The 47602-nt window shown below is 59.9% G+C and carries 41 protein-coding genes and 1 pseudogene; 7 read left to right on the top strand and 35 right to left on the bottom strand.

The window, feature by feature from the left end; all coding sequences use genetic code 11:
• Positions 1–134: 134 nt before the first annotated feature.
• Positions 135–572, top strand: a pseudogene (locus tag GPA25_RS18150) (ATP-binding protein); the annotation flags it as partial.
• 450 nt (positions 573–1022) lie between these two features.
• Here GPA25_RS18150 and guaA read toward each other — a convergent pair.
• Positions 1023–2588: a glutamine-hydrolyzing GMP synthase gene (guaA, locus tag GPA25_RS18145; protein ID WP_169261819.1), complete on the bottom strand. Its 1566-nt coding sequence runs from the start codon at positions 2586–2588 to the stop codon at positions 1023–1025.
• Positions 2589–2657: 69 nt separating this feature from the next.
• Positions 2658–4118: an IMP dehydrogenase gene (guaB, locus tag GPA25_RS18140; RefSeq protein WP_169261818.1), complete on the bottom strand. Its 1461-nt coding sequence runs from the start codon at positions 4116–4118 to the stop codon at positions 2658–2660.
• An 83-nt stretch (positions 4119–4201) separates the two neighbouring features.
• On the opposite strand from guaB, the gene GPA25_RS18135 reads away from it, so the two are divergent.
• On the top strand, positions 4202–4750 hold the full coding sequence (locus tag GPA25_RS18135; RefSeq protein ID WP_169261817.1) for a DUF4124 domain-containing protein: 549 nt from the start codon (positions 4202–4204) through the stop codon (positions 4748–4750).
• 113 nt (positions 4751–4863) lie between these two features.
• Here GPA25_RS18135 and GPA25_RS18130 read toward each other — a convergent pair whose 3' ends face one another.
• Together GPA25_RS18130 and GPA25_RS18125 are read right to left on the bottom strand one after the other, a co-directional pair.
• Positions 4864–5184, bottom strand: coding sequence for an RnfH family protein (locus tag GPA25_RS18130; RefSeq protein ID WP_169261823.1), 321 nt, complete (start codon positions 5182–5184; stop codon positions 4864–4866).
• Positions 5185–5189: 5 nt separating this feature from the next.
• The gene (locus GPA25_RS18125) at positions 5190–5627 is read right to left on the bottom strand and encodes a type II toxin-antitoxin system RatA family toxin (protein WP_169261822.1); all 438 of its coding nucleotides are present in this window, start codon (positions 5625–5627) and stop codon (positions 5190–5192) included.
• Positions 5628–5736: 109 nt separating this feature from the next.
• Here GPA25_RS18125 and smpB point away from each other — a divergent pair, with 109 nt between their 5' ends.
• Positions 5737–6183 carry an SsrA-binding protein SmpB gene (gene smpB, locus GPA25_RS18120; protein WP_169261816.1) on the top strand — a complete coding sequence of 149 codons (447 nt, stop codon included), beginning with the start codon at positions 5737–5739 and terminating at the stop codon, positions 6181–6183.
• A gap of 23 nt (positions 6184–6206) precedes the next feature.
• On the opposite strand, the gene GPA25_RS18115 is transcribed toward smpB, so the two are convergent.
• The 4 genes from GPA25_RS18115 to GPA25_RS18100 all read right to left on the bottom strand — a co-directional run bounded on the left by GPA25_RS18115 (position 6207) and on the right by GPA25_RS18100 (position 12469).
• A complete protein-coding gene (locus tag GPA25_RS18115) occupies positions 6207–7766 on the bottom strand; it encodes a protein adenylyltransferase SelO (protein WP_169261815.1) in 1560 nt (519 codons plus the stop codon).
• A gap of 102 nt (positions 7767–7868) precedes the next feature.
• Positions 7869–9317, bottom strand: a complete 1449-nt coding sequence (locus GPA25_RS18110) for an ABC transporter permease (RefSeq protein ID WP_169261814.1) — start codon at positions 9315–9317, stop codon at positions 7869–7871.
• A gap of 3 nt (positions 9318–9320) precedes the next feature.
• A complete protein-coding gene (locus tag GPA25_RS18105; protein WP_169261813.1) occupies positions 9321–10298 on the bottom strand; it encodes an ABC transporter permease in 978 nt (325 codons plus the stop codon).
• Entirely contained in the window at positions 10298–12469 is a 2172-nt protein-coding gene (locus GPA25_RS18100) for an ABC transporter substrate-binding protein (protein ID WP_169261812.1), read from the bottom strand. Before GPA25_RS18100 ends, GPA25_RS18105 begins: the two co-directional genes overlap by 1 nt.
• 171 nt (positions 12470–12640) lie before the next feature.
• On the opposite strand from GPA25_RS18100, the gene GPA25_RS18095 reads away from it, so the two are divergent.
• Together GPA25_RS18095 and GPA25_RS18090 are read left to right on the top strand one after the other, a co-directional pair.
• Positions 12641–13432 carry an enoyl-ACP reductase FabI gene (locus tag GPA25_RS18095; protein ID WP_169261811.1) on the top strand — a complete coding sequence of 264 codons (792 nt, stop codon included), beginning with the start codon at positions 12641–12643 and terminating at the stop codon, positions 13430–13432.
• 274 nt (positions 13433–13706) lie between these two features.
• A complete protein-coding gene (locus GPA25_RS18090; protein ID WP_169261810.1) occupies positions 13707–15410 on the top strand; it encodes an IS1634 family transposase in 1704 nt (567 codons plus the stop codon).
• 86 nt (positions 15411–15496) lie between these two features.
• Here the strand turns inward: GPA25_RS18090 and GPA25_RS18085 are convergent, their stop codons facing one another.
• The 17 genes from GPA25_RS18085 to epsL all read right to left on the bottom strand — a co-directional run bounded on the left by GPA25_RS18085 (position 15497) and on the right by epsL (position 33545).
• On the bottom strand, positions 15497–17395 hold the full coding sequence (locus GPA25_RS18085) for a SurA N-terminal domain-containing protein (protein WP_169261809.1): 1899 nt from the start codon (positions 17393–17395) through the stop codon (positions 15497–15499).
• Positions 17396–17524: 129 nt separating this feature from the next.
• Positions 17525–18847: a UDP-glucose dehydrogenase family protein gene (locus tag GPA25_RS18080; protein WP_169261808.1), complete on the bottom strand. Its 1323-nt coding sequence runs from the start codon at positions 18845–18847 to the stop codon at positions 17525–17527.
• 9 nt (positions 18848–18856) lie between these two features.
• Entirely contained in the window at positions 18857–19336 is a 480-nt protein-coding gene (locus GPA25_RS18075) for a glycosyltransferase (RefSeq protein ID WP_169261807.1), read from the bottom strand.
• Positions 19333–19776, bottom strand: coding sequence for a glycosyltransferase family protein (locus tag GPA25_RS18070; protein WP_169261806.1), 444 nt, complete (start codon positions 19774–19776; stop codon positions 19333–19335). Before GPA25_RS18070 ends, GPA25_RS18075 begins: the two co-directional genes overlap by 4 nt.
• 77 nt (positions 19777–19853) lie before the next feature.
• Positions 19854–20705 (bottom strand): polysaccharide lyase, encoded by an 852-nt coding sequence (locus GPA25_RS18065; RefSeq protein WP_169261805.1) that lies wholly within the window; start codon positions 20703–20705, stop codon positions 19854–19856.
• Positions 20702–21853 carry a glycosyltransferase gene (locus GPA25_RS18060; RefSeq protein WP_169261804.1) on the bottom strand — a complete coding sequence of 384 codons (1152 nt, stop codon included), beginning with the start codon at positions 21851–21853 and terminating at the stop codon, positions 20702–20704. The genes GPA25_RS18065 and GPA25_RS18060 overlap by 4 nt, the downstream gene beginning before the upstream one ends.
• Positions 21850–23238, bottom strand: coding sequence for an O-antigen ligase family protein (locus tag GPA25_RS18055; protein ID WP_169261803.1), 1389 nt, complete (start codon positions 23236–23238; stop codon positions 21850–21852). The genes GPA25_RS18060 and GPA25_RS18055 overlap by 4 nt, the downstream gene beginning before the upstream one ends.
• A gap of 41 nt (positions 23239–23279) precedes the next feature.
• Complete coding sequence (locus tag GPA25_RS18050; RefSeq protein ID WP_169261802.1) at positions 23280–24587, bottom strand: lipopolysaccharide biosynthesis protein; 1308 nt, start codon at positions 24585–24587, stop codon at positions 23280–23282.
• A complete protein-coding gene (epsI, locus tag GPA25_RS18045) occupies positions 24584–25315 on the bottom strand; it encodes an exosortase-associated protein EpsI, B-type (RefSeq protein ID WP_169261801.1) in 732 nt (243 codons plus the stop codon). Before epsI ends, GPA25_RS18050 begins: the two co-directional genes overlap by 4 nt.
• Positions 25316–25322: 7 nt before the next feature.
• Positions 25323–26246, bottom strand: a complete 924-nt coding sequence (xrtB, locus tag GPA25_RS18040) for an exosortase B (RefSeq protein WP_169261800.1) — start codon at positions 26244–26246, stop codon at positions 25323–25325.
• Between the two features lie 18 nt (positions 26247–26264).
• On the bottom strand, positions 26265–27137 hold the full coding sequence (gene epsG, locus GPA25_RS18035) for a chain length determinant protein tyrosine kinase EpsG (protein ID WP_169261799.1): 873 nt from the start codon (positions 27135–27137) through the stop codon (positions 26265–26267).
• A gap of 12 nt (positions 27138–27149) precedes the next feature.
• Positions 27150–28493: a chain length determinant protein EpsF gene (gene epsF / locus GPA25_RS18030; RefSeq protein ID WP_169261798.1), complete on the bottom strand. Its 1344-nt coding sequence runs from the start codon at positions 28491–28493 to the stop codon at positions 27150–27152.
• 19 nt (positions 28494–28512) lie between these two features.
• Positions 28513–29352 carry a polysaccharide export protein EpsE gene (epsE, locus tag GPA25_RS18025; protein ID WP_169261797.1) on the bottom strand — a complete coding sequence of 280 codons (840 nt, stop codon included), beginning with the start codon at positions 29350–29352 and terminating at the stop codon, positions 28513–28515.
• A 65-nt stretch (positions 29353–29417) separates the two neighbouring features.
• Positions 29418–30626 (bottom strand): EpsD family peptidyl-prolyl cis-trans isomerase, encoded by a 1209-nt coding sequence (locus tag GPA25_RS18020; RefSeq protein WP_169261796.1) that lies wholly within the window; start codon positions 30624–30626, stop codon positions 29418–29420.
• 70 nt (positions 30627–30696) lie between these two features.
• A complete protein-coding gene (locus GPA25_RS18015) occupies positions 30697–31416 on the bottom strand; it encodes a PEP-CTERM sorting domain-containing protein (protein WP_169261795.1) in 720 nt (239 codons plus the stop codon).
• Between the two features lie 61 nt (positions 31417–31477).
• On the bottom strand, positions 31478–32122 hold the full coding sequence (locus tag GPA25_RS18010) for a PEP-CTERM sorting domain-containing protein (RefSeq protein WP_169261794.1): 645 nt from the start codon (positions 32120–32122) through the stop codon (positions 31478–31480).
• Between the two features lie 244 nt (positions 32123–32366).
• Positions 32367–33545, bottom strand: coding sequence for an XrtB/PEP-CTERM-associated polysaccharide biosynthesis outer membrane protein EpsL (gene epsL, locus GPA25_RS18005; protein ID WP_169261793.1), 1179 nt, complete (start codon positions 33543–33545; stop codon positions 32367–32369).
• A gap of 160 nt (positions 33546–33705) precedes the next feature.
• Here epsL and GPA25_RS18000 point away from each other — a divergent pair, with 160 nt between their 5' ends.
• Entirely contained in the window at positions 33706–35100 is a 1395-nt protein-coding gene (locus GPA25_RS18000) for an undecaprenyl-phosphate glucose phosphotransferase (RefSeq protein WP_169261792.1), read from the top strand.
• Between the two features lie 86 nt (positions 35101–35186).
• On the opposite strand, the gene clpB is transcribed toward GPA25_RS18000, so the two are convergent.
• Positions 35187–37766, bottom strand: a complete 2580-nt coding sequence (gene clpB / locus GPA25_RS17995) for an ATP-dependent chaperone ClpB (protein WP_169261791.1) — start codon at positions 37764–37766, stop codon at positions 35187–35189.
• Positions 37767–38064: 298 nt separating this feature from the next.
• Between clpB and GPA25_RS17990 the strand changes: the two genes are divergently transcribed.
• Positions 38065–38574, top strand: a complete 510-nt coding sequence (locus GPA25_RS17990; protein ID WP_169261790.1) for a phasin family protein — start codon at positions 38065–38067, stop codon at positions 38572–38574.
• A 121-nt stretch (positions 38575–38695) separates the two neighbouring features.
• Here the strand turns inward: GPA25_RS17990 and moaE are convergent, their stop codons facing one another.
• The 9 genes from moaE to GPA25_RS17945 all read right to left on the bottom strand — a co-directional run.
• Positions 38696–39151: a molybdopterin synthase catalytic subunit MoaE gene (moaE, locus tag GPA25_RS17985; RefSeq protein WP_169261789.1), complete on the bottom strand. Its 456-nt coding sequence runs from the start codon at positions 39149–39151 to the stop codon at positions 38696–38698.
• A gap of 3 nt (positions 39152–39154) precedes the next feature.
• Positions 39155–39409 carry a molybdopterin converting factor subunit 1 gene (gene moaD, locus GPA25_RS17980; RefSeq protein WP_169261788.1) on the bottom strand — a complete coding sequence of 85 codons (255 nt, stop codon included), beginning with the start codon at positions 39407–39409 and terminating at the stop codon, positions 39155–39157.
• Positions 39410–39413: 4 nt separating this feature from the next.
• A complete protein-coding gene (locus tag GPA25_RS17975) occupies positions 39414–40619 on the bottom strand; it encodes a molybdopterin molybdotransferase MoeA (protein ID WP_169261787.1) in 1206 nt (401 codons plus the stop codon).
• Positions 40594–41109, bottom strand: a complete 516-nt coding sequence (gene mobB, locus GPA25_RS17970; RefSeq protein WP_169261786.1) for a molybdopterin-guanine dinucleotide biosynthesis protein B — start codon at positions 41107–41109, stop codon at positions 40594–40596. Before mobB ends, GPA25_RS17975 begins: the two co-directional genes overlap by 26 nt.
• A gap of 46 nt (positions 41110–41155) precedes the next feature.
• Positions 41156–42496, bottom strand: coding sequence for a hypothetical protein (locus GPA25_RS17965; RefSeq protein ID WP_169261785.1), 1341 nt, complete (start codon positions 42494–42496; stop codon positions 41156–41158).
• Positions 42497–42531: 35 nt separating this feature from the next.
• The gene (yoaA, locus tag GPA25_RS17960) at positions 42532–44487 is read right to left on the bottom strand and encodes a DNA repair helicase YoaA (protein WP_169261821.1); all 1956 of its coding nucleotides are present in this window, start codon (positions 44485–44487) and stop codon (positions 42532–42534) included.
• A 60-nt stretch (positions 44488–44547) separates the two neighbouring features.
• On the bottom strand, positions 44548–45660 hold the full coding sequence (gene zapE / locus GPA25_RS17955; protein WP_169261820.1) for a cell division protein ZapE: 1113 nt from the start codon (positions 45658–45660) through the stop codon (positions 44548–44550).
• Between the two features lie 85 nt (positions 45661–45745).
• A complete protein-coding gene (gene lpdA, locus GPA25_RS17950; RefSeq protein WP_169261784.1) occupies positions 45746–47176 on the bottom strand; it encodes a dihydrolipoyl dehydrogenase in 1431 nt (476 codons plus the stop codon).
• Between the two features lie 79 nt (positions 47177–47255).
• The coding region (locus GPA25_RS17945; RefSeq protein ID WP_211163200.1) for a 2-oxo acid dehydrogenase subunit E2 at positions 47256–47602 on the bottom strand (347 nt) is incomplete at its 5' end.

The raw sequence follows: 47602 nt of genomic DNA, 5'->3' as shown, positions 1-47602 counted from the left end.
AAATCAGCGTCGCCGAGGCCAAACGGATCGTTCGTGACCAATTCACAGTTCCAGAGGAAATCCGACGAGCCCGACGCCGCCACGTTGAAATCGCGCCTTCTCCTGCTTGACAGTCGGTACGAGATCACCTCGCCCAGGCGCTCGGTCATTGCGCGGTGCGCCAGGGCGTCGATGTGCTGTTCTCGACGCAGGCCCAGCTCTCGGCCAGCCTGACGTCGGCGCGCGCCATCGGCGCCTTCGAGCGCAAGCTCGCTACGCTCGCCCGCGTGCCGCTCCTGATCATCGACGATTTCGGCCTGAAACCGATGCGACCACCCGCCGACGAGGACTTCCACGATCTGATCGCCGAGCGCTATGAGCAGGCGGCGACGATCGTCACCAGCAATCTCGACTTTACCGAGTGGGACCAGGCGTTTCCTGCCAACCGCCTGCTCGCCGCCGCCACCCTCGATCGCCTCCGCCACAACGCCTATTGCCTCACCCTCGACGGCGAGTCCTATCGCTCGCCAAAACAGGCGCCAACAACTAAAAAACCTGCCCTTGCCAAACAGGTAAAATCACCGACTTCTTGACCCCGAAATAGCCCGTTTCTACCTCTTCAAACTGGCTCCATTACGCCGGTCAGGCGTGGCTCCATTACGGCGATCACTGACAGACGAGGGATTCGAAGCCGGAGACCGCAGCGGATCATCATGATTCGTCGTTGATCAACGGTCTGGCTTACCGTCAGATCGCCTCTGCTGGCAATCTCCGAAAACCCTAGGCGGGCCTGGGATTGCGCCGCCGTTTACCGTAAAATATGTCATCTGGGTGCTGACGGCAAACGAGCAATTCCCTGACAACTCGCGGCGTATACCGTCAAAAATACCGTCAGTTCGAGGCGGTTCGCCTCGACGATTGGCAGGGTCCAGAAAGCAAAAAACCCCAGCGTTTGCCGGGGTTTCTGCTCGTTGATAATTCGTTCAGAATCATCAAGCACTATTACCTATCTGATTGATAGTTATAATGTTTTTTCGTACCAGTCACTCCCACTCGATCGTCGCCGGCGGCTTGCCCGAGATGTCGTACACCACGCGGTTGATACCCCGAACTTCATTGATGATGCGGTTCGACACCTTCCCCAGCAGGCTGTGCGGCAGTTCCGCCCAGTGCGCGGTCATGAAATCCTGAGTCTGCACGGCACGCAGCGCGACCACGTACTCATACGTGCGGCCGTCGCCCATCACACCCACACTCTTCACCGGCAGGAACACGGCGAAGGCCTGGCTGGTCTTGTCATACCAGTCAGCAGCGCGCAATTCGTCGATGAAGATTGCATCGGCGCGGCGCAGCAGGTCGGCGAACTCCTTCTTCACTTCGCCGAGGATACGCACGCCCAGGCCCGGTCCCGGGAAGGGATGGCGGTACACCATGTCATGCGGCAGGCCCAGCGCGATACCGAGTTCGCGCACTTCATCCTTGAACAACTCGCGTAGCGGCTCGAGCAGCTTGAGTTTGAGCGTCTCGGGTAGGCCGCCCACGTTGTGGTGGCTCTTGATCGTGTGCGCCTTGCCGGTCTTCGAGCCGGCAGACTCGATCACGTCCGGGTAGATCGTGCCTTGGGCCAGCCACTTGGCGTTAGGGAGCTTCTGCGCTTCGGCCTGGAACACCTCGACGAACTCACGGCCGATGATCTTGCGCTTCGCTTCCGGATCGGAGACGCCTTTCAGGTGGCCCATGAACTGCTCAGTGGCATCGACGTGGATGACCTTGACGCCCAGGTTGCGCGCGAAGGTCTCCATCACCTGCTCGGCCTCGTTCAGACGCAGCAAGCCATTGTCGACGAACACGCAGGTCAGCTGGTCGCCGATGGCGCGGTGCAGGAGAGCCGCAACCACCGATGAGTCGACCCCGCCGGACAGGCCGAGGATCACTTCTTCCTTGCCCACCTGCGCGCGCACTTTCTCGATCGCCTCGGTCACGTAATCCGGCATGTTCCAGTCGTGCTGGCAACCGCAGATCTCGTGCACGAAGCGCGCGATCATTTCCTTGCCCTTCAGCGTGTGCGTGACTTCCGGGTGAAACTGCACGGCGTAGAACCTGCGGGTCTCGTCCGCTATCGCCGCGATCGGGCAGGATTCGTTGCTCGCGATCACCTTGAAGCCCGGCGGAAGCTCGGTGACCTTGTCACCGTGGCTCATCCACACATCGAGCAAGCCATGGCCTTCGTCGTTGGTCCGGTCCTGAATGCCGCGGAACAGCTCCGAATGGCCCCGGGCACGAATCTCGGCGTAACCAAACTCGCGCTTGCCGGAGCTCGCCACCTTGCCGCCCAGTTGCTGCGCCATCGTCTGCATGCCGTAGCAGATGCCAAGCACCGGCACCCCAAGCTCGAAAACGACCTGCGGTGCATGCCAGCCGACCGCTTCATAGACGGAATTCGGACCGCCGGACAGGATCACACCGGCCGGCGCAAATTCGCGAACGAATTCTGCGGACACATCGAACGGGTGAATCTCGCAATACACCTGCTGCTCGCGCACGCGGCGCGCGATCAGCTGGGTGACCTGGGAGCCGAAATCGAGGATGAGAATTTTCTGGTGAGCCATGGCGACGGTCTCGGGTACGGAAAAAGGAAAGGCGGCCCATTGGGGCCGCCTTCTGTTATCAGGATCGGATCAATCCACGTGGTAGTTGGGCGCTTCCTTGGTGATCTGCACGTCGTGCACATGCGACTCGCGAACGCCCGCCGAGGTGATCTCGACGAACTGGGCGGACTTGTGCATTTCGTCGATGGTCGCGCAGCCAAGATAACCCATCGATGCGCGCAGGCCACCCACCAGCTGGTGAATCACTGCGGTAACTGGTCCCTTGTAAGGCACACGACCTTCGATTCCTTCGGGCACCAACTTGTCGGCGTTGCCGTCGGATTCCTGGAAGTAGCGATCCGCCGCGCCCTGCTGCATCGCGCCGAGCGACCCCATGCCGCGATACGACTTGTACGAGCGTCCCTGATACAGGACGGTTTCGCCAGGCGCTTCTTCCGTGCCGGCGAACAATCCGCCAAGCATGACCACATTCGCCCCGGCCGCGATCGCCTTGGAGATGTCGCCCGAGTACCGGATGCCGCCGTCAGCGATCAGCGGCACACCGGAACCGGCCAGCGCCGTCGCAACGTTGTCGATGGCGGTGACCTGCGGCACCCCCACCCCGGCGACGATCCGCGTCGTGCAGATCGAACCCGGACCGATTCCGACCTTCACGGCATCCGCGCCGGCATCAACCAGCGCCTTCGCCGCGGAAGCCGTGGCGATGTTGCCGCCGATGACCTCAACGTGCGGGAAGTTCCTCTTGACCCAATTGACCCGGTCCAGCACACCTTGCGAATGACCGTGTGCCGTGTCGACGACAACCACATCGACACCGGCCTCGACCAGCGCTTCGGCGCGCTCTTCGGTACCGGCGCCGACACCGATTGCAGCACCGACGCGCAGGCGACCCAGATCATCCTTGGCCGCCAGCGGGTGTTCCGTGGACTTCATCATGTCCTTGACGGTGATGAGTCCGCGCAACTCTGCCGCGTCGTTCAGCACCAGCACACGCTCCAGACGATGCTTGTGCATCAGCCTGCGCGCCTCTTCAAGGCTCTCACCTTCCCTGACAGTGACCAGACGCTCGAACGGCGTCATGATCGCAGACACCGGCTGGTCGAGATTCGTCTCGAAACGCACGTCGCGGTTGGTGACAATACCCACCACGCGCTTACCCTCGACGACCGGCAGACCGGAGAACTTGTGCAGTCGCGTCAGTGCGACCACGTCACGCACGCTCATTGTCGGCGCGATGGTGATCGGGTCCTTGAGTACGCCCGACTCGAACCGCTTCACCTTCGCCACCATCGCCGCCTGCTGCTTCACCGCCAGATTCTTGTGCAGAATGCCGATGCCGCCTTCCTGCGCCAGCGCAATTGCCAGGCGGGATTCGGTCACCGTATCCATTGCGGCTGAAACCAGGGGGATGTTGATGCGGATGTTGCGTGTCAGCTGTGCCCGCAGGCTGACATCGCGGGGGAGAACCGTTGAGTGGGCGGGGATGAGAAGGACGTCATCAAACGTCAGCGCCTTCTGAATCACTCGCATGGCTTCTATCCTTTCGGCCAAATCCGTATTATACAGATGGTGCCCGCACATGGTAAGCGGCGCTTTCCAATGGAGTCCGACCGATGCGCCGCGCAAGCCTGCTCGCACTGAGCCTGATTATTACCCTGCCCGCTGCAGCGGAAGTTTACCAATGGCGTGATGCGCAAGGTCGCATCAACTACTCGGACACTCCACCAGCGGCAGAAAACGCAAAGAAACTTCGCGGCGCGGCCCGCCCCGTCACGCCAGCCGCGCCCGAAGAAGACGCAAGCCAGGCAGGCACGACCGACGCCAACGGCATCACACCCGATGCGGCGAAGGCTGACGCTGCAAAAACCGACGGTACGAAAGCCGACCCGTCAAAACCCAAGACCATCGCGGAAAAGGAAGTCGAATTTCGCCAGCGCCGTGCTGCGACCGCCGAGGCCGAGGCGAAGGCCGAGAAGGAACGTCAACAGGCCGACGAACGTGCCCGCAGTTGCGAACAGGCGCGCGGCCAACTCGTCGCACTGCAGTCGGGCCAGCGGCTCTCGCGCTACAACAGCAAAGGGGAGCGTGAGCTAGTGGATGATGCCGGGCGTCGTGCCGAGATCGAACGCACGCAGAAATACATCGACGCAACCTGCAAGTAGGACAAGTGCAGCCCGCCACACGGAACGGATCGCCCCATCGCACCGCGCTCCGCGGACACCGGGACGCATCAACGAACTGAACGAAACCGCACCCGCGAAGGTGCGTTAGCCATTCACTCCTCTGCCGGCCCGCCGCCCTTCTTCATGACCTTGCCTTCCTCCGCGCGCTTCTTGCGCACCGCCTTCGGGTCGGCGATCAAGGGACGATAGATCTCGACCCGGTCGCGGTCGCGCAGGACCGTATCGAGCCGCGTGAGCTTGGCAAACACACCCACCTTGTTGCCCCCTTCAAAGTCGATATCCGGATACTTGGCGGGAATGCCCGATGCGTCGATCGCATCGCGTACCGTTGCCCCCTCGGCGACACGTACCTTCACCAGCTCTTGGCGACCTGGGAGCGCGTAGGACACTTCCACGTTGATGAATTCGGCCATAGTCGTCATCCCTTCCGATACACCTGCTGCGCGCGCTTGACGAACGAATCGACGAAGGTGCTGGCAATGTGATTGAACACAGGCCCGAGCGCCTTTTCAAGCAGCTTGCTAGAAAACTGGTAATGCAGATTGAATTCGATCTTGCAGGCAGTATCACCGAGGGGAATGAAGCGCCAGCACCCGTCCAGATGTGTAAATGGACCTTCCTTGAGCCGGATATTCATTTCCAGCGGCGCACGCTTGGTATTCTCGGTGGTGAAGTTGGCCTTGATGCCGTGGTAACTGATGTGGATCGTCGCCACCGTCAGCGTTTCGGTGCGCGCATGCACCTCCGCCCCACCGCACCAGGGCAGAAACTGCGGATAATCCTCGCAACCATCCACCAGAGTGAACATCTGTGCGGGAGTAAACTCGATCAGGACCTGCTTCTTGACGTCAGCCATGAGGGTATAAGGACGAGCGCATCGCCGAACTGCTAAAATGCGCGATTCTACCGCAAGGCGCCGCGCGGCAGTCGGCGCGACGCCCGGACGCACAGGATTCAAACCACCCATGAGCATCATCGACAATCGCAAGGCCCATCACGACTACTTCATCGAGGAGAAGTACGAGGCCGGGATCGTGCTCGAAGGCTGGGAAGTCAAGGCGATCCGCGCCGGTCGCGCGAACATCAAGGAAGCATATGTCATCATTCGCGGCGAGGAAATTTTCATCCTCGGGATGCATATCTCGGCGCTCGCGGAGGCGTCCACGCACATCAAGACCGATCCCGTGCGGACGCGCAAACTGCTGCTGCACGCAGGAGAAATTGCCAAGCTGATCGGCAAAGTCGAACGTGCGGGCTATACGCTGGTGCCGCTCGACCTGCACTACACGAAAGGCCGCATCAAGGTAGAGATCGGTCTGGCGAAGGGCAAGAAGCAATACGACAAGCGCGAGGACGAAAAGCATCGCGACTGGGTACGCGAGAAGGCGCGCCTGATGAGAGAAAAGGTCTGATCCGGCGCGTCACGAAGCCCGATTCACGAACTGCAGGACAGCATCGAGCAGCCAGCGCGGTTGCGCGCCCAGTCCGGCCGCTTGGCGGCAAAGCGCTCGCGTCCCGGCTGATCCTCATACGGCCGGCGCATCACATCCAGCAACTCGAAGATCAGCGTGTCATCGCCCTGCTCGGCGGCGTCAATCGCTTCTTGCGCGAGGTAGTTGCGCAACACATAACGCGGATTGGCGGCGTTCATTCGCGCACGCCGCTGCTCTAGCGGAATTCCGTCCTCACGCACCCGCGCAGCGTATTGCGCCAACCAGGCATTGAATGCCTCGCCCTCGTGCGCGATTGTCTCTTCCGCATAAAACGCATCGCGCAAAGGCTCGAGCGACGGCACCTTCGGATCCATCGATCCCAGACCACGGAAGAAAATCGTCATATCGACTTCGGCACGCGTGAGCAACTCGTAAAGGGTTTCCACCAGCGCACCGTCGCCGTCGCGGAAGGCCGCGAGTCCGAGCTTGTCGGCCAGCATTCTACGGCTTTCTTCCTCATAAACCGTCGCGTAGCGGCTCAGTCCGTCCTGCAACGGCTCGACCTCGCCGAAGGCCGGATACAGGGCATTACCCAGCTGCAACAAGTTCCACTGGGCGATACGCGGCTGGTTGCCGAAGCGGTAGCGGCGCTCCGAGGCGTCCGTGGTATTCGGCGTCCAACCGAGATTGAAGTTGTCAATCCAGCCATAGGGACCGTAGTCGATCGTCAGCCCGAGGATCGACATGTTGTCGGTGTTCATCACTCCATGCACAAAGCCGACGCGCATCCAGTGCGCCATCAATCGTGCCGTGCGCTCGCAGACCGCATGAAACCAGTCCGTGCGTCGGGTTTGCGGGCTGCCGGTCAGTTCGGGAAAATCGCGCGAAATGGTGAAATCGACCAACTGCGTCAGCAGGCCCTCATCCCCACGGGCAGAAAGGATCTCGAAATTGCCGAAGCGGATGAAGGATGGCGCCACGCGGCACACCACCGCGCCGGGCTCGGCCGCCGGGCGGCCGTCGTAGAACATGTCGCGCACCACGGCCTCGCCGGTGCCCACGATGCACAGCGCGCGCGTCGTGGGCACACCGAGATGATGCATTGCCTCGCTGCACAGGAACTCACGGATCGAGGAACGCAGCACCGCACGCCCGTCGGCGCGGCGCGAATACGGCGTCGGCCCGGCGCCTTTCAACTGCAGTTCCCAGCGCTCGCCGGCGGAATTAATCGATTCGCCCAGCGTGATCGCACGACCGTCGCCAAGCTGACCTGCCCAGTTGCCGAACTGATGCCCTCCGTAGCACGCCGCGTAAGGCTCCATGCCGGGTAGCAGGGCGTTGCCGGAAAACACCTGTGCAAACTCCGGCGAATGGATATCCGCCTCGTCGAAACCGAGAGTCTCTGCCACCTCGCGGGACCATGCAATCAGCCGCGGCGCGCTGACGGGCGTCGGCATTACGCGCGAGTAACACGCGCCGTGCACCTGCCGAACATTCGGCGAGGGCTCCGGATCAGCCGGCAGTTCACGGACGAAGCGGTTATCGAATTCAAGTGTTGTCATTATTGGAGTGCGACCGGGGTTGGGGATGCCTTGGGTCAGACGCGCAAGGCGGCGCTTGGTTCGCACCGACCATTCGCGCCGGCCACCATCAATAGCCGGTCATCAACCCCGGCGCGGATCGAATGCGTCGCGCACGACGTCGGCGAACAGGTTTGCCGACAGTACCAGAACGAACATGAAGGCGAAGGCCGCCATCAAGGACCACCACACCATGGGCTCGCGCGCGAGTTCGGCTCGCGCCATGTTGATCATCGTGCCGAAACTGATGGTTGTAGGATCGACGCCGATGCCGACGTAGGACAGTACCGCCTCGGCCAACACCAGCCCGGAAAAATCCATCACCAACGCAATCATCACGATGTGCATCACGTTCGGCAGCACGTGACGACGCAGGATTGCCGGTGTCCCCACGCCGAAGGCGCGTGCCGCCTGCACATATTCGAGTTCGCGCAGTTTCAGCGTCTCGCCGCGCAACAGCCGACACAGGCCCGTCCAGCTGGTGATGCCAAGGATCATGCAGAGCGCCAGCAGACGTGCGTCGGCACGCTCGGCCGCAGTTGCAAACCATTGCGGATGGGTGTCGATCACCACCTGCATCATCAACACTGCCGCCGCGATCAGCAGCACGCCGGGAATCGCGTTGAGCACCGTGTACAGGTACTGGATCACGTCATCGACCCAGCCACCGAGATAGCCCGCCATGATGCCCAGCGCGACCGCAAAGGGCAGCATCACCAGCGTCGTCAACGTGCCGATGATGAGCGCGGTGCGCACGCTCTTTAGTGACAGGTAGAGAACGTCCTGCCCCACCTTGTCGGTGCCGAACACATGGTAGTGCGGCGCCAACGCAATGCTTAACCCCACTACGATCAGGATCGCGGCCAAGGTCACAAGCACCGCACGCCATGCCAGCAGCGTTCTGCCACGCGCCAGCGCCCCGACCGCCTCACCCAGCCCATGCCCGCGCCATCGAGCCAGGGCCGTCGTCAGTCCGCCTGCCACCACCAGCCACACCAGGATCGCCCCCGCCACGCCTGCCGTCATGCGGCGCGCGAGGTCCCCGGCACGCTCGACCGACGGATCGGCCAGATGGGCGGCCCCATGGGCCAGCCGAGGGTAGATGCGCGCCTGCCCGCCAAGCGGCAGCTCCACCGTTTCGCGCGCGTACAACTCCGCGGCAAAGGGCGCCGAGTAAGTCTTCTCGACACGGGTGCGCAACGGTGCAAGCAGTGCATCGAGCACACTCAACACCTCGGATGAATACGACACATGCGAGGCCGCAGCAGTGGGATCCGCATTCGTCTGCGCCGCCCCGTTCCCGATCGCAGCCGACGGTAGCTGTGGCCGATAGTGCAGACTGTCGGCCAGCCCCACAGCGAGAAAAGCGAGCAAGATCGTCGCCGAAGCCATGCCGCTGGCCCGACTGCCGACCTTGCGCCACGCAGCACGCAACGGCTCGCTGCGCCGGACATAAAATACCGTTGCGCAGCCGATGGCGAGTAGCAGGAAGAACAGCACATCTGTCAACAACAGAACAGGCTGGAAATTCATGCGCTACTCCAGCCTCACGCGGGGATCGACCAGCGTGTACGAGATATCGGTGAAAAGTAGCCCGACGATATACAGCACCGAACCGATGAACACCATAGCACGCACCACCGCGAAATCCTGCGCGTTGATCGCGTCGATCGTGTAGCTTCCCAAGCCCGGAATGCCGAAGAACGATTCAACCAGCAAGCTGCCCATGAACAGCAGCGGGATCACCACGACGACTCCGGTCAGGATTGGAATCATCGCGTTCTTCAGAACATGGCGGAACAGCACGGCCAGTTCCGACAAACCCTTCGCGCGCGCCGTACGCACGTAGTCCTTCGAGATTTCCTCAAGAAAGATCGTGCGATACCAGCGCGCATTCGACCCCACCCCGGCAATCACGCTGATGAATACCGGCAGCATCAGGAAACGTGCCGAATCCAGACCCGGCGCGTAGCCCGAAATCGGCACCAGCGCCCACACTTTCGACACCAGCCACTGCCCGCCGATGATGTAGAACAGACTGGAGATCGACATCATCGCGACGCACCACACCACCCCCCAGAAGTCGAGATAGCTCGCGCGGAAGAACACCAGCATCAGCGCAAACGCCACCGAAGCGAACAGGCCGAGGACAAAGGTCGGCAACGCAAGCGCCAACGAAGGCCCCATCCGGTCGCGAATCTCCTGCCCGATGTTCCTCCCGTCGTCGGCGCGCCCGAAGTCGAACGCGAACATGCGCAAGGACTTCTCGAAGAAGATCGTCTCGGTGATCCGCCCCTGTCCGGGCGCCTGCGCATTGAAGAACAGCGGCCGGTCATAGCCCCGCTCGGCCTTCCAGCGCTCGATCGCTTCGGGAGTCACGCGCTTGACGCCCAGATGCATGCGCGCCATGTCGTCGGGTGAATTCACCACGAAGAACAGTCCGAAGGTAATGAGATTCACACCGATCAGGATCGGCAGCGCATAAAGCAGACGGCGCACCACGTAGGCAAACATCAGCGCACTCCCACCACGCCGGTCGCGCGCTCGCGACGCCGGTAATGCAGCACCGCGGGAGCGACGATCACGACGAACAACAAGCCGACCAAGGCCAACGGCCACACCACGGGCCGGTTCCACTCCGCTCGCGCCGCGTCGCGTCGCGCGAGATCGATGCGCTGGTACTTGAGCGTGTTGCGCACCATGCTGCCCGGCTTGCGATTGAGCACCCAGCCATGCTGTAGCGAATACGCCTTCGGATGGAATCCGAACAGCCATGGCGCATCCTGCTGGAGGATCGCCACCATGCGGTCTATCACCAACTGTCGTTCAGCGCCGTCCGGCATCCCCTTCATCTGCTCGAAAAGGCGGTCGTACTCTGCATTGCGGTAGTTCGCGGCGTTCTGGCCGGAATCCTTTACCTTTGCCTGCGCGCCGTGCAACAGGAACAGCATGTTCTCCGGATCGGGGTAATCCGCATTCCAGCCGAAGAAGAACAGCTGTGCATTGCCCTCGCGAATCTTGTCCTGAAAGCGGTTGTAATCGGTCGCGCGCACCACGAACTGCACGCCAAGTTCGCGGAACTGCTTCGCCAGCCAATCCGAGCGCGCCTTGTCGCCGAGACCGCCAGGCGTCGTATCCAGATTCAGGATCAGTGGCTCGCCGGTTTTCGCATCGCGGCCGTTCGGATAACCGGCCTCGGCCAACAGGCGTCGTGCCGTGTCCATGCCCCGACGCGCCGCGCGTCCGTCGCGCCATTCGTACACCACCGGATTGATGCCCGCCTCGCCGTCGCGCGCACCGAAGATGCCGGGCGGGATCGGATGCATCGCCGGCACACCGCGACCGTTGAGGAAAATCGACACGAATTCCTCCATGTCGAGCGCCACCGAAATCGCTTGACGCAGCTTGCGCGCGCGCGCCTGTCCCTCGACGCTCTCGCCGCCCCCGACCAGGGCATCGAGCATGTTGAAACCGAGGTAGAACACCGACGGCGATACCGATGTCAGCAACTGGATGCCCTGAGCGCTCATCCCGTCGGACAGCATCACCTCTCCCTGGCTCGTCATGCTGACTGCCTGATCAAAGTTATCCGACGACACACCCGACGCGTCGTAGTACCCCTGCAGGAACTTGTTCCAGTAAGGAATGCCCTCGCGCTCGCGCGAGAACACCACCGTGTCGATGAAAGGCATCGGCTTGTCGCAATCGGCCAGCAGGCCGGCCTCACGGTCCTCCGCCATGCCTTCGCACGGATAGTTCTCTCCGCGGAAGTTCGGATTGCGAACCAGCACCATGCGCGCATTCGGGTTGTTCTCCGCCAACATGAACGGTCCGGTACCGATCGGCCACCAGTCGAGCGTCAAGTTGCGCTCGGCCATCCCCGGCTGCCCGAAAAAACGGTCGGCCTCTGGCGGCACCGGCGCAAAGAATGGCATCGACAACCAGTACAGAAACTGCGGATAAACCCCTTTCAGAGTGATCCGGTAAGTAAGGCGGTCGACCACCTCGACTCCTGGCACCTCGAATCCACTCAGGTCGATCCAGCCGGGTGTGCGTGCCGCCTCTTCCGCTAGTTGCTTCTGCAGCGTCTTCAGCCCCGGCATGTACTCCGCCATCAGCTCGAAAATCGGCGAATGCAGACGCGGATGTGCCAGGCGCTTGATCTGATGAACAAAGTCGTCCGCCTCCAGCTCACGCGTGGCCGTTTCCGCGAAATCGCCCAGCCCCCTTACGTCGTTCAGATCATCGGCGGCGAGATCCATATAACGGGAACTGCCATCGCTGCGGCGCGCAAACGCCGGATGCGGTTGATAGAGGATCCCCGGACGAATTCGGATCTCATACACACTCCGCGCCACCCGCTCGGCGGGCGCGCCTTCCGGCAACTCCTTCCCGGCCGCGTCGTAGCGGCGCACTACAGGCATCTCTGCTGCGCTGCCCGGAACGAGCGTGTAAGGCCGTTTCAGATAGTGGTACTGCAGCGGCGGCTCATAGATCTGGTAGAGAAAGGTAGCCTCGTCCTCGCTATATGACTGCACGGGGTCGAGATGCTTGGGGCGATCCGTAAATGCGGTATACATGATGTTCCGCCCCCGCTCCGCAGCGGGATACGGATCGTTCCACACCTGGCCGCAGGCCGGCAGCAGAACGCACATCGCGAGAAGGGAGCACAGACGCCAGAACATGAGGCGCGATTCTACCTGCAAGACGAACCACCAACCGCCCGGCCCATTACCGCGAGCAACCCGCGCACAACAAATCGCTCACAAGATCCCGCTCGGCCGGCGGGACAGCACGTCGACCACCTGACCCATCAGCTATAATCCGCCGACTATCAAGAAGGAGCACTACCGAAAATGGGCTTTCTCGCCGGAAAACGCATTCTGATCACCGGACTGCTCAGCAACCGCTCGATTTCGTACGGCATTGCAAAAGCCATGCACCGCGAAGGTGCAGAGCTCGCATTCACTTACCAGAACGAGCGCTTCCAGGAACGTGTGGCCAAGATGGCCGCAGAATTCGATTCCGACCTGATCTTTTCGTGCGATGTGCAGAACGATGCCGAAATCACGGCGCTGTACGAACAACTGTCGCAAAAGTGGGACTATCTCGACGGCCTCGTGCATTCGATCGCCTTCGCCCCGAGCGACGCCCTCGAAGGGGACTTCCTCGACGGATTCTCGCGCGACGCCTTCCGCATCTCGCAGGAAATCAGTGCCTGCAGCTTCCCGCTGCTTGCCAAGGGCGCCCGGCCGTTGATGAAGGGCCGCAAGGGCTCGATGCTGACCATGTCCTACCTCGGCGCCGTGCGTACCATGCCCAACTACAACATCATGGGTCTCGCCAAGGCCAGCCTTGAAGCAGCGGTGCGCTACCTCGCCGTGTGTCTCGGTCCCGAAGGCACGCGCGTCAATGCCATTTCCGCCGGCCCGATCAAGACCTTGGCCGCTTCGGGCATCGGCAGCTTCAGCAAATTGCTGTCCTTCAACGAACACAACGCCCCGCTGCGCCGCAATGTCACGATCGAAGAGGTAGGCAATGTCGCCGCCTTCCTGTGCTCGGATCTCGCCAGCGGCGTCACTGGCGAAATCATGTACGTCGATGGCGGCTTCAACACCACCGCCTTGGGCAACGCCGAACCGCAATAATAGGCTTGGCGACGCTCAGACCTGCACCAGCTGACGCGCAACCCAAACGTCAAAAAGCCCGGCAAAAGTGCCGGGCTTTTTACTTTCTGGCGGCCGCCGGGCGCAATCTGCGCCCCCGAGTTCGACAGTTCAGCCCCAAAAACGCCGTTTTTTGAGCAATCGAGCCAGTGTTTATGCGGGTTGTAGGCCTATTTTTCAAAAAGTCGTGTGGTGGCACGTTTGTAATAGTAATCGTCAATATTGACGTTACATGTAGTGCTGCTAAAGTGGCGGCATGCATGTCAAAATCACCACCTCCGGCTCGCGCCGCTACGTCCAGCTCGTCGAGTCCTATCGGGATGACGCCGGCCGGGTGAAGAAGCGTACCGTGGCGACGCTGGGACGGCTCGATCAGGTGGGCGGCGAGCTCGATTCGGTGATCAGCGGTTTGCTGAAGGTTGCTGGCCACGAGCCGCTGGCGGCCAAGCCCCCGGCGCCGTCGGTCTCGTTCGAATCGGCCCGCGCGCTCGGTGATGTCTGGGCACTCACGGAACTATGGAAAGAGCTGGGCTTTGGCGCGCTGCGGCGGGTGTTTCGCAAGACGCGCCACACCACGGACATCGAAGCCCTGATCCGGGTGATGGTGCTCAACCGGCTGTGTGATCCGGACTCCAAACTCGGGGTGCTGCGCTGGGTGGAGACGGTCGCCTTGCCGGAAGTCGATGTCACCGCGATCACCCACCAGCAATTGCTACGCAGCATGGACGCCTTGATGGATCACCAGGCCGATGTCGATGCCGTGGTGGCCGGGCTGCTGCGCCCGCTGATCGATCAGGAGCTGTCGGTGGTGTTCTACGACCTCACCACGATCCGCACCGAAGGCCTGACGACCGTCGAGGGTGACGTGCGTCAGTTCGGCATGGCCAAGGAAGGACTCATTGCGCGCCAATTCATGCTGGGGGTGGTGCAGACCGCCGAGGGGTTGCCGATCTATCACGAGGTGTTCTTCGCGGGCAACGCCTCGGAGACAAAGACGCTGCTGCCCACCCTCACGACCGTCCTTGAGCGCTTTCCCAAGGTGCGCCGGCTCATCCTCGTGGCCGACCGCGGGCTGCTGAGCCTGGACAATCTCGACGCGCTACAGGCGATCCGGCTGGCCAACGGGCAGACACTGGAATTCATCATCGCCGTACCGGGCCGGCGCTATCACGAATTTGCCGATCTGCTGGGAGACTTCCACCAGAACCACTGCATCTCGGCCGCTCAAGAGGTGAGCGGTGAGTTGGTCTGGAACGGACTGCGCCTGGTGGTGGCGCATGACCCCGCAACGGCGGCGGCGCAGACACAACGGCGCGGCGAGCAGATCAACGAACTCATCGCCTTGGGTGACCAATGGGCGGGCAAACTGGTCGATCAGGACGAAGGCGTCAAACGCCGGGGGCGCAAGCTCTCGGACAGCGGCGCCAAGGCGCGCTTCTACCATGCGGTGTGCGAGGCGCACCTGTCAAAGATCATCAAGGTCGATCTACCGGCCGAACTCTTCAGCTATGACATCGACGCGATGGCTCGTGCGCTGGCGGAGATGATGGATGGCAAGTTGCTGCTCGTGACCAACACGCAGGATATGACGCCCGAGGATATCGTCGGACGCTACAAGTCGCTGGCCGACATTGAGCGCGGCTTCAAGGTGCTGAAATCCGAGATCGAGATCGGGCCGGTGTATCACCGGTTGCCCGAACGGATCCGGGCGCATGCATCGATCTGCTTCATGGCGCTGATCCTGCACCGGATCATGCGCGCCCGACTGCGCGCGGCAGACACCGGACTGACCCCGGAGCGCGCCCTCGAACAACTGCATCGCATTCAGCACCATCGCATTCGCCTGAACGGCGCCGAGCCGGTGACAGGGGTGTCTTCGATTAACTCCGATCAGAGCGAGGTCCTCAGTGCCCTCAGGGTGAAAAAACCGGTCGCGCCGCAACAACTGACGCTGTTGTAGTGGAGCGTTTTAAAGTCTGACCTAACGAAATCAGATAGTTACGAGATTAACTGTCGAATTCCGGTGCGCCCCGCAAGCCTCACCGGTCACTGCTGCTGCGGACGTACCGCTGCGGTGTTGATTTCCACCGCGTAACGATCACGCAGCGCCGTCAGGAAAGCATCAAAATCGCGCTCCGCCATCAGCCGCTGATACTGCCCCGCCAACGCCTTTAGGCGCGGATCATCCTTCGTGACCTCAGGACGATTCACGCTCTCGATGCGGAAAACCGCATAACCACCGTCCTGCATCGCCGCCCCCGCGTAGGCAGGCAGCTTCGCGGCTGGGGCACCGAACACCGCCGCGGTCGCCGCGGGGGCGAGCGTCGGCTTGCTCCGCTGCACCGTCTGCGCCGAAGTCCAGTCGCCGCTCACGGCTTCACCCTTGACCAGGGCGGAAAGTGCCGCTTCCCCGCGCGCGGTGGCCAGCTTCGCCGCCTCGTCGGTACGCAGTTGCTGCTCTATCGACGCCTTCACCTCGTCAAACGGCACACGCTGCGCGGCCTGAAACTCCAGCACCCGCGCCGACACCAGCGTGCCGCGCGACACTTCCACCGCCTCGACGTTACGGCCATTCTTCGCGGCGTCGTCCGCAAACAGCGCATTCAGCAGTTTCTCGTTGGTAAAGTCACCCAGGGCCCCACCATCGCGGTGAATCCAATCGGTCGTGCGAATCTCGAGCTTCAGCGCATCGGCCACCGGTTTCAGGCTGTCCGGCTGCTCATACACCGTATTCGAGAACACCTCGGCCTGCTCTGCAAACCGCTTGCTCGCATCCTGGCGCTTCAGCTCCTCGACGATTTCCGTTTTGACCTGCTCGAACGGCCGCGCATGCGCCGCCTTGATGTCGGTGACCTCGATGATGTGGAAACCGAAGTCCGAACGCACCACGTCGCTGATCTGCCCCTTGCCGAGGCTGAACACCGCGTCTTCGAAGGGCTTCACCATCGCCCCGCGCCCGAAGAAGCCCAGATCGCCTCCCCGCGACGCCGAACCAGGATCCTGCGACTCCGCCTTCGCCAGCTCGGTGAACCGCTTCGGATCGCTGCGCACCTGCGCCAGAATCGCCGCCGCCTTCTCACCCGCCTTGGCGACTTCGTCAGCCGACGCATCGGCCGCAGCCGAGATCAGGATGTGCCGCGCACTGCGCTCTTCCGGCTGACCAAAGCGCTCGGCATTGGCCTCATAGAACTTGCGCGCCACATCGTCGGAAATCACGACCTGATCCAACAGCGCATCCTGGTTGAACACCACGTACTCGGCACGCAGCCGGGCCGGGCGCTCGAAACGTGCCGGATTCGCTTCGTAAAACTGCTTCGCCGCGTCATCCGCAAGCTTCACATCCGCCAGAAACCGGCCCGCCGGAAACTGCATCTCGCTGACCTTGCGCTCTTCCAGCTGAGCGGTCAGGAACCGCTGCACCGACGTCCTTGCCGCAAACGCCGACTCACCCACGGCCTGCGCAATCTGCTGGACGCGCAGATCCTGCATCAGACGCGACTCGAACACCGCCGGCGTCATACCCTGCGCCCGCACGGCCGCTTCGTAACGCTCAATCGAAAAGCGCCCGTCCTGCTGGAACGCCTCTACCCCGGCGATCACCTGCTGCAACTGCTGCTGCGTTACCACCATCCGGCTGTCCGCCGCATGCAGCGCAAGCAAACGCTGATTCACCAGATTGTCGACCACGGCACGACGAATCGGCTCGGACTCCAGCATTGCCCGATCCACCTCCCCCCCCATCGACTCGCGCAGCCGGTCCTGCTGCTCGCGCAGCGCCTGATCGAACTCCACCATGGAAATCTTCGACGCCCCGACGGTCGCCACCTCCTTCCCGCCCGGCGCATCGTTGAAATACGAGTCCAGCCCGAAAAAGGCGAACGGCACAATCAGTAGCGCCAGAATGACTTGCGCAACGCGCTTGTTACTGCGAACTGCTTCTAACATCGTGTTATTCCGTGAAGACCTTGAAGGGAGGGCAAGCAGTGCGAGCCGCGAGCACAATTGGAGGATTATCGCATTGCATGGGCCGCCCGTCCAAACCCGGCCAACGCCACACGAGCGAACCGGCTGAACTTAGCGCCTACCGATGCCCACGTACTCCAACCCGCGCGAGCGCACGAGTTCCGGATCAAAGATATTGCGCCCGTCAAAAACGATCGGCTCGCGCAAGCGCGCCTTGATGCCGTCGAAGTCCGGACTGCGGAACTCCTTCCACTCGGTCACGATCACCAATGCATCAGCGCCCTCGCAAGCAGCCAGCGGGTTCGGCGCGTAGGACAGGCCCTCGACGCCCTTGAACACGTGTTTTGCCTCATCCATCGCAACAGGATCATAGGCACTCACCGTCGCCCCGGCTGACAACAGTTCAGCGACAAGCTCGCGGCTCGGTGCGTCCCGCATGTCGTCCGTATCCGGCTTGAACGATAGTCCCCACAGCGCGAAGTGCCGTCCCACCAGATCGCATCCGAAGCGCGCCTTGATCTTTGACGTCATGACGCGCTTTTGCGCGTCGTTCGCGACCTCGACCGATTCGAGCACCTTCAGATCCGTTCCGCTATCCCTTGCGGTCCGGATCAGCGCCTTAACATCCTTCGGAAAACACGATCCGCCGTAACCACAACCCGCATACAGAAATGAATAACCGATCCGGCTATCGGAACCGATCCCCACCCGGACCGACTCGATATCCGCGCCAACCACTTCTGCAAGATTCGCGAGTTCGTTCATGAAACTGATGCGCGTCGCCAACATCGCGTTCGCCGCGTACTTGGTCAGTTCGGCCGAACGGATATCCATAACGTGCAAACGGTCATGATTGCGGACATACGGTGCATACAAGGCGCGCATCAGGAGAATCGCCTGCTCGTCTTCTGCCCCCACTATGATGCGGTCGGGGCGCATGAAATCTTCTACGGCAGCGCCTTCCTTCAGAAACTCCGGGTTCGACACCACGGCAAACGGCACCACCACCCCGCGTGCCTTCAGTTCGTCCTCAATGGCTGCTTTCACCTTGTCAGCCGTTCCCACCGGAACCGTGGACTTATCCACCACGACCTTGTAATCCGTCATGTGCCGACCGATTTCCCGCGCGGCGCTCACCACGTATTGCAAGTCAGCGGACCCGTCTTCGTCAGGCGGCGTTCCCACGGCGATGAATTGAATGGTGCCGTGCGCTGCCGCATATCTGGTATCCGTCGTAAAACGCAGACGCCCAGCAATGACGTTCCGCTGGACCACTTCCTTCAGTCCCGGCTCGTAGATCGGGATACCGCCATCGTTCAGAAGACGGATTTTCTCCGGCTCGACGTCGAGACACACCACATCATTGCCCATCTCGGACAGGCAGGCGCCAGTTACAAGGCCAACGTAGCCCGTACCAATAACCGTAATCTTCATACATCGTCCTCAATTACGGCTGATAACTGCCTCCAACCGTGAAATAAACTTCGGATCAGCGCCGTCACTTAATTCGCTTCCTGCGGCTAGAGCCATTCCCTGATTGAGCAGCCGCTCAAGCTCCTGTGCATCGCTGGCAACATGAATTCCGGTCCGTCCCGCCAACCACTTCGCCGTTGCCACTTGGTGATCATTTCTGTGCTCCCCCAATTCTGCTCGCCGCGGCATAATTATTATTGGTTTACGAAACTTCAGTGCCGTCAGAATCGAACCCATACCGGCATGGGACACAATGACGTCCGCCCCAACGAATAACTGCATCGCCCTATCGGGCGGAAGCATAGCTACAGACTCGAATTGCCTCGGCTTTCGAAGCGACGGACCGATTTGCGCAAAGATCTCGGCGCCAGGTTTTCTTGCAGCCCAATCGTCTACCGCATTAATCAACCGATCAAACGACAGCTGAGTCCCGACTGTGACAAAGATCACAGCACCCCTCCCCAGTATTCAGGCCCTTGCGGACGCGCCAGATGCTCCCATTGCGTCAGCCACACGTCGGACCACCGTCTGGCTTTCTGGCCGCTCATCGAAAGCTCTTCGGAGTTCGCAATACTATCAATCCAGATAGTCCTAGCTCCGAAAGCTTTTCCGAACACAATTGCGGCAAAACCCGGCGCTGCCCCGGTCGTAATAACAATATCGGGACGCAAGCGAAAAACACACCAAGCGACCTGCAGGAACATTTTCACTAGTTTTATCTTTTCCCACAGACTCGCGTCCTCAACAACAACCAATGCGTTTCCAACGTCCTGAGCATAGCCGGCATTCGTCGTCATGAAGGTTACCTCTTCACCAACAAACGCTGGCCGCAATCTCATTAATTGCACCCAGTGCCCACCACCGGACGCGACAGCCAATATCTTTTTCATTTCAATTCCTAGCAGCCATCGGCAAGCAGAAACTCAAAAATAATCAGTCACTTCAACCAAAACGACATTTGCGACATCTAAAATTTACGCACAGCCACCCTAAAATCAGCAAAATCAGCATAAGTATCGTCGGAACTCGCCCAGGACGCATCGTTTCCGCCAAAGAAGGTGCTAAAAAAAATCCCGTCAATACGCAGTTCATCAACATCACGAAATCTCAAGCCGCAAGCCTCATGCACAAGTTGCCTATCGATCCATATCGCCACGCTGCCGTCGTCAAGTCCAGGAGTGTTTAATCTGATCTCCTGACTCACCTCAACCCATTTTCCGGCGCGAAAAAACCAACTACCGCGGCCAAACAACGTTCCCCAGGCCACACTCGTGGGAAGGTATGCATAGAGCGCGCCCGCCCCTCCTGCTTGCCAGACAATTCGAGTACTAAATCCGTCCCTACCCGTCGGAATCATTCCGCCCGAGCGTGGGATACCACCGTATAAACCAGGAAGTTTCCCGCCTCTTGCGAAATCAAAATCATTTTTGAACCGAACTGAGTAGGAAAGAATCACCGACTCAACGCTCGGCAGGTTCATATGCGACAAATGGGCCGTAAACTGAGCTCCACCCATCGGCGCCACGCCCTTTGCCGAGCTCCCTGGATCATACGACCCCTTCGGGTAAGCCACTCGAAGCGTCTTGCTATACGGACCATCCTGATAATTGACGAATGAGATATTTTCGCGACCGAACTGAAAGCGCACCTCACCCCAGTCCACAAGGTCCCGAGCGAAGTCGTCATGCCAAAAAATCTGAACTTTTCGCTCATTGAGTTGCAGCGGCGCATCACTACACTGTGCGATTGCAACTCCCGAAGACATCAAGAAAAGCGCAAACGCTAAAACTCGTCGAAAAAATAAAATCCACTTAGTCATATCGCACTGTAAATCAATTCAGCATATCGACTGACAATACTTTCGCGATCAAATTTTCTAAAATCTATTACCAATTCATTGATTTGCTCACGAAATTTTTCGCTATCATCGGACAATTTTCGCAGCCCTTGAACGATCGCCGCGAGACTATCATGTGCGACCACGACACCAGGAAATCGCCCCTCAAAGAAGCCGTCGAACCCCGCTCCCATGGCGGTCATAATCGGAACTCCCTTCGCCAAAGCCTCCACGTAGACCAACCCGAAACTCTCCGGAAAACTTGGCATCACCATTGCAGTGTATTCCGGCAGAAGCAGGTCAATTTCCGCACGCGTCTTTTCACCCAGAAGACGAATGTGAGACTCGGCATTGTTTTCGTGTATCAAGTTTTTCAATTGTCTTAGCGACCGCTCGGAACCAGACCCGACGATATCAAGCCACCAATCTCCACCCTCACTTCGCAATACACGAATCGCCTTAATCAAGCGACCAATGTTCTTAAGTCGCCATACATCCAGCCGACAAATCGTGATGAAGCGCTGCGTATTCGGCGGATCGCTGCGAGTCGGGCAGATGGTTTCTCCGCTAATGTAGGGTATCAAGTGACACCGCTCGGGCAGAACGTCCGCCGGTTGCAACAATCTCGGCTTGAAATATTCCAGAGACCAAGGCGTCGCGAACACTAGAGCGCGCGCGTTTGCAGCCACTCGCCGAAAGCTTTTCCTTGAGAAAACTTTCGCGCGAAAGATCTTGCAATCCGTATTACCCATAAACCCGGCGATATACGGCACGTCCATCATTCCAGACAACTTCCAGCAGATATATGACTCAACGGTGAACTTGTGGCCGAGCAGCAATCGCGGCCTAACCCCTTCTCGCCGGAACAAATCAGCGATTTGCTTTGCAAGTCGGTCGAGGAAGAAGGTATGCAGAACGCCGAAAGGTGGTGCGAAATACCGAATGGCCCACACGTCGCCCTCCCTCGCCACCGCCTGATCGTAAGGATTGCTTACACGAGAAATCGAGATCACGACGTTTCTTGCGTGCGGCGCAAGACCGCCGACCAGACGTTCGATTACAGGTGTATTTCTCGGTCGAAAAATATCAGGATAGTCCGCACAGACATGGGCAACACACGGCGCAGTCATCGATGCTCCATTGCCGAAAAATGCATGCTGTCGGGCTCGTCTCGACCGCGATCCCAGCACAAACTAAGTGCCCAGAACAGAGTAACTATATTTGGCGCAGGCCCCACTGGGCCCGCCTCTGTCAAACCTTGAACGAGAATATAGCCCAAAATCACCGTTTGAAACATTGTGGGCTTCTTTATATACGCAACAACCTGTCGAGCGATCGCAATTAGAACAAACGCAAATCCGGCAAGTCCGGTCGTAACCAATGTTTGCAATAGAAAATTGTGCGCCTGAGTAACCGTAAAACCCCAATACGTCCTGAATACTTCCGGAAGCAAAACTTTAGTTGCTCCGAAACCATATCCGAGGATTGGTCGTTCAATAAAGGCTGCCCACGAAGCGGCCCAAATATCTGTTCTACCAGTAAGGGTGGTTATTTCACTTAGACGTCCCGTTCTGGATAGCGCAGCTCCAAGGCGCTCCCACCCAAAGTCAGCATTTAAGAAAACCAGCGCCAGGATGGTTACTAAAATAAACCCGCAAAATGCAACGACGACATGCCCGCGCAGCACATGAAGCCCGAAGGCTGCGAACACCGCTAGAACGGACGTTCTGCTGTCTGACAAAAAAAGACACACTAAAGCAATCGACAAGGGGCCAAGCACACGCCAGTTATGTACGGAGATTTTGTAGGAAAAGACGAGAACGCCAACAATAAGGATTGCGAGTGCCGCAGATCGTCCAAGCGCATTTGGCGAACCAAGCACCCCCCCCAAACGAAATACAGTGCCGCCTTCCATTCGCGCCAGACCGGCACCAACAGAAAACATAAGCACTGAGATCATCAAGGGAATACAAAGACCAAGCAGCAATCCGTAAAGAATCTGGATTCTACTCAGTCGATTCACGACACAAACCGCCAAGGCACAGTATGCGATAGCCGCCACACCTGCACCGAACGTATAAGCGGGGGTCAGTGAATATAATGTACTACCGAGCGCTAGTAACGAGAATATAGATAGCCACTTAATATCACCTTGAAAAGCGATAGATACGCAATTTCTGGTGGAAATCACCGCGACGACCAACCAACAGATCCAAATTATGAGCTTGAGGAGAGTTTGGCCGTCTATTCCCTGCGCCGCCATTTCCCGTTGTCGAAAGGTTGCATCGACCAAGAAAGCCGAAATCGTCAAAAATGCGAAGATGGCCTTCGGCCGCGCTCGCGCCGCGAAATAAACGATGACACCGAACGCAACGGCGGCACCGAGTCCGCAAACCGAAATGAGTAAATCAGCTAAGGAATCTACTGTCAGGTTTGGAATAGCCAAACCCGTTATGAATGCCATCGCCATCACAATGGCAATCAGAGGCATCTGCCAACCGATCGCTTGTTGCATAGGCATTCCAACCGAGCTAGCCAACGCGCGAAAATATCTACTCACACAAGCTCCTTATTTCGCACCCTTAGCAGCTGGACCGACGCAAAAAGGCCAGCCAGTCCCCACCCCGCAGCCAGTGCAATCAGAGCTCCCGTGGCAGCCCACCGAATTACTAACCAAGGCGTCACGATCAGGACGAGAATGGCGGCGGTCGCCCGTCCAAAGAAAAGCCAGTCCGGACGGCGCAAGACATACAACCCGGTCTCAATTGGCTGCGTCACGATCATCGCGAGCATCACCAAGCACCAGAGGGATACTAGCAGCCAGGCGTCCGCATACTTTTCGCCATAAATCAGTTCAAGTAGCTGCGGGGAAAAGAACGATATGGTGATCAGATAGGGCAAAGATAACCCTAAAAGCCATAACCACGACTGTCTAATGACTCGCAATAGGCCGGACATCCCGGACTTGGCGTGCGCGTGCCCTGCCCGGGGTTTGTCCACACTATCCATCGCCTGGATCAGCGTACCAATTGGTTGAGTCAAATTTCTGGCTGCGGCGAATGCTCCGAGAGCGCCGGGCCCCGCGATCGCTGCAAGAATCGCCTGGACGGCAAAATTGTAGCCGGAATAAGCCAATGAAGAAGCCGCAGCCCATCGGCCGAAATGCAGAATAGAACTCGGAGTCCAGTTCCCGCTCTGATACTGGCCCCTTGTCGGTAACAGCGCAACACGACTCGCCAGACAACTGACGACGCTTGCAACAATCATTGCCGCGACCAAACTCTTAAGCTGAGTGGCGACCCCCAGGCCATACGCAATTAGTACAAGGAGTAGAAGCGACACCGAATACGCGATTGCCATTATCAGGAGCCGCTTCATTGAGAGGGTAATGATCACGACGCGCCTTGCGAATTCAAGGTAGTACAAAGGAACGACAAGGGCTGCGGTCAGCATGGCACTGTCAGTTACCCAGCCTGCGAAAGCAAAGGAACTCAAGAGAATGAATACACAGATGACTAGCAAGGTCAGCCCCGTCACCCACCCCTGAAGTTGGCGCCAGAAAAACAGGCTGGTCAAGCCCGAGCCTTGCAGCTCACCAGAAGTGATCATCGGCAAAGTCACAAATGCACGTTGAAACCCCTGAAGTAAGAGGAGCGACGCCAAAGCGAAACTTAACGCACCCCACTCCTCCTTTGGCAGCATACGAGCAGCATATACGTACAGCAGGAAATTACTTCCCGAGATTAGCCCTTGCTCTAATAACGCGTAGTGCCGCGCAGATTTCGAGCGGACGCCTGAGTCACGAACACAAGTCAGCGGAACATTAAGGTCTTCGGTTGCGCGAACGAAAGTGGCCCCGGTCATGATTTCTCCCGTACTCGACCGATCAATAGGTGCGCACTATGGTCAGGAATTGAGCGAAGCAGGTCGTCCACAAAGAGTTCCTGGGCTTGGAACGCCCGCGCAGTATCTGCACTAATACTTGACACTCTGAATAGAAGTCCGTCGGCGACATGCCCCGCCAACCCCTCCTTGATCGTCGTGATTTTTTGCTCCAAGCCTCCATTAACGATTTGATCTCCGAGCCTTATCCAATAGGTGACTGGTTCGCGCCGCGGGCCCAGTGTCGCAATCAACCGCATCACTGGAAGATTCGACCCGGAAATGTACATGTCGTGCCTGGAGACCGACGAAATCTGAAACCCTTGAGCTGGATAGCAAAGCTCAGGTCTATGCACCTGGCTCTGCTTTGACTGTGTATCGCCGTAGGCAATCGAAAGCATGACCATCTCGCCATTTGATGTGTGTCGATACAATCTGGTGACAACTTGACTGTAAATAGCATCAAGTTCCTGCTGTTGCTGCGGATTCACGACCTCGACAACGCCGGACTCGACTTCGTTCCAAGCACTGAACGACCTTGGAATTATATTTTCGTAGTCGACGGGAGGCTGTGACTCCGGAAACGACTTAACGGGTTTTAACTCTATCGCGGCAAAGAAGGACGAAATCATCAGCGCGCATAATAACAGCGAGCACTTCAACGAATAATAAGGCACGGACCCAGCCAATCCACTCACAACGATCGCCAATGCTTGTTCATGCTTGAGAAACGTCCCTGTCTAATTTCCGATGCATGCTAGTTCTTGCACCGCACTGCAACAGCCAGTCCACCCCTATGATTATCAGCAACGCACTAACAAAGAGCACCATCCCTGCGAACCCGTGCAAGAACCCCTGCCCCGCGGCATCACCAAAGTGGTAAGTGATTAGCGTAAGCACCATCACGCGAATGACGTTTGCCGTGAAAGAAATCGGAACGATAAGGACGCCCAGCGCAATATTGCGAAACAAGGAATCGTGGCGCACCAGCTTGAGGTACAGCAGGCCGAGGGCTTCAAGGGTGAACAGGGTATGCAGGCCTGCACATGCGTCGGCGACCAGGAGTTTGTACTGGCCGATCTGCAGAATGACCCCAGACCGCGCGATGGGGTAACCCACCCCGAAGAGGATGTGTTCCGCGACGTAGGACACCGCCATTTTCATTGGCATGGTGAGCATATCGACCACGGTGCCGGGCAGCGGAATCATGAACAGCATGAAGAACAGCGCGAACCACTGCGCCTTGAGGGCGGCACTGCCGCGCAGCAGCAGTGCGACCGCGGCGAGCACCCAGATAAAGGAGCCGATTTCGAAGATCAGGATGTCCTGCGAGCGACCAAGGACGTAGAGCAACAGACCGAACACCAGCACCGGCCAGCCGATGGCCGAGGTAGGACGGCCTTTGCTTGCCTGCAGCATCTGCGGCCAGTTGTGATGCATCAGCCACAGCGAGACCCCGAGCACGATCGGGCCGTGAGCCTGTTCGTCCATGCTCCAGAGCCCCGTGAATAGATCGATGAAACTGGGCGCATACAGAAAGCACAGCCCTGCGAGCACCACCAGCCATGGCGCGAGGTCGGCAAGCCGATTCGGCACATTGGTGGGTTCAGCGCACGCGGCGGGCGAGTTGTGGCTGTTCATTGAGCGACGGGCGAGGGGTCAGCGGGCTTCGTTGAGAACCGTGCCGACCAGGTTGGCGCCGGCCTGGTGGAGATCCTTCGACAGGGCACGCGTCACAGCGGCCTTAGTGACATGACAGCGGGCCAGCAGCAGCGCGCCGCCGGCACGTGCCGCAAGCGTCTGGACATCCGCGTAGCTGGAGGCGGCGGGGGTATCGATCAGGATCACGTCGTATTCGCGGGCGAGTTCCTTCAGCAGTGCGGTGAAGGCTGGGCGACCAATGAGTTCCTGCGGATTGGGCGCGAGCGCGCCTGCAGGGAGCACGGAGAGGTCGACCAGCGCCGATACGCGTTGCACGACGTTGGGGCCACCACGGCCGGACAGTGCGGCGGACAAGCCCATCTGGTTGTTGACGCCGAAGAGGACGTGCTGGCGCGGATTTCGCAGATCTGCATCGATGATGACTGTGCGCTCGCCCAGTTGCGAGAAGACCACCGCCAGGTTGGCAACCAGCCAGGAGCGCCCTTCCCCACGACCGGGGCTGGTGATGGCAAGACTGCGGGGACCGGCCTCCGGGTCGAACCACCGCAGCATGAGCTGGCTGCGTAGCGCGCGCAGTGCTTCGACTTGTGGGAGGAAGGGGTTGTAAGCAGCGACGACTTCTTCCGCAACACCGCTCTCGCCGCGCTGCAGATACGGGTAGTCGAACTGGCGTGACAGGGCGAAATCGATATCTGCGTCGCTTACCAGCTGGAGCTGCCGCGCGGCGTCGCCGAAGCGCATTCCCTTGTCACGCTGCAGCCGAAGGATCTGCTCGGCATCTTCAGGCTTGAGACGGCCGGCGTCGATGAGAATGGCGCCGATGGAGCGCTGTCCTGCACAAATGCCGAAAATGGGCGTGGGGGCGTTCATGTGGGCGTTACCTCATGCTGACGCAGGAATGATGCCCAACAGGGGCGCATCCGCGAGTTGATCGAGGTCCTGGGGACCGCGAATGCGCTGATCCACAAGTTCCAGCAGCAGGGCCGTACCCGCCCCGAGCAGGGTGCCGAGGAACATGGCCAGTGCCAGGTTGAGCGTGATACGTGGGCTGGAATGCTTGAGCGGTGCGGTTGCGGGCGTCAACACGGCAATGTTGGTTTGCTGGGTCTGGCTTTCCAGGCTGGTCTGGCTGAGCCGTTGGGCAACCAGGTCGTGGGCACGCTGAGCGGATTCGACATCGCGCTGCAGCACGGCGATCTGGTCGCGACGTTCGCGCAGCTCCAGCACGCGCTTTTTCTGCGCTTCGAGCGCTACGCGAAGTTCGCCTTCGCGTGCCACATTGGTACGATTGGCCGTGCCAATGGAGCTGGCGACGCGCTGCGTTTCGCCGACGATGCGCTCGCGCAGCGACTTGATCTCCGCCTCGATGCGCGCGTAATCAGGGTGATTCTTGCCGACGCGCGAGACCAGTTGCTCGCGACTGGCTTCCTGACGCGCCAGCTCGGCCTTCAAACCCTGAATGAGGCCGCTTTGCAGCACTTCCGGCAGTGTGTCGGCCGACCCCGTCTGGCTCTGGCGCGAACGACTATCCATGCGCTGGGCTTCGGCGGCAACCAACTGCGTCGAAATTTCTCCCAGCCGGGCACTTTCGACGTCGATACGACCGTCCGTGGTGACAATGCCATGCTGGATCTGATAGTCGGACAGCCGCTTCTGGGCCGCCTCGACCTTCTCGCGCAGCGGGCCACTGCGCTCGTCGAACCACTGCGCATACTGACGCGCCGGTTCGACCTTGAGTTCGAGATTCACTTCGATGTAAGCACGCGCGAACGCGTTGGCAACAGCGGCGGCGAACTCGGGATCAGCGCCCGAAAAGACGATGCTGATGACATTGCTCTCACGCGACGGACGCACGACGAGCTTCTTCTGCAGCAATTCGCCGACCCACACCTGCAAAGCCCCCTGCCCGCCGGTTTCGGCCTGCCACTGCTCTCGGATCGCGGGCAGTCCGTCGAGCTTCAGCAGCGTAACGACACGCTCCGCGACGCGGCTGGAGTTGATGATGTCGGCCTGGGTCGCCATGTAACCTGCCATCATCTGTGGCGGCAGCATCGCGCCCATGATCGGATCCGACGACTTGGCGTCGATCACCAGCGCCGTTTCGGCGCTGTACTGCTTCGGGATCAACAGACTGACGACGAGCGTGGTGGCAACCACGACACCGAGCACGCCCAGTGCAACGAGCCAGCGGGCACGAAGGATGAGAAGAAACTGCTGAAAGGTCATTGCTGGGTATTCCCGAAAATCAGAAGAGGCTTTCCTTGACGAAGATGACGTCGTCAGGCTTCAGCAGGTGGTCGAGCGTGGCTTCGATGATTTCCGGGCGCCCTTCGGCATCGCGCCTGTGTACCTGCAGGCCGCGCGTTGTGCCCCGTTGATTGACACCCCCGCCGGTCGCCAGCCCCTGCATGACGCTCATATTGCGCTCCAGCCGGAATGTGCCCGGGCGCTGCACCTCACCGTAGATATAAAAGGTTGGCGCACGATGCACGTACAAGATGTCGCCGCCGGCCAATGGAAGGTCGTTTTCGCCGCCCTTCAGGAACATCGACGGAATGTCGATTTCCTCCCGCACGGCCTTGCCGCCACGTGTGCCGATCAACACCACCGTATCGGCGCCGTTGGGGGCAATACCACCCGCCATTGCCAGCATGTCGGACAAGCGCAGGTTGGTCGTTTCCAGCGGGTACCGCCCGGGACGGCCGACCAGACCGATCACGGAAATCTGGTTGCCGCGCATCTGCACCGGCAGGATGCTCACCTGCGGATGCAGGACGAAACCCCCATCACGCAGCAGGCTGGCGATGGCACGCTCCGCGGCGGGCACACTGAGTGCACCGACGGTCACCGTGCCGATCAACGGAAAGGTGATGGCGCCGGTTTCAGCGACGCGCGTTTCGGTGGTCAGGTCCGGGTTCTGGAAAACGGTGATACGGATGATGTCACCTGGTCCGAGAACGTATTCGCTGGTAGCCACACCGGGGTTGTTCTGGAGCACTTCGGCACGCGCCGGGGATACGATGCCAAGCCAGAACAACAGTGCAAGCAGCAGCAAGACGAATCCCGTTAGGGCGCGATGACTCATGGTGTTTCCCGGACGCTGACTCGTGGAGGGAGAAATGCGGTTGTATTGCATGACTGTGACACTGCTCATTTCAGACCGCCCGCGCCCTTTTCCATGGCCGACGGTGACAGGGTCGGGGCGGCGGTACTTGTTGCCGGTACCGCAGGCCCGGCCTGCGAGGCTGCCCCGCGGGCCGGAGCCGGGCTCGCGGACGCCGCTGTGGCGGGAGCCGAGAATTCGCCCACGTACTCGATGCTTGCCCGTTCGCGCAGTTGCTTGAGTTCGTCTTGCGCGATTTGCCCTTTCTTGCGACTCGCAAGGTAACGCTCAATCAACGGCACCGCCGCCGCTTCGTCGAGTGGTTGCTCGCGCGAACCGGCGAGGTGCACAACGTGCAGGCCATTAGACGTACTCAAGACACCGGTCTGCCCGTCGCGCATCTTGAACAGCTGCTTCAGTGCCGCCAGCGGCAGATCCTCCGCCGGCTTGACGCCGCCCCCCGGCGTGAAGCTGATGTTTTCGCGCCGCAACCAATCAACAAACTCATCCATGTTCGCGGCCTTGTCGAGTACCGCACGGATTTCCGCATGACGTTCGGCCACCGCGGCGACATTCAGCTCCTGAATGGCATAAACGCGACGTCTGGCGAACAACTCCGGATTATCACGATAGAACTGACTGATTTCGGCAAGGTTGGCACGCCCCACTTGACCGACCACACGCTCGACGTAGGCACGCGCCACGATCTCGCGCCGCGCCGCATCGAGGGCCTGCATGACTGCCGGGTCGCGATCGATCTTCTGCTCTTCGGCCTGTGCAATCAGCAGTTCCTGGTCGATGAGCCGCTCGAGCACCGCTGAGCTCGCCTGCTTGAGCTGATCCGGTCCGACATTGCCAAGCCGCGCCAGCGCAGCGTTGATCTGATGTACGGTAATCTCGTGCCCGCCTACCCGTGCAGCAACCTGCGAGACAAGCTTCTGCGAATCGCCGCTACTGCAGCCGGCAAGCAGTAACGTCGCGAGCGTTATTGAAGCGTAAGCCAGAAGATTATTTGTCATCTGATAATGACTTCCTGGACCTAAATCCTTTGTGCATTTCATATGCCATCGACCTGATCCCGGAAGTAACTGCGTAATGTTGAACGCCCTGGCCGCCCGGCTATTAACCGCACACATGGGCATGACCTGTCCATCGAGCCCAGTGCAAACCGGGCTCGATGGACAGGTCATGCGCCATGAAACCACCGACGGGATTTTCGCGACGACGCGTCGCTGCCTTCCCGAGAAGACCGCCATCCGCGGCCCTCATCTGCACTCGACACGAGCCCGCACGCGGGCCCGTCCTTCGAATCTGCGAACCGACGGATTAGCGCCCCGCCGAACGCCGACGCGCAACACCCCCGATGATGCCGAGCCCGGCCAGCATCATCAGGTAGGCTTCCGGTTCAGGAACCGGAGCGACCGAGACGCCGAACGTCAGTTCGCTGAGACCAAGAGATGCAGTTCTGTTGTTACCGTTAGCAAACGCAGTAAGCTCGGGTGTAATCGTAAACGCTACGGACTTGGAGTTAAGCAGTGTCCAGTTAGCGCTTTGACTCCAGAGCCCCGATGCCGAGTCCTTGGCGCTCTGAGTCGTTGCGCCCACCGAAATATTGCCACCAGGGTTCGCAATCGCATCCTGATCAAAGTCCCAGGCGATTTTTCCGAACACCTCGGTATTCGCGCCCGAAAGCGAATAGCTACCGCTTGCTCCCATCAGGACGCTATCCAGAGAGTTCCCGTTGGTGGCCGAGATCACCACGCTGAATGACGGTGAAATGGTGATTTCCGAACCGGGAACCGATGCGGAAAACCATCCCGAGCCTGAGCCGAAAGTCAGCGAATTGCCGTTCAATGTCGGCGTGCCGAAGGCGCTGGACCAGGCGCTATCGTACGAAATGGTGGCATCGAAACCGGCGCCATGAAGATCGATCGTTGAAATCGAGATCGCTTGATCGCTATCCGTCGTGTCGGTTTTTGCACTTGCACTGCCAGCCCCGGCAAACGCCATCAGGCTTGCGGCAACCAGAATGAGCTTCCGCTTCATGTATGTATTCCTGTCTGTTCTGCACTAAGCATGACGGCATGCGTCACTGCAATTTATCGCTTCAGCCGTGCGCGACCGTGCGGCGACGTACGATGAAGCCGACCATTCCGAGTCCGGTCAGCAGCATCAGGTACCCCTCGGGCTCCGGAACCGCAGGAAGAATGTTGGCGGGCGCGACGCTGGCAAGATCAAACGTCAGTGCGCCATACTGCAGACCAAGTTGCGTTCCCTGTTGAGCAAGGAATGAATTCATCAGGCTCACCGTCGCATCGGTAGCGCCATCCAGTTCCGCATGCGCAAAGCCCGACCAGGTCTGGAAGCCCAAGCCATCGTTTGCCGACACCACAAAGGAGTCCATAACCGGACTTCCGCCTGCGGCGACAATCAACTGCGCCCCTCCGGACCCCGCCGCCCCGTTCCACCATCCGTTTTCGATCAAGGAGACGCTGTTTAGCACGTAGCCCGACTTGGCCTGAAGTGTCAGATCGAGCGTCGAGAACACGCTCGAAGACGATGCAGCGAACGTTGTCGGGAAGAACTCCACGCCAAATCCGCCTTGGGAAAGGCTCAAATTGCCGTAATACTGCAGCGCTGAATCGTTGTACGTAAGTGAAAAGGTGCTTCCTTCCAGAGTGCCTGCGCTGACAGCGCCAGCAGTCGTAAGGGTCAACAAGGCTGCCACGATCAGTTTTTGCTTTGGATGCATGCGATCAGTTCTCGGCATGAAAATGTTGGTTGCACAGGACCGCGGCGAACGACAGGCCACTTCGCAAGCAGGACTCGCACGGGCAGGAACCCAGTAGTTCCTGCGAGCCTCTACTGCGATTGGTCTTGCTCGCCCCCTGCGAAGGGCGAAAAACGCGAACGGCATTGTTTCAATTTGTTGCGCCACAACATTTTACATATCCTTTCACCATATGTAAAAGAACCTTTAGCATATTTTATATTTTTCATAACGCATATTTCACACTGAACAGGACGCTGTCTGACCTGTAGCCGAAGCCCGCACCCGATGACGACCGAGACTCACGCCGGATCGCAAGAGCCAGCCCGAGATCCCGCATCGGACTCCACACGCCGCCGATGCTGGCGATGCGCGTGATGTCCTGGCGATCGTTCGTCGCGACGACGAACGGGTTGCCGCCATAGTCGCGCGCCAGCCATTCAAGGCGCCCCTGAAGGCTGACCTTGCTGGAAACCTTCCACTCCGGTTCGATCGCAAGCGATCGCGTGATGATGAAGTTATCGACCACATCTTCGCGCGCGCCGATCTCACGCCTTGCGGTCACGCGCATAGCGAGCTTGCCGCCGGGCGTCCAGTGATGGCCGACGCGGCCAGTTACACCACTGAAGTTCTTTTCCGACAGCCCAGGGTAATCGCGCCACGTGTACCCGAGGTAACCGAAGACGCGACTCAGGCCGCTTGCACGCCAGTCACCGCGCATTTGCAGATCGCGTTGTCCATAGTCGGTCACCGCGGTCGGCCCGGCGATCCGTTCCGGATAACGCCCGTCCGCATTGCGTGCTACGAGCATAAGACTGTTGTCGGAGCCTGGGCGAAATGTTGCACGGAGTTCGACTGCGTCCTCGACGAACTCCGAACTGGCTGAGAGACGATCATCGTAACTACTAATGACGTTCGCGAGCCCAGCGCCCAGCGACCACCGGGGATGCAATTGGTAATTGGCGTCGAACGCATAGCGGCGGTAGGTGTTGACGCTGCGCACGGTGTTGTTGCGCTCGGCAAAGCTGCGCAGCGCCTCGTTCTGCCGGGCGGAAAGCTCCCCCCTCCACTGATTGCCGAGCGCCCACTCCCAGGCCGCAAATGCGTTGCGGGCGGTGTAGTCGAGGTAAGCAAATTCCTGATAGTCACTGCGGGTCACGCCGAATTCGGCATTCACGCGCTGACGGCTGAAGTTGCGATCGAATCGACCAGCGACTGTCGTAGTGCGGACAAGGTCGGACCGGGGATGCACGTGCCCATCAATGACCGGCCGCGTCCCGTCAGGCATGCGAAATAAATTGCTGTCGCGTTCCAAATCCTGCTGAACGAGCAGTTCGAGCGTATCCGCGGAGTCTTCGTTTGCTGCAATCGCATTCGCACTCAATGCGAACGCAATGAAGGCCAAGGCGCTTGCACACGTAGGCGTTATGTGCGGTCTGTTAATATGTTTCACGCATATCAAGCTGTTTTCAATGCAGTTATTAGCCATGTATATATGCAATCTGTAAATGACTTATGAGTTTTAGTGCGATATGCTGCGCCGCACCTAAACGATGGCTTTTACCATGTTTGCATCGACATACAAACAGGGCACGGTCTGGCGTGGTACCTTTTCAGCGGTCCGTACAATCGAATCCTTCCTGGATCCGGTGGTTGCCATTGCCTTGCTGTTTGCCGTCGCCGGAGCTTATGGCGAACGCTTCGGTCCGCCGTACGTGATCCTTGCTCTGATCGCTTTTTCGCTGACCTTTCCCGGCGACTTTCACCTGCGGGAGCGACCGCGCCGCATGGTGCGCAATACCCTGTCGAGCTGGATCTGCATGGCAGCAATACTTCTGGCATTTGGCTATGCGAGCGGCTACGTGCACTACTTTCCACAGCGGATGATCGCGGTATGGCTGGCAACGCTGCCGGCGGCTTCGCTGCTGATGCACGCATGCGCACGAAGACTGCTGCCTCGTATAATGGCGCTGGACGGCAACCAGCGCCGCGCGGTGGTCGTGGGATGCAACGAGACTGGACTGCGCCTGGCGCGCGAGTTTGTTCAAAACCCCTTCAATGGCGTCAGCTTTGCCGGATTTATCGATGACCGCGGTCGCGACCGGCTCGAGGGGGTGGGTGACGCACCTATTCTGGGTAGGCTCGATCAGCTGTCGGCGTTCGTCAATGCAAACGCGATCGATCATATTTATCTGGCGTTGCCGATGGCGAGTCAGCCGCGCATCTTGAAACTGCTGGACGACCTGAAGGATACGACCGTATCGATCTTCTTCGCGCCCGACATCTTCCTTACCGATCTCATCCAGGGACGAGTCGACCACGTTGGCGGGATGCCCGTTGTGGCAGTCTGTGAGACGCCCTTCACCGGATTCGACGGTTTCGTGAAGCGAAGCTCGGACATCGTGCTGTCTATCCTGATCCTCACCTTGATTTCACCGGTGATGCTGGCAATTGCTGCAGCAGTGAAGCTGAGTTCGCCGGGGCCGGTGATTTTTCGGCAGCGACGTTACGGGCTCGACGGCAAGGAGATCGTTGTCTACAAGTTTCGCTCGATGACGACTTGCGACGACGGCAAGGAAGTGAAGCAGGCGACGCGCAATGACCTGCGCATCACGCGGGTGGGCGCGATGCTGCGCCGAACGTCGCTGGACGAACTGCCGCAGTTCATCAACGTGCTCCAGGGTCGCATGAGCATCGTCGGCCCTCGCCCCCATGCGGTGGCCCACAACGAGACCTACCGCAAGCTGATTACAGGCTACATGGTGCGCCACAAGGTGAAGCCGGGTATTACCGGCTGGGCACAGGTGTGCGGTTATCGGGGCGAGACCGAGACGATCGGGAAAATGGAAAAGCGCATCGAGCACGACCTGGAATACTTGCGCACTTGGTCGCTCTCGCTCGATTTGTGGATCATCATCAAGACGGTGCTGATGGTTCTGCGCGACCGCAATGCCTATTGACTGAACACCGGGGCGCGCCATCGCTTGACCGCGCCCCCCGGTGCTACTGCCTTTTCCCGCTCAGGCACTTTCGTGCCCCGTGGTGTTCAGGCTTTGGCAAAGCTGATGTGCCCCTTCTCGACGTCGACGACGACCTTGTCCTTGGGTGCGAACTGTCCTTCGAGGATAGCTTTGGCGAGCGGATTTTCGATCCGTTCCTGAATCGCACGCTTGAGCGGACGGGCGCCGAATACGGGGTCGAAGCCGGCGTTTGCCAGCTCAGCCAGAGCGGAATCGGAAACGTCCAGAGCCATGTCGAGGCGTGCCAACCGCTTTTCGAGATACTTCAACTGTATGCGTGCGATGCTCGCGATGTGCTTTTCGTCGAGCGCATGGAACACAACGATCTCGTCGATCCGATTGATAAATTCCGGACGGAAATAGCTCTTCACCTCGGCCATCACCGCAAGCTTGATGACCTGGTAGTCATCGCCGGACATCTGCTGGATCATCTGACTACCAAGGTTCGAGGTCATGACGATGACTGTATTCTTGAAGTCGACCGTGCGCCCCTGACCGTCGGTCATCCGCCCATCGTCGAGCACCTGCAGCAGCACGTTGAACACGTCGGGATGCGCCTTCTCGACTTCGTCAAAAAGAATGACGCTATAGGGTTTGCGACGAACCTGTTCGGTGAGATGCCCGCCCTCTTCGTAACCAACGTAGCCCGGAGGCGCGCCGATCAGGCGTGCGACCGAATGCTTCTCCATGAACTCGCTCATGTCGATGCGGATGAGGTGTTCTTCCGAGTCGAACAGGAATTCCGCGAGCGTCTTGCATAGCTCGGTTTTGCCAACACCGGTGGGGCCGAGGAACAGGAAGCTGCCATAGGGACGGTTTTCATCGGACAGCCCTGCGCGCGAGCGGCGAATGGCGTCGGCGACGAGGCGCACCGCCTCATCCTGGCCGACAACGCGCTGGTGCAGGCGGTCTTCCATCTTGAGCAGTTTTTCGCGCTCGCCCTGCATCATCTTGCTGACCGGGATGCCGGTCGCGCGCGACACGACCTCGGCAATTTCCTCGGTACCGACCTGAGTGCGCAGCAGTTTGAATTTGCGCTCACCGCCCCCCGCAGTTTCAGCCGCACTGAGTTGCGCTTCGAGTTGCGGCAGCTTGCCGTACTGCAGTTCGGCGAGTTTGTCGTATTGCCCTTTGCGCTGCATTTCGGCCATCTGGGCGCGCAGCCTTTCGATTTCTTCCTTGATGTGCTGACTGCCCTGCACACTCGCCTTTTCCGAACGCCAAATCTCGTCGAGATTGGCAAATTCGCGCTCGAGCTTGTCGATTTCGTCGCGAATGAGCAGCAGGCGCTTCTGCGAAGCTTCGTCGGTTTCTCTCTTCACCGCCTCTTGCTCGATCTTGAGCTGAATGAGACGGCGTTCGAGCTTGTCCATGACTTCCGGCTTGGAGTCGATCTCCATCTTGATGCGTGCGGCAGCCTCGTCGATCAGGTCGATTGCCTTGTCCGGAAGGAAGCGGTCCGTGATGTAACGGTGTGAGAGTTCCGCCGCGGCAACGATCGCGGGGTCCGTAATATCGACGCCGTGGTGGAGTTCGTACTTTTCCTGCAAACCGCGCAGGATGGCGATGGTGGATTCCACGGAGGGTTCGTCGACCAACACCTTCTGGAAACGCCGTTCAAGCGCCGCGTCCTTTTCGATGTATTTGCGGTATTCATCCAGCGTGGTTGCGCCGATGCAGTGCAGTTCGCCGCGAGCGAGGGCGGGCTTGAGCATGTTGCCGGCGTCAATTGCGCCTTCGGCCTTGCCGGCCCCGACCATCGTGTGGAGCTCGTCGATGAAGACGATGATCTGACCTTCTTCCTGGGCAATTTCCTTGAGTACTGCCTTGAGCCGTTCCTCGAACTCGCCGCGATACTTCGCACCGGCAAGCAGCTGCGCCATATCAAGCGACAACACGCGCTTGCCCTTCAGAGTTTCCGGCACTTCGCCATTGACGATGCGCTGAGCGAGGCCTTCGACGATGGCGGTCTTGCCGACCCCCGGTTCGCCAATTAGTACCGGATTGTTCTTGGTACGACGTTGCAGGATCTGGATCGCACGGCGGATTTCGTCGTCGCGGCCAATCACAGGGTCAAGCTTGCCGGCGCGGGCCCGCTCGGTGAGATCGAGACAGTACTTATTCAGCGCCTCGCGCTGTCCTTCAGCATCCTGGCTACCCACCCCGGCTCCACCCCGCACTGCCACAATGGCGGCCTCCAGCGGTTTGCGCGATAGTCCGTGCTCCTTGAGGAGACGACCGGTATCTCCCTTGTCGTCGGCGAGCGCAAGCAGGAACATTTCACTGGCGATGAACTGGTCGCCGCGCTTTTGCGCTTCCCGGTCGGTAATATTCAGGAGGTTAGAGAGGTCGCGTCCGATCTGCACCTCGCCGCCGTGACCTTCAACCTTGGGCAGCCTGGCGAGCGCTTTATCGAGCGCAAGCTTGAGTGGCGGCACATTAACACCGGCGCGCTGCAGCAACGACACAGTGCCACCGTCGTCCTGAGCCAGCATTGCAAGCAGCAGGTGCAGGGGCTCGATGAACTGCTGATCGTTGCCGACCGCGATGCTTTGTGCGTCGGACAGTGCCTGCTGGAACTTGGTGGTGAGCTTGTCAAAGCGCATGGCGGGAATCCTTTGTAGCTGAACGGGTTGTGACCGAAGATGGGGACGGCTGACGCCGATTCAACTGGCAAATTTCAGACTGACTACTGCTCATTGTGGGCAATGAGCGCACAGCATATTTTACAAATTGGCGCTTACGCTATTGCTGCAACGCACCATCCATGTTGAAATAATCCGGATTGACCTGCAGCGGGGCGCTGAATGACTCCTCATGTGCTATGTTGCAGGAATACCCTTAGGCGCAGCTTTGAGCCCCAGGGAAGCATTAGATACTTAACAGCGCTCGTGGAGGAAGAACATGGCGACCAAGCAGGATCAATTCAACGAAATCCAGAAGAAAAACCTCGAAGCGGCAATGCGTCTGGCGCAGATGTCGATCGAGAACTCGCAGCGCATCATGGAGCTGCAGGTTGCCACGGCCAAGAGCCTGTTCGAGGAAGGTGTCGAGAACGCGAAGGCCTTGTCGACCGCCAAGGATCCGAAAGACTTGCTGGCTCTGCGCTCGCAGTACGCTCAGAGCACGACCGAGAAGATGCTGGGCTGCGCCCGCGAAATGGCCGAGTTGGCCAGCCGCACTCAGGCCGAGGTCGGCAAGCTGGTCAGCGAGCAGCTGTCGAGCGGCGGCAAGGATGTCTTCGAAGCCATGCAGAAAATGTTCTCCGGGATTCCTATTACCGATCAGAACGCGATGTCGGCCATCCAGACCGCGATGGACACGACCCGCTCGGCGTTCGAGCAGATGGCACGTGCTTCGACCGACGCGTTCCAGATCTTCAATCAGCAGACCGGCACCAAGGGCAAGAAGTAACGCCCCGACCGGCGCAAATACGGCGCCCGCGGGCGCCGTATTTGTTTGTACTTGAGAAAAATTCAGCCCAGCGGATGACGCGTGCCTGCCGCGACCCGAGTATCCCCGTTTCAGCTTCGCCTCACTCTTTCTCCCAGCGGGCAGCGGCGCTATCGTCGCTGTCTCTAGCATCGACCCAGTGCGCCCCCTCGGGTGTTTCTTCAAGTTTCCAGAACGGGGCGCGGGTTTTCAGGTAGTCCATGATGAATTCGCAGGCGGCGAACGATTCGCCGCGGTGTGCACCGGCAACGCCAACAAACACGATGCGATCGCCCGGCTCCAGCCGCCCAAAGCGGTGAATCACGCGTACAGCGTAAAGGCTCCAGCGCGCCCTGGCCTGCTCGACAATTTCTTCAAGGGATTTTTCGGTCATCCCCGGATAATGTTCGAGCGTCATTGCAGCGACATTTGAGCCGCCGCTGATATCGCGCACCAGACCCACGAAGCTCGCCACCGCACCGACCTCGTGCCGGTCCTGCGACAGCGCAGCGATTTCGGCCCCTACATCAAAATCAGCCTGTTGCACGCTTACCGACATGGTTCAACCTCCCGTCACTGGCGGAAAGAACGCAATCTCGTCACCGGGGACCACCGAATCGCTAGCGCTAGCCATGCGCTGATTGCGCGCAGCGCGCACGTTGCGCCCTTCAGCCAGCGCGTTCCAGTTGTCGCCGCGCTCCGCGAGGAAGTTGCGTAGTTCACCAATGGTCGAAACGCCGGACGGTAGCGAAAAGTTTTCCTCGGCACACCCTAGGGCGTCTTTCAGCGAAGCGAAATATAAAATTTTGACAGTCATGATTTCAATACATTAATTCGCTGTATGGCAGGAACCGGACCGTCTGCCCGTGCCCGACGGGTGTGTCCGCCGCGACATCCACCAAGCCGTCGGCCCAGACAATCGATGACAGTGCGGCGGCCCCTTGATGGGCATGGATCTCGACGCCTCCCGCATCATTGACGCGCGCACGCAGAAATTCGCGCCGCCGGTCGGGTTGCGGCCAGTCGAAGTCCGCACGCAGGTTGAGCGCGCGCGGCTTCACCGTATTCGCCCCTTGGGTCGCGAGGATGAAGGGGCGGACCATCATCAGAAAGGTCACAAAGCTCGACACGGGATTGCCAGGCAGGCCGATGAAGGCTGCCGACCCCACTCGCCCGTAGGCAAGCGGTTTACCGGGCTTCATGGCGATCTTCCAGAGATCGAGCGAACCTTCGGCTTCGACAGCGGGTTTGACGTGGTCTTCCTCACCGACCGATACGCCACCGCTGGTGAGGATCAGCTCATGCCCTTGCGCAGCCTCGCGCAGCACCGCACGGGTGGCATCGAGGCGATCAGGGACGATACCGAAATCGCTGACTTCGCAACCCAGCTGTTCGAGCAGCGCGCGCAACTGGAAGCGATTGGAGTTGTATACCCCTCCCGGAGGCAAGGGCTCACCTGGCATGACAAGCTCGTCACCCGTCGAGAACAGGGCGACACGCACGCGTCGGACAACCGCAAGCTGAGCGATGCCAACCGATGCGACAAGGCCGATTTCCTGGGCACGTATGCGAGTGCCCGCCGCCAGGATCACTTCACCGGCAGCGATTTCGCTGCCTGCCTGGCGCACCGCCTCACCCGCACGCGGCAGATGGTTGATGATCACCGCATCGTCCTGATGTTCGCACAATTCCTGCATCACGACAGCATCGGCGCCCGACGGTAGCGGCGCCCCGGTAAAGATGCGTGCCGCCGTGCCGACCCGCAGGGGGTGGCCGACACTGCCCGCCGGTATGCGTTGAGAAACAGGCAGGCGGACACCGACTACGGAAACGTCGGCGACACGTACGGCGTATCCGTCCATGGTGGAGGTGTCGAGTGCTGGCACCGAGATCGGCGAACAGACATCCGACGCGAGCACCCTGCCCTGCGTCACCAGGGTATCGGCCATCTCGATTTCGCGGATCGGTCGCGCCCGGGATAGCAGGGTCGCGAGCGCCTCGTCAAACGACAGCATGTTTGGATTCATAACGAGGAACGTAACTCAGGATGAAATCGGTAATTGAGGCAGCATCGTTGAGCGGCAGCACGGGCAGCGGGCACTCGATCGGGGCATTGCTGGCGACGGCAACAACGTGCGGATTATCTGGCCATAACGGAGGCTTGCCATGCGCCGGTCGGTGCACCTCGACTTTCGGCACCGCAGCAGCCTTGAACCCTTCGATCAGCACCACGTCACACGGTGACAAGAGGCGCAACTGGTCTTCCAGCGTCGGCTCCGCAGCCCCGCGCAGTTCATGCATCAGTACCCAGCGCTCGCCCGACAGCATCAGCACCTGGGTAGCGCCGGCTGCACGGTGGCGATAAGAGTCCTTGCCGGGGCGATCAAGATCGAATCCGTGGTGGGCATGCTTGATGACTGACACCGAAAGCCCGCGGGCAGAAAACTCCGGAATCAGCGTTTCGATCAGCGTGGTCTTGCCGGAGCCGGACCAACCGGCGATGCCGAATATGATCATCGTGCGAATACCGCGTTGGGAGACATCTTGGAGAATACAACAGTGATCAGGTCTGCGTGCACGGCAAGGCGACCACGGCCGCGAATCCGCCTCCAGGGGTGCGGAAATTGGTGGTCTGCCCGCGATAAAGGCGTGCCGCCGCAAGCTGCATTTGCCCACGATAGACATACGCACGCAGATCCATCTTTAGATCGGTCGGTACGCCCCCCACGGACAGCCGACGGGCGCTGGGCGGCACGAGTTGCTGCGCAATGTAGTCGCCTGCGAGGATCGACTCGAACACGCTGCGGGTAAGTTTGTCGCCACGGTACGCTGCACGGCTACCGAAACCGCTTGCCGGCTTGAAGAACAGGCCGCGTCGCTCGCGCCAGAGCATTTCGGCGTCATCGGGCCACACTCTTCGGGTTGTCGGGATGCCTGCGGCGAGGATGGTGCGCGTACGTGCATCCACCTCGAGCGTCTGAAGCAGTTCATCGTCACACAGCAGCGCAAGGTTGCGCTTGTCCGCATAAAGCGCATGCGCGCGCGGATGGGGCGTTATGACTGCCGACTGCGTTCGCCAAGCATCCGCCAGAGCGGCGTGTTGCACTTCGCTCAGGCCGAAATCGGTCAGCCGATTGTACACAAGGTCGACGACCACGTCGTTGAGCCACAGTCGGTCATCGGCGAAACGCAAGACCGAGGGATCGCAGATATAGGCGACGAATCCGCGACGCTCGAACAAACGCTGGAACAGCAGGAACTCAGGCAGCAGATACTGCGTCTGCGGTTCATGATCGACGATCGCAATCGTGCGCAAAGGCGCATCGCCTCGCACGGCGCGCCATTCAGCGAGAAACATGTCCATGAAGGCGCTTTCCGGATCCGCCGGACTACCCGCGGAGACGGCAGCTTCCAGCGGAGCGACTTCGGCGCAGCACGCACGCTGTGCCCGTGCAAGTGCGACGTTGAGCAGCCCTCCGCCGGCATTGGTGTTGATCTCGATGAGCTTCGGTCCATCCGACCCAAGATGGAAGTCGTAGCCGAGAAACACGCCTGCCGCCGCACTCTGAATACGCGCGTTGGCGGGTGCCTGCTCAAGCACTCGCGACTGCCACGCCGGCAGTGACACCACGTTTTCCACCGCAGCAACGACATCGGCGATCCGTTCAAGATGCCGTCCAGCGACAAAGGCGACGGAATCGGCAAACAGGTGTGGGCGCGTGGCGTTGATGGTCGCCAGCAAGGCGCCATCGCGCGGATCACGCTCCAGTTCCGCCCGCAGCCGCTCGTGATCGAGCGAAACGCACTGGCACCCGCGATTCAGGCGTTCCGCGACATCCAGGCAATCACCGCCCGCAAGGGCTTGCAGCAAAGGGTCGCGTTCGGTATTGAGCGATGCAGTCATGGCGACACCTCTGGAATTGTCGGGCCTGACGCGCTTCAGGTTGCCGCGGGGGGAGGAAGCTGCTCGAGGAAGGCAACGGCATCAGCCTCGACACGCGTTCGCCGCATCGGCGGCAGGCTGCGCCACACGATCTTGCCGTACTGCTTGTCGATCATGCGCGGATCGCAGATGCACAGCACGCCGCGATCGCGCTCGCTGCGGATCAGCCGGCCGGCCCCCTGCTTCATGTTGATTACCGCCCGCGGCAGCTGGTAGTGCATGAACGGATTGCGACCACTTTTCTGCAAATGATCGACACGGGCGGCCAGTACGGGGTCGTCGGGAGGTGCAAACGGCAGCTTGTCGATGACAACTAGCGACAAGGCATCGCCGGGCACATCGACCCCTTCCCAGAAACTCTGGCTGGCGACAAGGACGGCATTCCCGAGGCGGCGGAAGCGCTCAAGCAATTCTGTACGTGAGCCCTCACCCTGCAACAGCAGTGGCAACTTGTCGCCGGCGCGCTCGAGGCCATCGGCGATCAGACCGTGGATGCGTTTCATCGCGCGTAGCGACGTGCACAGCACGAAGGTGCGCCCTCGCGCGGCCCGGATAAGTGGCATCGCGGTGCGCGCGACCGCTTCGATGTAATCGGGATGATTCGGATCGGGCATTCCGGTGGGCGAGTAAAGTAAGGCCTGTTCACCGTAATCGAACGGGCTACCCCATACCGCGGTCATCGGCGGCGGCTCGAGCCAGCTCAAGCCGAGCTCATTGCAGTAATGGCTGAAATCCTGGCCGACCGCGAGCGTCGCCGACGTAAACACCCATGCACGCGGATGGCTTTCCAACTGGCGGCGGAACACGCCGGACACATGCAGCGGAGTGGCGTTGAGGGCTGCAGACTGGCTGAACACCTCGATCCAGCGGATCAGTTCCGCGGAATCCGGTGCACGCCAGCGGGCAAGGCGCTCCTGGATCTCGCCGGTGCGACGGAGGCAGTTCGCAAGCCCTTCGGATCGCTCTGCCTGTGTCCCCAGAATCTCGCCGAACCGGGTCAGCTCGTCGCCCAAGGCTGCGACACTCTTGTCGAACTCGGGCACGGCGGCCGCTTGGGCGGCCGATAGTCGCGCGGGCTCGGCACCAAACGCGAGCCGCAGATCGCGCGCGGCCTTTTCCAATGCACGTGTCGCGTCGATCAGCTCGCGGCAGTCGCGCGCACCGGCGAGGGTCTCGGACCGCGTATCGCGGGCGAGCTCGAGGAGCTGCGCGGTCGACACGTTTTCGCCGAAGAACAGGCTCGCCGTCTCCGGCAACTGGTGTGCTTCATCAAAGATCACCGCATTGCACGATGGCAGCAATTCCCCCATACCCTCGTCGCGCAACATCACATCGGCGAAGAACAGGTGGTGATTGACCACCACCACATCGGCATCCATCGCCGCACGACGTGCGGCCAGCACGAAGCATTCCTTGACGTTGGGGCACTCCTGACCGAGGCAGTTATCGCGCGTGGAGGTGGCCGCGATCCACGCAGCGGAATCCTCGCGCACCGCCGTACACTCGGCCTTGTCGCCGGTCTGCGTGGTCTGGGCAAAGCGCGTAATGGCGCGCAGATCAGCCGCGTCCTGCGCAGTCAAAAAGCGTCCGTCTCGCGCGTTGCGTTCAAGATGATAGGGGCAGACGTAATTCGCCCGGCCCTTCAGGAGTGCAATCGATATTTGCACCTTCAGCGCCGCACGGACGGTTGGAAGATCACGATTGAATAGCTGATCCTGCAGCGTCTTCGTCCCCGTCGACAGGATGACCTTGCCGCCCGACAACAGTGCCGGCACCAGATAGGCGAAGGTTTTGCCTGTACCGGTACCGGCCTCGGCGACCAGCACGCGGTTTTCCTTGAGCGCCTCCGCAATCCGCTGTGCCATGTCGTATTGCTGGGCGCGCGGTCGAAACGAAGGAATGGCCGCTGCTAGTGGTCCATCAGGAGAGAAGGCGGTTTCGAGATCGTTCATCGGATGACGTGCGCGCAGCCCGATCTGCCCGCGCAGCGCGGCGACGGCCGACCACATCTACTATTCAACGCGATGCGCCTCGGCAAGGTAGTCACGGCTGCGCATTTCAATCAGACGGCTGACGGTGCGGACGAATTCGTGCGCGTTGTGCCCCTCAGTATAGAGCTCTGGAGCTTCGACTTCGGCACTCATGATCAACTTGACGCGATGGTCGTACAGCACATCGACGAGCCAGGTGAAGCGTCGCGCCTCGGAGGCGTTGCCGGCGGTCAGGCGCGGCACACCGGAAAGAATCAGCGTGTGATGTTCCCGCGCGACCTCGAGATAATCGTTCTGCGAGCGAGGACCACCGCACAGAGTCGCGAAATCGAACCAGATGACTCCCGGCGCATGTGCGAGCACCGGGAGTTTGCGCTCCAGCAGTTCAATCTCCCCCGCAATGGCTTCACAACTGGACAAGCGACGGAAGTCCTCGCGCATCTTACGATCCGCCACCGCCCCTCCCGGAACAAGGTAAATCTCGATCTTTTCCAGTGTGCGCAGCCGGTAGTCGGTACCGTGATCCACCTCGACAACGTCAAAGCGGCGCTTGATCATCTCGATTGCAGGCAGGAAATTGATCCGCTGGAGGCCGTTCGGATACAGGCCATCCGGCGGGTAATTCGACGTCATCACGAAGATGACGCCACGCGCAAATAGCGCGTCAAGCAGACGCCCAAGGATCATCGCGTCAGCGATGTCCGAAACGTGAAACTCGTCGAAGCACAGCAGGCGCGTCTGGCGGGCCACCCGATCGGCCACGCGCTGCAATGGATCTGGCGCGTTGTTGAAGTTCTTCAGATCGTTTTGCACTTCCTGCATAAAGGCATGGAAGTGCACGCGGCGCTTGCGCCGATAAGGCACCGCATCGAAGAAGCAGTCCATCAGGAAACTCTTGCCGCGCCCCACCCCCCCCCAGAAATACAAACTACGCGGCAAGTGCGCGCGCACGAATAGCTTGCGCAAGGTTCCACGACGCGCCGCCTTGAAGCCGACCAATTCGGTATACATCTGCTGCAACCGCTGCGCAGCGGCGCGCTGTTCCGGGTCGGATTTATAGCCACGGGCCTTGAGCTGCGCCTCATAGGCGTCGAGCATCCCGTGCTGAGGAACATTGAGAGCGCGGTGGGACATGTAGGACTGCCTGATACGAGAATCAAAACGAAACAAGGGGTGGTCGGGATTATCCCGCGCCACCCCTCTTGAGGCTAGCTGCCGATCAGAAATGCAGCGGACGCTTATCCACCGCCAACGCGGCTTCGTGCACCACTTCCGACAGCGTCGGATGAGCATGGCAGATACGCGCCAGATCTTCAGACGCGGCACCGAATTCCATCGCCACGACGGCTTCGGAAATCAGCTCCGAGGCATTCGCGCCAATGATATGCACACCCAGGATGCGGTCGGTCTGCGCGCAGGCCAGCATCTTGACGAAACCGGTCGGATCACCCGAACCCAGCGCACGGCCATTGGCCATGAACGGGATCTTGCCCGCACGGTAGGCGATGCCTTCGGCCTTGAGTTGCTGCTCGGTCTTGCCGACCCAGGCAATTTCCGGCGAGGTGTAGATCACGCCGGGAACGGTGTCCATGTTGCAGTGACCCGCCTGACCGGCGATGATCTCGGCGACCATCACGCCCTCTTCCATCGCCTTGTGCGCGAGCATAGGGCCACGCACCACGTCACCGACGGCATATACATTCGGCAGGTTGGTTCTGCAGTGCCCATCGACGACAATCTGACCGCGATCGCTGACGTTCAGCCCGACCGCCGCAGCATTCAGACCATCGGTGTTGGGCACCCGGCCGACCGAAACGATCAGACGATCGCACTCGAACTTGGCTTCCTTGCCATCCTTGTCCGTATAGGCAAGCGACACACCCTTCTTGCTAACTTTGGTTTCGCCGATCGTCACGCCGGTCTGAATGTTCAGCCCTTGCTTATTGAATACTTTCAGCGCTTCCTTCGCGACGTCAACGTCGGCAAACGACATGAAATCGGGCAAGGCTTCGAGTACAGTCACTTCCGAACCCAGACGTCGCCACACCGAGCCCATTTCGAGACCGATCACTCCGGCGCCGATCACGCCCAGCTTCTTCGGCACGGAATCGAAATCGAGCGCGCCGACGTTGTCGCAGACGATCTTGTTGTCGACCGGGATGCCGGGCAGATGACGCGGCTTGGAGCCGGTAGCGATGATGATGTGCTTGGCTTCGACGGTCTCGGCGCCGACCTTGACCACATAACCGCCGGCACCGTTGCCTTCGAAGCTGCCGTGACCGGCGAGGAAGGTTACCTTGTTCTTCTTGAACAGGCCTTTGATGCCGCCGGTGAGCTGGTCCACGACCTTGTTCTTGCGCTCGATCATTACCGGCACATCGATGCTCACTTTGCCGCTCAGCTTGATACCCTGGGTCGGGAAGGCGTGCTCGGCCTCCTCGAACAGGTGCGAGGTATGCAGCAAGGCCTTCGACGGGATGCAGCCCACGTTCAGGCAGGTGCCCCCAAGGCGCGGCTCACCCTTGGGGTCAGCGTACGGGTTGGACTCGGCGCATGCAGTCTTGAAGCCCAGTTGCGCAGCACGAATCGCCGCGACGTATCCGCCCGGTCCGCCACCGATGACGAGTACGTCAAATTGCTTGTCAGCCATTGTTTACTCCGGAATATGGAAAAGCGTGGCGAACCGCCCGGACGCGATCGCCCGAGCGGTTCGCCACGCAGTATGTGAATTACACGTCGAGAATCAGTCGTGCCGGATCTTCCAGCGCGTCCTTCATCGCCACCAGGCCGAGCACCGCTTCGCGCCCGTCGATGATGCGGTGGTCGTAGGACATCGCCAGGTAGTTGATCGGGCGGATGACGATCTGGCCGTTCTCCACCACCGGGCGGTCCTTGGTGGCGTGGATGCCGAGGATCGCCGACTGCGGCGGGTTGATGATCGGCGTGCTGAGCATCGAACCGAACACGCCGCCGTTGGAGATCGAGAAGGTGCCGCCGGTGAGCTCGTCGAGCGTGAGCTTGCCGTCCTTGGCCTTCTGGCCGAACTCGGCGATCTTCTTCTCGATGTCGGCGATCG

The sequence above is a fragment of the Aromatoleum diolicum genome (genome assembly GCF_012910955.1).
GTDB classification, from domain to species: Bacteria; Pseudomonadota; Gammaproteobacteria; order Burkholderiales; family Rhodocyclaceae; genus Aromatoleum; species Aromatoleum diolicum.
This window is presented reverse-complemented; position numbering and strand designations above follow the sequence as displayed.

Excerpts from the sequence above, each read along its gene's own strand:
- GPA25_RS18065 (WP_169261805.1), bottom strand. The coding sequence starts at position 20,705 with ATGACTAAGTGGATTTTATTTTTTCGACGAGTTTTAGCGTTTGCGCTT.
- clpB (WP_169261791.1), bottom strand. The coding sequence starts at position 37,766 with ATGCGCTTTGACAAGCTCACCACCAAGTTCCAGCAGGCACTGTCCGAC.
- GPA25_RS18010 (WP_169261794.1), bottom strand. The coding sequence starts at position 32,122 with ATGCATCCAAAGCAAAAACTGATCGTGGCAGCCTTGTTGACCCTTACG.
- GPA25_RS18085 (WP_169261809.1), bottom strand. The coding sequence starts at position 17,395 with ATGTTAGAAGCAGTTCGCAGTAACAAGCGCGTTGCGCAAGTCATTCTG.
- GPA25_RS18000 (WP_169261792.1), top strand. The coding sequence starts at position 33,706 with ATGTTTGCATCGACATACAAACAGGGCACGGTCTGGCGTGGTACCTTT.
- GPA25_RS18135 (WP_169261817.1), top strand. The coding sequence starts at position 4,202 with ATGCGCCGCGCAAGCCTGCTCGCACTGAGCCTGATTATTACCCTGCCC.
- GPA25_RS18060 (WP_169261804.1), bottom strand. The coding sequence starts at position 21,853 with ATGACTGCGCCGTGTGTTGCCCATGTCTGTGCGGACTATCCTGATATT.
- mobB (WP_169261786.1), bottom strand. The coding sequence starts at position 41,109 with ATGATCATATTCGGCATCGCCGGTTGGTCCGGCTCCGGCAAGACCACG.
- GPA25_RS17975 (WP_169261787.1), bottom strand. The coding sequence starts at position 40,619 with ATGAATCCAAACATGCTGTCGTTTGACGAGGCGCTCGCGACCCTGCTA.
- GPA25_RS18100 (WP_169261812.1), bottom strand. The coding sequence starts at position 12,469 with ATGTTCTGGCGTCTGTGCTCCCTTCTCGCGATGTGCGTTCTGCTGCCG.
- GPA25_RS17990 (WP_169261790.1), top strand. The coding sequence starts at position 38,065 with ATGGCGACCAAGCAGGATCAATTCAACGAAATCCAGAAGAAAAACCTC.
- GPA25_RS18090 (WP_169261810.1), top strand. The coding sequence starts at position 13,707 with ATGCATGTCAAAATCACCACCTCCGGCTCGCGCCGCTACGTCCAGCTC.
- GPA25_RS18125 (WP_169261822.1), bottom strand. The coding sequence starts at position 5,627 with ATGGCTGACGTCAAGAAGCAGGTCCTGATCGAGTTTACTCCCGCACAG.
- moaD (WP_169261788.1), bottom strand. The coding sequence starts at position 39,409 with ATGACTGTCAAAATTTTATATTTCGCTTCGCTGAAAGACGCCCTAGGG.
- lpdA (WP_169261784.1), bottom strand. The coding sequence starts at position 47,176 with ATGGCTGACAAGCAATTTGACGTACTCGTCATCGGTGGCGGACCGGGC.
- GPA25_RS18115 (WP_169261815.1), bottom strand. The coding sequence starts at position 7,766 with ATGACAACACTTGAATTCGATAACCGCTTCGTCCGTGAACTGCCGGCT.
- yoaA (WP_169261821.1), bottom strand. The coding sequence starts at position 44,487 with ATGAACGATCTCGAAACCGCCTTCTCTCCTGATGGACCACTAGCAGCG.
- GPA25_RS18105 (WP_169261813.1), bottom strand. The coding sequence starts at position 10,298 with ATGTTTGCCTACGTGGTGCGCCGTCTGCTTTATGCGCTGCCGATCCTG.
- xrtB (WP_169261800.1), bottom strand. The coding sequence starts at position 26,246 with ATGAACAGCCACAACTCGCCCGCCGCGTGCGCTGAACCCACCAATGTG.
- GPA25_RS18070 (WP_169261806.1), bottom strand. The coding sequence starts at position 19,776 with ATGAAAAAGATATTGGCTGTCGCGTCCGGTGGTGGGCACTGGGTGCAA.
- GPA25_RS17965 (WP_169261785.1), bottom strand. The coding sequence starts at position 42,496 with ATGACTGCATCGCTCAATACCGAACGCGACCCTTTGCTGCAAGCCCTT.
- GPA25_RS18015 (WP_169261795.1), bottom strand. The coding sequence starts at position 31,416 with ATGAAGCGGAAGCTCATTCTGGTTGCCGCAAGCCTGATGGCGTTTGCC.
- epsE (WP_169261797.1), bottom strand. The coding sequence starts at position 29,352 with ATGAGTCATCGCGCCCTAACGGGATTCGTCTTGCTGCTGCTTGCACTG.
- GPA25_RS18130 (WP_169261823.1), bottom strand. The coding sequence starts at position 5,184 with ATGGCCGAATTCATCAACGTGGAAGTGTCCTACGCGCTCCCAGGTCGC.
- GPA25_RS18080 (WP_169261808.1), bottom strand. The coding sequence starts at position 18,847 with ATGAAGATTACGGTTATTGGTACGGGCTACGTTGGCCTTGTAACTGGC.
- smpB (WP_169261816.1), top strand. The coding sequence starts at position 5,737 with ATGAGCATCATCGACAATCGCAAGGCCCATCACGACTACTTCATCGAG.
- GPA25_RS18055 (WP_169261803.1), bottom strand. The coding sequence starts at position 23,238 with ATGCAACAAGCGATCGGTTGGCAGATGCCTCTGATTGCCATTGTGATG.
- guaB (WP_169261818.1), bottom strand. The coding sequence starts at position 4,118 with ATGCGAGTGATTCAGAAGGCGCTGACGTTTGATGACGTCCTTCTCATC.
- moaE (WP_169261789.1), bottom strand. The coding sequence starts at position 39,151 with ATGTCGGTAAGCGTGCAACAGGCTGATTTTGATGTAGGGGCCGAAATC.
- epsG (WP_169261799.1), bottom strand. The coding sequence starts at position 27,137 with ATGAACGCCCCCACGCCCATTTTCGGCATTTGTGCAGGACAGCGCTCC.
- GPA25_RS18050 (WP_169261802.1), bottom strand. The coding sequence starts at position 24,587 with ATGACCGGGGCCACTTTCGTTCGCGCAACCGAAGACCTTAATGTTCCG.
- zapE (WP_169261820.1), bottom strand. The coding sequence starts at position 45,660 with ATGTCCCACCGCGCTCTCAATGTTCCTCAGCACGGGATGCTCGACGCC.
- GPA25_RS18095 (WP_169261811.1), top strand. The coding sequence starts at position 12,641 with ATGGGCTTTCTCGCCGGAAAACGCATTCTGATCACCGGACTGCTCAGC.
- GPA25_RS18110 (WP_169261814.1), bottom strand. The coding sequence starts at position 9,317 with ATGAATTTCCAGCCTGTTCTGTTGTTGACAGATGTGCTGTTCTTCCTG.
- guaA (WP_169261819.1), bottom strand. The coding sequence starts at position 2,588 with ATGGCTCACCAGAAAATTCTCATCCTCGATTTCGGCTCCCAGGTCACC.
- epsF (WP_169261798.1), bottom strand. The coding sequence starts at position 28,493 with ATGACCTTTCAGCAGTTTCTTCTCATCCTTCGTGCCCGCTGGCTCGTT.
- GPA25_RS18020 (WP_169261796.1), bottom strand. The coding sequence starts at position 30,626 with ATGGCGGTCTTCTCGGGAAGGCAGCGACGCGTCGTCGCGAAAATCCCG.